Source organism: Kitasatospora cineracea (assembly GCF_003751605.1).
Classification (GTDB): Bacteria; Actinomycetota; Actinomycetes; order Streptomycetales; family Streptomycetaceae; genus Kitasatospora; species Kitasatospora cineracea.
In genome coordinates, this window is record NZ_RJVJ01000002.1 from 1,081,044 (window position 1) to 1,138,714 (window position 57,671).

The 57,671-nt window shown below is 73.2% G+C and carries 42 protein-coding genes and 2 pseudogenes (2 of these 44 cut by a window edge); 33 read left to right on the forward strand and 11 right to left on the reverse strand.

Going from position 1 to position 57,671, the window contains the following annotated elements; translation table 11 throughout:
* The 21 genes from EDD39_RS31165 to EDD39_RS31265 form a co-directional block, all read left to right on the forward strand.
* Nucleotides 1-12: the end of a class I adenylate-forming enzyme family protein gene (locus tag EDD39_RS31165; RefSeq protein ID WP_123562464.1), read on the forward strand. The gene continues 1,626 nt to the left of window position 1, outside the view; 12 of the gene's 1,638 nt are visible here — the last part of the coding sequence; the start codon falls outside the window, past its left edge; it ends in the stop codon at nt 10-12.
* Nucleotides 9-1,295, forward strand: a complete 1,287-nt coding sequence (locus EDD39_RS31170) for a beta-ketoacyl-[acyl-carrier-protein] synthase family protein (protein ID WP_123562466.1) — start codon at nt 9-11, stop codon at nt 1,293-1,295. The genes EDD39_RS31165 and EDD39_RS31170 overlap by 4 nt, the downstream gene beginning before the upstream one ends.
* Complete coding sequence (locus EDD39_RS31175) at nt 1,292-1,810, forward strand: hypothetical protein (RefSeq protein WP_123562468.1); 519 nt, start codon at nt 1,292-1,294, stop codon at nt 1,808-1,810. Before EDD39_RS31170 ends, EDD39_RS31175 begins: the two co-directional genes overlap by 4 nt.
* 40 nt (nt 1,811-1,850) lie before the next feature.
* Nucleotides 1,851-2,903: a 4-hydroxyphenylpyruvate dioxygenase gene (gene hppD, locus EDD39_RS31180; RefSeq protein WP_123562470.1), complete on the forward strand. Its 1,053-nt coding sequence runs from the start codon at nt 1,851-1,853 to the stop codon at nt 2,901-2,903.
* A 50-nt stretch (nt 2,904-2,953) separates the two neighbouring features.
* Nucleotides 2,954-3,868 carry a phytanoyl-CoA dioxygenase family protein gene (locus tag EDD39_RS31185; protein ID WP_123562472.1) on the forward strand — a complete coding sequence of 305 codons (915 nt, stop codon included), beginning with the start codon at nt 2,954-2,956 and terminating at the stop codon, nt 3,866-3,868.
* A complete protein-coding gene (locus tag EDD39_RS31190) occupies nt 3,868-4,956 on the forward strand; it encodes a prephenate dehydrogenase (RefSeq protein WP_123562474.1) in 1,089 nt (362 codons plus the stop codon). Before EDD39_RS31185 ends, EDD39_RS31190 begins: the two co-directional genes overlap by 1 nt.
* Before the next feature lie 153 nt (nt 4,957-5,109).
* Complete coding sequence (locus EDD39_RS31195; protein ID WP_123562477.1) at nt 5,110-6,939, forward strand: acyl-CoA dehydrogenase; 1,830 nt, start codon at nt 5,110-5,112, stop codon at nt 6,937-6,939.
* A gap of 55 nt (nt 6,940-6,994) precedes the next feature.
* The gene (locus EDD39_RS31200) at nt 6,995-8,215 is read left to right on the forward strand and encodes an acetyl-CoA C-acetyltransferase (RefSeq protein WP_123562479.1); all 1,221 of its coding nucleotides are present in this window, start codon (nt 6,995-6,997) and stop codon (nt 8,213-8,215) included.
* Nucleotides 8,215-8,571 (forward strand): Zn-ribbon domain-containing OB-fold protein, encoded by a 357-nt coding sequence (locus EDD39_RS31205; protein ID WP_123562481.1) that lies wholly within the window; start codon nt 8,215-8,217, stop codon nt 8,569-8,571. Before EDD39_RS31200 ends, EDD39_RS31205 begins: the two co-directional genes overlap by 1 nt.
* A gap of 60 nt (nt 8,572-8,631) precedes the next feature.
* On the forward strand, nt 8,632-10,296 hold the full coding sequence (locus EDD39_RS31210; protein WP_123563453.1) for a long-chain fatty acid--CoA ligase: 1,665 nt from the start codon (nt 8,632-8,634) through the stop codon (nt 10,294-10,296).
* A gap of 265 nt (nt 10,297-10,561) precedes the next feature.
* On the forward strand, nt 10,562-11,647 hold the full coding sequence (locus tag EDD39_RS31215) for a serine hydrolase domain-containing protein (RefSeq protein WP_244257377.1): 1,086 nt from the start codon (nt 10,562-10,564) through the stop codon (nt 11,645-11,647).
* Between the two features lie 59 nt (nt 11,648-11,706).
* Complete coding sequence (locus tag EDD39_RS31220) at nt 11,707-12,870, forward strand: serine hydrolase domain-containing protein (RefSeq protein WP_123562485.1); 1,164 nt, start codon at nt 11,707-11,709, stop codon at nt 12,868-12,870.
* A 159-nt stretch (nt 12,871-13,029) separates the two neighbouring features.
* Nucleotides 13,030-13,350, forward strand: a complete 321-nt coding sequence (locus EDD39_RS31225) for a type VII secretion target (RefSeq protein WP_162870265.1) — start codon at nt 13,030-13,032, stop codon at nt 13,348-13,350.
* 2 nt (nt 13,351-13,352) lie between these two features.
* Complete coding sequence (locus tag EDD39_RS31230) at nt 13,353-14,609, forward strand: amidase domain-containing protein (RefSeq protein WP_123562489.1); 1,257 nt, start codon at nt 13,353-13,355, stop codon at nt 14,607-14,609.
* Between the two features lie 26 nt (nt 14,610-14,635).
* Complete coding sequence (locus EDD39_RS31235; RefSeq protein WP_123562491.1) at nt 14,636-14,998, forward strand: hypothetical protein; 363 nt, start codon at nt 14,636-14,638, stop codon at nt 14,996-14,998.
* Nucleotides 14,999-15,798: 800 nt separating this feature from the next.
* Nucleotides 15,799-16,353, forward strand: coding sequence for a SigE family RNA polymerase sigma factor (locus EDD39_RS31240; RefSeq protein WP_123562493.1), 555 nt, complete (start codon nt 15,799-15,801; stop codon nt 16,351-16,353).
* Complete coding sequence (locus tag EDD39_RS31245) at nt 16,350-16,913, forward strand: PASTA domain-containing protein (RefSeq protein WP_123562495.1); 564 nt, start codon at nt 16,350-16,352, stop codon at nt 16,911-16,913. Before EDD39_RS31240 ends, EDD39_RS31245 begins: the two co-directional genes overlap by 4 nt.
* Nucleotides 16,914-16,960: 47 nt before the next feature.
* Complete coding sequence (locus tag EDD39_RS31250; protein ID WP_123562497.1) at nt 16,961-17,272, forward strand: SMI1/KNR4 family protein; 312 nt, start codon at nt 16,961-16,963, stop codon at nt 17,270-17,272.
* Between the two features lie 579 nt (nt 17,273-17,851).
* On the forward strand, nt 17,852-19,099 hold the full coding sequence (locus EDD39_RS31255; RefSeq protein ID WP_123562499.1) for a cation:proton antiporter: 1,248 nt from the start codon (nt 17,852-17,854) through the stop codon (nt 19,097-19,099).
* Nucleotides 19,086-19,559, forward strand: a complete 474-nt coding sequence (locus EDD39_RS31260; RefSeq protein ID WP_123562501.1) for a CBS domain-containing protein — start codon at nt 19,086-19,088, stop codon at nt 19,557-19,559. The genes EDD39_RS31255 and EDD39_RS31260 overlap by 14 nt, the downstream gene beginning before the upstream one ends.
* Nucleotides 19,556-20,854 carry an ArsB/NhaD family transporter gene (locus EDD39_RS31265; protein ID WP_123562503.1) on the forward strand — a complete coding sequence of 433 codons (1,299 nt, stop codon included), beginning with the start codon at nt 19,556-19,558 and terminating at the stop codon, nt 20,852-20,854. Before EDD39_RS31260 ends, EDD39_RS31265 begins: the two co-directional genes overlap by 4 nt.
* Before the next feature lie 77 nt (nt 20,855-20,931).
* Here the strand turns inward: EDD39_RS31265 and EDD39_RS31270 are convergent, their stop codons facing one another.
* Together EDD39_RS31270 and EDD39_RS31275 are read right to left on the reverse strand one after the other, a co-directional pair.
* Nucleotides 20,932-21,444 carry a MarR family winged helix-turn-helix transcriptional regulator gene (locus EDD39_RS31270; protein ID WP_123562505.1) on the reverse strand — a complete coding sequence of 171 codons (513 nt, stop codon included), beginning with the start codon at nt 21,442-21,444 and terminating at the stop codon, nt 20,932-20,934.
* Between the two features lie 498 nt (nt 21,445-21,942).
* A complete protein-coding gene (locus EDD39_RS31275) occupies nt 21,943-23,016 on the reverse strand; it encodes a PP2C family protein-serine/threonine phosphatase (RefSeq protein WP_123562507.1) in 1,074 nt (357 codons plus the stop codon).
* 302 nt (nt 23,017-23,318) lie between these two features.
* Here EDD39_RS31275 and EDD39_RS31280 point away from each other — a divergent pair, with 302 nt between their 5' ends.
* Together EDD39_RS31280 and EDD39_RS31285 are read left to right on the forward strand one after the other, a co-directional pair.
* Nucleotides 23,319-23,816: a SigE family RNA polymerase sigma factor gene (locus tag EDD39_RS31280; RefSeq protein ID WP_123562509.1), complete on the forward strand. Its 498-nt coding sequence runs from the start codon at nt 23,319-23,321 to the stop codon at nt 23,814-23,816.
* Complete coding sequence (locus tag EDD39_RS31285; RefSeq protein WP_123562511.1) at nt 23,809-24,507, forward strand: L,D-transpeptidase; 699 nt, start codon at nt 23,809-23,811, stop codon at nt 24,505-24,507. The genes EDD39_RS31280 and EDD39_RS31285 overlap by 8 nt, the downstream gene beginning before the upstream one ends.
* A 99-nt stretch (nt 24,508-24,606) precedes the next feature.
* Here the strand turns inward: EDD39_RS31285 and EDD39_RS31290 are convergent, their stop codons facing one another.
* Nucleotides 24,607-25,869, reverse strand: a complete 1,263-nt coding sequence (locus tag EDD39_RS31290) for an alpha/beta hydrolase family protein (protein ID WP_123562513.1) — start codon at nt 25,867-25,869, stop codon at nt 24,607-24,609.
* A gap of 36 nt (nt 25,870-25,905) precedes the next feature.
* Here EDD39_RS31290 and EDD39_RS31295 point away from each other — a divergent pair, with 36 nt between their 5' ends.
* On the forward strand, nt 25,906-26,472 hold the full coding sequence (locus tag EDD39_RS31295) for a helix-turn-helix domain-containing protein (protein WP_123562515.1): 567 nt from the start codon (nt 25,906-25,908) through the stop codon (nt 26,470-26,472).
* A 16-nt stretch (nt 26,473-26,488) separates the two neighbouring features.
* Here the strand turns inward: EDD39_RS31295 and EDD39_RS31300 are convergent, their stop codons facing one another.
* The 3 genes from EDD39_RS31300 to EDD39_RS31310 form a co-directional block, all read right to left on the reverse strand.
* On the reverse strand, nt 26,489-26,734 hold the full coding sequence (locus EDD39_RS31300) for a hypothetical protein (protein ID WP_123562516.1): 246 nt from the start codon (nt 26,732-26,734) through the stop codon (nt 26,489-26,491).
* 282 nt (nt 26,735-27,016) lie between these two features.
* The gene (locus EDD39_RS31305; RefSeq protein WP_123562518.1) at nt 27,017-27,985 is read right to left on the reverse strand and encodes a Gfo/Idh/MocA family oxidoreductase; all 969 of its coding nucleotides are present in this window, start codon (nt 27,983-27,985) and stop codon (nt 27,017-27,019) included.
* A gap of 1 nt (nt 27,986) precedes the next feature.
* Entirely contained in the window at nt 27,987-28,682 is a 696-nt protein-coding gene (locus EDD39_RS31310) for a class III extradiol dioxygenase subunit beta (RefSeq protein WP_244257378.1), read from the reverse strand.
* Between the two features lie 24 nt (nt 28,683-28,706).
* On the opposite strand from EDD39_RS31310, the gene EDD39_RS31315 reads away from it, so the two are divergent.
* The 3 genes and pseudogenes from EDD39_RS31315 to EDD39_RS41565 all read left to right on the forward strand — a co-directional run bounded on the left by EDD39_RS31315 (nt 28,707) and on the right by EDD39_RS41565 (nt 30,635).
* A complete protein-coding gene (locus tag EDD39_RS31315; RefSeq protein WP_123562520.1) occupies nt 28,707-28,895 on the forward strand; it encodes a hypothetical protein in 189 nt (62 codons plus the stop codon).
* Nucleotides 28,892-29,760: pseudogene (locus tag EDD39_RS31320) on the forward strand (amidohydrolase family protein). Before EDD39_RS31315 ends, EDD39_RS31320 begins: the two are co-directional and overlap by 4 nt.
* 593 nt (nt 29,761-30,353) lie before the next feature.
* A complete protein-coding gene (locus EDD39_RS41565; protein ID WP_244257438.1) occupies nt 30,354-30,635 on the forward strand; it encodes a MerR family transcriptional regulator in 282 nt (93 codons plus the stop codon).
* Nucleotides 30,636-30,941: 306 nt separating this feature from the next.
* Here the strand turns inward: EDD39_RS41565 and EDD39_RS31330 are convergent, their stop codons facing one another.
* The 3 genes from EDD39_RS31330 to EDD39_RS31340 form a co-directional block, all read right to left on the reverse strand.
* Nucleotides 30,942-31,322 carry a CBS domain-containing protein gene (locus EDD39_RS31330; protein WP_123562524.1) on the reverse strand — a complete coding sequence of 127 codons (381 nt, stop codon included), beginning with the start codon at nt 31,320-31,322 and terminating at the stop codon, nt 30,942-30,944.
* Between the two features lie 171 nt (nt 31,323-31,493).
* Nucleotides 31,494-32,996 (reverse strand): DEAD/DEAH box helicase, encoded by a 1,503-nt coding sequence (locus EDD39_RS31335; protein ID WP_123562526.1) that lies wholly within the window; start codon nt 32,994-32,996, stop codon nt 31,494-31,496.
* A gap of 357 nt (nt 32,997-33,353) precedes the next feature.
* Complete coding sequence (locus EDD39_RS31340; protein ID WP_123562528.1) at nt 33,354-33,557, reverse strand: cold-shock protein; 204 nt, start codon at nt 33,555-33,557, stop codon at nt 33,354-33,356.
* A 723-nt stretch (nt 33,558-34,280) separates the two neighbouring features.
* Here EDD39_RS31340 and EDD39_RS31345 point away from each other — a divergent pair.
* Nucleotides 34,281-34,955, forward strand: coding sequence for a hypothetical protein (locus EDD39_RS31345; RefSeq protein WP_148089564.1), 675 nt, complete (start codon nt 34,281-34,283; stop codon nt 34,953-34,955).
* An 842-nt stretch (nt 34,956-35,797) separates the two neighbouring features.
* On the opposite strand, the pseudogene EDD39_RS31350 reads toward EDD39_RS31345, so the two are convergent.
* Nucleotides 35,798-35,950, reverse strand: a pseudogene (locus EDD39_RS31350) (amidinotransferase); the annotation flags it as partial.
* 637 nt (nt 35,951-36,587) lie between these two features.
* On the opposite strand from EDD39_RS31350, the gene EDD39_RS31355 reads away from it, so the two are divergent.
* Nucleotides 36,588-39,644, forward strand: coding sequence for an AfsR/SARP family transcriptional regulator (locus tag EDD39_RS31355; RefSeq protein ID WP_244257379.1), 3,057 nt, complete (start codon nt 36,588-36,590; stop codon nt 39,642-39,644).
* A 34-nt stretch (nt 39,645-39,678) separates the two neighbouring features.
* On the opposite strand, the gene EDD39_RS39085 is transcribed toward EDD39_RS31355, so the two are convergent.
* Nucleotides 39,679-39,903: a hypothetical protein gene (locus tag EDD39_RS39085; protein ID WP_148089565.1), complete on the reverse strand. Its 225-nt coding sequence runs from the start codon at nt 39,901-39,903 to the stop codon at nt 39,679-39,681.
* Between the two features lie 322 nt (nt 39,904-40,225).
* On the opposite strand from EDD39_RS39085, the gene EDD39_RS31360 reads away from it, so the two are divergent.
* The 4 genes from EDD39_RS31360 to EDD39_RS42330 form a co-directional block, all read left to right on the forward strand.
* Nucleotides 40,226-40,417, forward strand: a complete 192-nt coding sequence (locus tag EDD39_RS31360) for an MbtH family protein (RefSeq protein WP_123562532.1) — start codon at nt 40,226-40,228, stop codon at nt 40,415-40,417.
* A gap of 150 nt (nt 40,418-40,567) precedes the next feature.
* Complete coding sequence (locus EDD39_RS31365) at nt 40,568-45,643, forward strand: non-ribosomal peptide synthetase (protein ID WP_162870266.1); 5,076 nt, start codon at nt 40,568-40,570, stop codon at nt 45,641-45,643.
* The gene (locus EDD39_RS31370) at nt 45,640-52,140 is read left to right on the forward strand and encodes a non-ribosomal peptide synthetase (protein ID WP_123562536.1); all 6,501 of its coding nucleotides are present in this window, start codon (nt 45,640-45,642) and stop codon (nt 52,138-52,140) included. The genes EDD39_RS31365 and EDD39_RS31370 overlap by 4 nt, the downstream gene beginning before the upstream one ends.
* Nucleotides 52,141-52,161: 21 nt before the next feature.
* On the forward strand, nt 52,162-57,671 hold the 5' portion of the coding sequence (locus tag EDD39_RS42330) for a non-ribosomal peptide synthetase (RefSeq protein ID WP_123562538.1). Its footprint extends 1,840 nt past the window's final position; 5,510 of the gene's 7,350 nt are visible here — the first part of the coding sequence; it begins with the start codon at nt 52,162-52,164; its stop codon lies beyond the right edge, outside the window.

The window sequence follows — 57,671 nt, forward strand, 5'->3', positions numbered from 1 at the left end:
GGTGCCGCATGAGCGAGGACCGCCGTCCCCGGGCCGTGGTCACCGGCATCGGGCTGATCAGCTCGCTCGGCCGCGGCGCCACCCGGACGTTCGAGGCCCTGTGCGCCGGCCACTCCGGCCTGCGCCGCCCGGGCGAGCAGCACCCGGTGGCCGGTTCGGTCGACGTCGCGGGCATCGCCCCCGGGCTGGAGGCGGCCGCCCTGCTGCCGCCCAGCGAGGGCCGGTTCGTGGACCGCTACGCGCTGCTGGCCCTGGCCGCCGCGGACGACGCGCTCGCCGACGCCGGCCTGGTGGTCGGCCGGGACGCGGACCCCTGGCGCACCGGCGTGGTGGTCTCCAGCGGCGGCGGCGGCCTGGAGACGTACGAGGAGCAGGCCCGCGGCCGGCACGCCCGCGGCCGCACCGCCGTCAGCCCCTACCTGCTGCCCGGCATGCTGCCCAACATGGCGGCCGCCAGGATCGCCATCAAGCACGGCATCCGCGGGCACAGCGCGGCGATCGCCACGGCCTGCGCGGCCGGGGCGCAGTCCGTCGCGGAGGCGCTGCGGCTGATCCGCGGCGGGGAGGCGGACGTGGTGGTCTGCGGCGGCTCGGACGCGCCGCTGCACCCCACGATCGCCGAGGCGTTCGGCAACGCCCGGGCGCTCGCCCACGGCTTCGCCGACCCGCGCGAGGCCAGCCGGCCCTTCGACACCCGGCGCAACGGCTTCGTCCTCGCCGAGGGCGCCGGCGTGCTGGTGGTGGAGCGGGCCGAGCACGCCGCGGCCCGCGGCGCCGCCGCCTACGCCGAGCTGCTCGGCTGGGGCGCCACCACGGACGCCTACCGGCCGACCACCCCGCGCCCGGACGGCGAGGGCGCGGTGGAGTGCATGCGCCGCGCCCTCGCCGACGCCGGGCTGTCCCCGGCCGACGTCGGCTACGTCAACGCGCACGGCACCGGTACCAAGCTCGGCGACGTCGCCGAGGCGAAGGCGATCCGGGAGGTGTTCGGCCCGCACTCGCCGGCCGTCGGCGCGACCAAGTCGATGACCGGCCACCTGCTGGGCGGCGCCGGCGCGGTGGAGGCGGCCATCACCGCCCTGGCCCTGGCCACCGAGGCGCTGCCGGCCACCCGCAACCTGGACACCGTCGACCCGGCCTGCGAGCTGGACCACATCCGCGGCAAGGCCCGGCTGACCCGGGTCAGCGCCGCCGTGTCCAACTCCTTCGCGTTCGGCGGGCACAACCTCGCCCTGGTGCTCGGCCCGGTCGAGGGCCGGGCCAAGGCCCTGGGCGAGGCGGGCCGGGACCGATGAGCGACGGCCGCGACGCCCCACCGGCCCCGCCGGCCCACCAGTTCTGGTGGCTGCACGACGCCCGCTGGTACCAGGGCGTGCTGAAGCGCTTCGGCCAGGACGCCGCCAACGAGATCAACGCCGAGGCGATCAAGTTCGTCGCCCGCCGGGCCGCCATGTGGTACCGCCGGCAGTCCGGGACGAAGTTCGACGAGATCCCGATGAAGGAGTTCGTCGAGCTCTTCGGCAACGTCCCGCCGCTGATGTGGACCGACGACATGTACGTCGCCGACCAGGTCCACCTCGGCGAGGAGGAGTGGGAGAGCGTCGTCCACTTCAACTACGCGCTGAAGATGCTCAGGGCCGCCCGGGCCCTGGACGGCTACGAGTGCCCGTGCCTGGAAATGCGCCAGGGCTGGTTCGAGGGACTGGGCGTGTCGGTGTGCGACAGCCGGGTCGAATGCCTGCGGACCGGCGGCGAGGCCTGCCGGTTCCTGGCCGTGCGGAACGGCCGGTCCGGAAAGACCGCGGAGTGACCGAGAATTCCCATCCGATTCATCCGACGTTGAGGGACGCATGGAAATCCAAGGAATAGACCACGTGGAATTCTACGTGGGCGACGCGCAGCAGTCCGCCTTCTACCTGTGCACCGCACTGGGATTCCGCCTGTGCGGGGAGACCGAGCCCACCGACCACCGCTCGCTGCTGCTCCGCCAGGGCGGCATCCAGGTGGTCCTCACCTCCGCGCTGTCCGAGCACCACCCGGCCGCCGAGTTCGTGCGGCGCCACGGCGACGGGGTCGCGGTGATCGCCCTGGAGACCGCCTCGGCCGCCGCCGCGTACGACACCGCCGTGGCGGCCGGCGCGGCCCCGCTCGCCGAGCCCGCCGTGTACGAGCACGAGGGGGCCCGGGTGGTCACCGCCGAGGTGGCGGCGTTCGGCGACGTGGTGCACCGCTTCGTCGAGAGACACTGCGGGCCCGAGGAGTTCCTGCCCGGCGTGATGAACGTGCTCGCCCCGGACCCGGAGCCCGGCGACGAACTGCTCAGCACCGTCGACCACTTCGCGGTCTGCCTGCCGGCCGGCGGGCTGCGGCCGACCGTCGAGCACTACCAGCGGGTCTTCGGCTTCCGGCAGATCTTCGAGGAGTTCATCGAGGTCGGCGACCAGGCGATGGACTCCAAGGTGGTGCAGAGCCCGTCCGGGCAGGTGACGCTGACCCTGATCGAGCCGGTCACCTCCAAGCGGCCGGGGCAGATCGACGAGTTCCTGGCCCGCCACAACGGCGCCGGCGTCCAGCACATGGCGCTGCTCACCGACGACATCGTCAGCACGGTCCGGACCCTGACCGGACGCGGCGTCACCTTCCTGCGCACCCCCGCCAGTTACTACGACCTGCTGGAGGAGCGGCTCGGCGAGCCCGAGGTGCGGATCGAGGAGCTGCGCGAGACCAACGTCCTGGTCGACCAGGACCACCACGGGCAGCTGTTCCAGATCTTCACCCGCTCCATGCACGTCCGCCGGACGTACTTCATGGAGGTCATCGACCGCCACGGCGCCCGGACCTTCGGCAGCGGCAACATCAAGGCCCTCTACGAGGCCGTCGAACGGGAGAAGGTCACCAGCTGACCCGCCCCGCCCGCCCGTTCCGACCCAGACGAACCCCTGGAGAACCCACCATGTCCGCACAGGAATTCCGGCTCACCGACGAGGAACTGGGACTGCTGCCCACCGACGAGGACGTCCGGTTCTACGCCGAGCACGGCTGGTACCTCAGCGCGAAGCTGTTCACCGACGAGGAGGTCGAGCGGCTGGAGGCGGCGAGCGAGCGGTTCTACGCCGGCCACCGCGACCGGACCCTGCCGGTGCGCCCGCCCAAGCTCGCCTACTGGGAGCCCGCCAAGGGCCAGGTGCAGCGCCACAACGACTACATCCACTACGAGGACGACACCATCGGGCGGATCCTGCGCAAGCCGCTGCTCGGCGCGGTCGCCGCCCGGCTCGCCGAGGCCGACGAGATCCGGGTGTTCCAGTCCACCCTGATCTTCAAGCCGCCCCGCCCGGAGGAGCAGAGCAACATCGTGCCGTGGCACTTCGACCGCCACTACTGGGCCACCTCCACCTCCGAGCGGATGCTCACCGCGTTCATCCCGTTCCACGACTGCGGCGAGGAGATGGGCACCATCACGATGGTGGACGGCAGCCACCGGTGGAAGGAGATCGGCGGGCGGGACACCACCTCGCTGCACTTCGCCGAGCGCAACCGCGACGAGCTCGACGCGATGCTCGAGGAGAACGCCGCGTTCAACGGCACCGAGGTGCGCAAGGTGCCGGTCGAGATCCCCAAGGGGCACGTGAGCTTCCACCACTGCCGCACCTACCACGGCAGCGGCGCCAACCGCAGCGACCGGCCGCGGCGGGCGATCTCCTTCCACCTGCAGGACGGCGGGAACCGGTTCCGCCGGTTCACCCGCTCCGACGGGAGCCTGGTGTCCTACAACCACGACGTCCTGGTGCGGCGCACCGCCGACGGCGACCCGGACTACGCCGACCCCGAGTTCCTGCCGGTCGTGTGGCGCGCAGAGGCCACCTGATGCGCAGCATCGCCGTGGTGGGCACCGGCCTGATCGGCACCTCGGTCGCCCTGGCCGCCCGCAGCCGGGGCCTGACCACCTACCTGCTCGACCGCAGCTCGCTGGCGGTCGGCGCCGCGGTGGCCCTGAACGCCGGGATCGCGGGGCCGCCGCCCGAACCGGTCGACCTGGCCGTCATCGCCGTCCCGCCGGCCCAGCTGGCGACGGTGCTGAAGGAGCAGCAGGACCGCGACCTCGCGCGCTGCTACACCGACGTGGTCAGCGTGAAGGCCCGGACCAGGCTGGCCGCGGCCCGGGCCGGGTGCGACCTGAGCCGCTTCGTCGGCGGCCACCCGATGGCCGGCAGCGAGCGGTCGGGGCCGTTCGCCGCCGCCGCGGACCTCTTCCAGGGGCGCAACTGGGTGCTGACCCCGACGGCGTCCACGGACCGGCAGGCGATCGACCTGGTGCTGCGCCTGGTCGCGCTCTGCGGCGCCACGCCCGTCCTGATGGAGGAGGAGGACCACGACCGCACCGTCGCGCTGACCTCGCACGCCCCGCACCTGGTGGCGAGCCTGCTGTCGGCCCGGCTGGAGTCGATCGGGCCGGCGACGGCCCAGCTGATCGGCCAGGGCCTGCGGGACACCACCCGGATCGCCGGCGGCAGCCCCGGGCTGTGGACCGACATCCTGGGCGCCAACGCGGTGGCGGTGGCCGAGATCCTGGACGGGTTCGCGCAGGACCTCGGCCGGGCCCTCGAAGCCCTGGAGCAGCTGGGCAGCGAGGACCCGGAGCACCGCCGCGGCGGCGAGCGGGTCCTCGGCGAGCTGCTCACCCGCGGCGTGGCGGGCCAGGACCGGATCCCGCCCCGCCGCGACGGGCGCGCCGGCACCCCGAGCAGCCGGGTCTCCGTGCCGGTGGCCAACCGGCCCGGGGACGTGGAGCGGCTGTTCGCCGACGTGTGGAGCACCGGGATGCACATCGTGGACCTGGCGGTCGACCACACGCCGGACGCCCCGGTCGGCCGGCTCGACCTGATCGTCGACCCCGAGGCGGCGGGCGACCTCGCCTCCCACCTCGCCAAGCGGGGCTGGGCGGCGCGCCGCTGACGTCCCGTCGGCTCCGGCCCGCGCCGCCGTCCACCGGGTGGAGCCCGTCCGCCGGTGGGCGGGCTCCACCCGGCCGGACGCGCGGCACCACCGTTCGCATCCGTTTCGAAATCCATGCAGCTGACGAGTGTTCACGTGTTCAAGGAGGGGCCCATGGGGCACTACAAGCCGAACCTGCGCGATCTGGAGTTCAACCTCTTCGAGGTGTTCGGCCAGGACGGACTGTTCGGGACGGGCCGGTTCGCCGAACTGGACGAACAGACCGCACGCAGCGTGCTCCACGAGATGGCCAGACTCGCCGAGGGGCCACTGGCCGAGTCCTTCGCCGACATCGACCGCAACCCGCCGGTCTTCGACCCCGCGACCAACTCGGCCCCGGTCCCGGACTCCTTCCGCAAGAGCTACCGGGCCTACCAGGACGCCGGGTTCTGGCGGCTGGGGATGGCCGAGGAGCTCGGCGGCACCGCCAGCCCGCGCCTGCTGTACTGGGCGCTGGGCGAACTGGTGCTCGGCGCCAACCCGGCGATCTGGATGTACGCGACGACCCCGGGCTTCGCCGGCGTCCTGCACAGCGAGGGCACCGGGGAGCAGCTGCGGATCGCCCGGCTGATGGTGGACCGCGAGTGGGGCTCCACCATGGTGCTGACCGAGCCGGACGCCGGCTCCGACGTGGGCGCCGGCCGCACCAGGGCGGTCGAGCAGGCGGACGGCTCCTGGCACATCGAGGGCGTCAAGCGCTTCATCACCTCGGGCGAGCACGACATGTCCGAGAACATCGTCCACCTGGTGCTGGCCCGCCCCGAGGGCGGCAAGCCGGGCACCAAGGGCCTGTCGCTGTTCATCGTGCCGAAGTTCGACTTCGACCGGGAGACCGGCGAGCTCGGCGAGCGCAACGGCGTCTACGCCACCAACGTCGAGCACAAGATGGGCCTCAAGGCGTCCAACACCTGCGAGTTGACCTTCGGCGCCAAGCACCCCGCGAAGGGCTGGCTGGTCGGCGGCAGGCACGACGGCATCCGCCAGATGTTCAAGATCATCGAACTGGCCCGGATGATCGTCGGCACCAAGGCCATCGCCACCCTGTCCACCGGCTACCTGAACGCGCTGGAGTACGCCAAGGAACGCGTCCAGGGGCCCGACCTGGCGCAGTTCACGGACAAGGCCGCCCCGCGCGTCACCATCACCCACCACCCCGACGTGCGCCGCTCGCTGCTGACCCAGAAGGCGTACGCCGAGGGCATGCGCGCCCTGGTCCTGCACACCGCCGCCGTGCAGGACGAGATCGAGGTGCTCCGGGCCCGCGGAGCGGACGCCACCGACGCGCAGCACCTGAACGACCTGCTGCTGCCGATCGTCAAGGGCTACGGCTCGGAGAAGTCCTACGAGCAGCTCGCCCAGTCCCTGCAGATCTTCGGCGGCTCCGGCTACCTGCAGGAGTACCCGATCGAGCAGTACATCCGGGACGCCAAGATCGACACCCTGTACGAGGGCACCACCGCCATCCAGGGCCAGGACTTCTTCTTCCGGAAGATCGTCAAGGACGGCGGCCGGACCCTGACCGCCGTGGTCGACCGGATCCGCGCGTTCACCGCGGACACCGCCGCCGACGACCCGCTCGGCCGGGAGCGGGCCCTGCTCACCACCGCCGTCAACGACCTCGAGGGCATCGTCGCCGCCATGGTCGCCGACCTCTCCGCCGCGGGGCAGGACCCGGCGAACATGTACAAGGTCGGCCTCAACACCACCCGCCTGCTGCTGGCCTCCGGCGACGTGCTGGTCGGCTGGCTGCTGCTGCGCCAGGCGGACGTCGCGCTGCGCGCCCTGGCCGCGGGCGCCACCGGGAAGGACGTCCCCTTCTACCGGGGCAAGGTCGCCACCGCCCGCTTCTTCGCCCGCACCGTCCTGCCGACCGTCACGCCGCAGCGCCTGATCGCCGAGGACGTCGACCTCGCCGTCATGGAACTGCCCGAAGAAGCGTTCTGACCGCCCGTCGGCCCCGTCGCACCACGCACCCACCCCAGCCGGAACGGAAACCGCCATGCCCGAAGCCGTCATCGTCAGCGCCGCCCGTTCGCCGATCGGCCGGGCCTTCAAGGGTTCACTGAAGGACGTCCGCCCGGACGACCTGGCCGCGCAGATCATCGCCACCGCCCTCGCCGGGGTCCCGCAGCTCGACCCCCGCCGGATCGACGACCTGATGCTGGGCTGCGGCCTGCCCGGCGGCGAGTCGGGCCACAACCTGGCCCGGATCGTCGCCGTCCAACTGGGCCTGGACCGCCTCCCCGGCACCACCGTCAACCGCTACTGCGCCTCCTCGCTGCAGACCACCCGGATGGCGCTGCACGCGATCAGGGCGGGCGAGGGCGACGTCTTCCTCTCGGCGGGCGTCGAGACCGTCTCGCGCTCCGTCAACGGCACCTCGGACGGCCTCCCCGGCACCCACAACCCGCTGTTCGCCGAGGCCGAGGCCCGCACGGCCACGTGTGCCGAGGTGGGCAACGACCACTGGGACGACCCGCGCGAGGACGGGCTGCTGCCGGATCCGTACATCGCCATGGGGCAGACCGCGGAGAACCTGGCCGCCCTGAAGGGCATCACCCGCGCCGAGCAGGACGAGTTCGGCGTCCGCTCGCAGAACCTCGCCGAAGCCGCGATCAAGGCCGGCTTCTGGCAGCGCGAGATCACCCCCGTCACCCTCCCCGACGGCACCACCGTCAGCACCGACGACGGCCCCCGCGCCGGCGTGACCCTCGAAGCCGTCTCCGGACTCAAGCCCGTCTTCCGCCCCGACGGCACCGTGACGGCCGGTAACTGCTGCCCGCTCAACGACGGCGCCGCCGCCCTGGTCATCATGTCCGACACCAAGGCCCGCGAACTCGGCATCACCCCGCTCGCCCGCATCGTCTCCACCGGCGTCTCCGCCCTCTCCCCCGAGATCATGGGCCACGGCCCCGTCGAAGCCTCCAAGCAGGCCCTGCGCCGGGCCGGACTGACGATCGGCGACATCGACCTGGTCGAGATCAACGAAGCCTTCGCCGCCCAGGTCATCCCCTCCTACCGGGACCTCGGCATCGACCCCGACCGGCTGAACGTCAACGGCGGCGCCATCGCCGTCGGCCACCCCTTCGGCATGACCGGCGCCCGCATCACCACCACCCTGATCAACTCCCTCCAGTGGCACGACAAGCAGTTCGGCCTGGAAACCATGTGCGTCGGCGGCGGACAGGGCATGGCCATGGTCATCGAACGGCTCAGCTGATGCCGGCCGCCGCCGCCCACCCGGTCCCGCCCCCGCCGCTGCGCTACCAGCGCTGCGGCTGGTGCGCCGCCGCGGACTTCCTCCCCCGCGCCCTCTGCCGCCTCTGCGGCTCCGACGACCTCGCCTGGGAGGAGAGCGCCGGCTCCGGCTACGTCCACCACGCGGTGGCGGCGCCCCGGGCCGACCGCCGGCCCGGGCAGCACGCCGTGGTGGTCGCCCTGGACGAGGGCTTCCACCTGCCCGGCGTCGTCGTGGGGGCGGCCGCCCGCCCCGTGCCGGTCGACGCCCGGGTCCGCATCGTCTCCGTCCCCGGCGCGGGCCGCCGCCGGCCCGTGTTCCGCCTCGTCCGCCCCTGAACACCCCGCCGAACGCCCCGCTCCGGCAGCGCCGTTGCCGTGCCCACCGAGGAGGACGTCGTGCTCAGCACGATGCAGGACATTCCGCTGACCATCACCCGCATCATGCAGCACGGCACCACCGTGCACGGCACCTCCGAGGTGGTCACCTGGACCGGTGCCGCACCCCGCCGGGCCGGCTACGCCGAAGTCGGCCGCCGGGCCGCCCAACTGGCGCACGCCCTGCGCGAGTTGGGAGTCCACGGGGACGAGCGGGTCGCCACCCTGATGTGGAACAACCAGGAACACCTGGAGTGCTACCTCGCGGTGCCCTCGATGGGCGCCGTGCTGCACACCCTCAACCTGCGCCTGCCCGCCGGCCAGTTGGCCTGGATCGCCAACCAGGCCGAGGACCGCGTCGTCGTGGTCGACGGCACCCTGGTCCCGCTGCTGGCCGCGGTGCTCCCGGAACTGAAGACCGTCGAGCACGTCGTCGTCACCGGCCCCGCCGACACCGCGCCCCTCGAACAGCCCGGCAAGCGGATCCACCGCTACGAGGAACTGCTCGCCGGCCGCCCCACCGGTTTCGACTGGCCGCAGGACCTCGACGAACGCTCCGGCGCCGCCCTCTGCTACACCTCGGGGACCACCGGCGACCCCAAGGGCGTCCTCTACAGCCACCGTTCGACCTACCTGCACAGCCTGCAGATCTGCACCGCCGAGGGCTTCGGCCTCGGCGTCACCAGCCGGGTCCTGCCCGTCGTGCCGATGTTCCACGTCAACGCCTGGGGCCTCCCGTACGCCGCGATGCTCTCCGGCGCCTCCCTGGTCATGCCCGACCGCTTCCTGCAGCCCGAACACCTCGCCCGGATGATCGCCACCGAACGCCCGACCAACGCCGCGGCCATCCCCACCATCTGGACCGGCCTGCTCCACCACCTCGACGAGCACCCGGCCGACCTCTCCTCCCTGCGCGAGGTCGTCGTCGGCGGCTCCGCCTGCCCGCTCCCGCTGATGAAGGCGTTCCAGGAGCGCTACGGCACCCGCATCCTCCAGGCCTGGGGCATGACCGAGACCTCCCCGCTCGGCAGCGTCGCCCGCGAACCGGCAGGCGTGGAGGGCGAAGCCGCCTGGGCGTACCGCGCCACCCAGGGCCGGCTGCCCGCCACCGTCCAGGTCCGGCTGGTCGGCACCGACGACACGGTCGTGCCGAACGACGGCGGGACGGTCGGCGAGATCGAGGTCCGCGGCCCCTGGATCACCGGCTCCTACTACGGCTCCGACCACCGGGCCGACCCGTCCGGCGGCGGCCGCTTCCACGACGGCTGGCTGCGCACCGGCGACATCGGCTCCGTCAGCCCCGACGGGTACCTGCGCCTGACGGACCGCGCCAAGGACGTCATCAAATCCGGCGGCGAGTGGATCTCCTCGGTGGAACTCGAGAACCACCTGCTCGGCCACCCCGCCGTCGAGGACGCCGCCGTGATCGCCGTCCCCGACCCCAAGTGGGGCGAACGCCCGCTCGCCCTCGTGGTCCTGCGCCCCGACCCCGCCACCGCCCCCGGGGAGGAGCACCGCCTCCGCGCCCTCAAGGACTTCCTGGCCCGGCACGTGGCCCGCTGGCAGGTGCCGGAGCACTGGGCCGCGGTGCCCGCGATCCCGAAGACCAGCACCGGCAAGTCCGACAAGAAGGCGCTCCGCGCGTCCCACGCCGACGCCGCCGTCCCCCTCCGCACCTTCCGCTGACGCCCGACCCGACCCCCGCCCCACCCCCACGGCCCCGGGACCACGGTCCCGGGGCCGGCCCCGTCCCGGGGCACGTTCCCGGTGCGATCTCGTGCTCCGCGCGGACGGATTGACGGACCGTCGGATGGTCCTCTTGGAAGGCGCCCGGAACAGCTCCGGCGCCCACTTCCGAGGGGACCTTCCCGTGCACGAACACGCACCGCAGCACCACCGTCCGAACCGCCTCCGCCGTCGCCGGCGCGGGGCCGCGGCGACCGTGACCGCCGTGGCCGCCGCCGTGCTGGCCGGCGTCCTGGCCCCGACCGCGGCCACCGCCGCACCCCGGCCGGACGCCGTGCAGCAGCGCCTCGACGCCCTGGTGAAGCAGGACGGAGTACCCGCCGCGCTCGCCACCGTCAAGGGCCGCGACGGCCGCAACCGCACCTACACCGCCGGAGTCGGCGACGCGGCCACCAAGGCCAGGGTCCCGGTCGACGGGCAGGTGCGGATCGGCAGCAACACCAAGACGTTCACCGCCGTCGTCGTCCTGCAACTGGTCGCCGAGGGCAAGGTCGGCCTCGACGCGAGCATCGACACCTACCTGCCCGGCCTGGTGCGCGGCGACGGCTTCGACGGCCGGAACATCACGGTCCGCCAGCTGCTCCAGCACACCAGCGGCCTGCCCGAGTACGTGGACACCGGACGCGTGCTCGCCGACCCCAAGCGGTACTTCGAACCGCGCGAACTGCTCGACGCCGCGCTCGCCCAGAAGGCCCACTTCGCGCCCGGCACCCAGTGGGAGTACAACAACACCAACTACCTGCTGGCGGGCCTGATCGTCCAGAAGGTGACCGGGCGCCCGCTCGGCGAGGAGATCACCAAGCGCGTCATCGACCGGGCCGGCCTGCGCCACACCTCCTTCCCCGCTCCCGGGGACACGGCGATCCACGAGGCCCACCCCAAGGGCTACCTGCGCGCCGAGGACGGGTCGCTGCGCGACTACACGGAACTGGACCCGTCCTGGGGCTGGGCGGCCGGCGCGATGGTCTCCACCACCACCGACCTCACCCGGTTCTACGGCGCGCTGCTCGACGGCCGCCTGCTGCCCCCCGCCCAGCTCGCCCAGATGCGCACCACCGTCCCCGCCGAAACCCTGGGCACCGGCGTCCGCTACGGCCTCGGCCTGATCAGCCGCCCGCTGACCTGCGGCGGAGTCGCCTGGGGCCACGGCGGGGCGATCCCCGGCTACGAGACCTTCGGCGGCACCACCGACGACGGCCGCTCCGCGAGCATCGCGGTGACCTTGTTCCCCGGCGACGAGAACATCGGCAAGCACGCGGACCAGGCCGTGGACGAGGCGCTCTGCCGCTGACCGTCCCCCCGGGGCGGCCGGCCCCGGCCGCCCCTCCCCTTCCCAGCCGTGGAGCCCCGATGAACGCACCCGCCCCGCACCGCACCACCCGCCGCCTGCGCCTGCTGCGGCACGCCACGGCGGCCACCGCCGCCGCCGGAATCGCCCTGACCGCCTTCACCCCCACCGCGGCCTCCGCCGCACCGCGCCCCGACGCCGTGCAGCAGCGCCTCGACGCCCTGGTGAAGCAGGACGGGGTGCCCGCCGCGCTCGCCACCGTCAAGGGCCGCGACGGCCGCAACCGCACCTACACCGCCGGAGTCGGCGACCTGGCCACCGGGGCCGGGGTCCCGGTCGACGGGCAGATCCGGGCCGGCAGCAACACCAAGGCGTTCACCGCCGTCGTCGTCCTGCAACTGGTCGCCGAGGGCAAGGTCGGCCTCGACGCGAGCATCGACACCTACCTGCCCGGCCTGCTGCGCGGCGACGGCATCGACGGCCGGAACATCACGGTCCGCCAACTGCTCCAGCACACCAGCGGTCTGCCCGACTACATGGACGTCCCCCCGCTGAACGACTTCGTCCCCATCCAGTACCGCTACTTCGAACCGCGCGAACTCCTCGACGGGGCGCTCGCCCAGAAAGCACTGTTCGCCCCCGGCACCGGCTGGATGTACAGCAACACCAACTACCTGGTGGCCGGCCTGCTGGTCCAGAAGGTCACCGGCCGCCCCTTCGGCGAAGAGGTCACCAAGCGCGTCATCGACCGGATCGGCCTGCGCCACACCTACTTCCCCGCCACCGGGGAGACCGCCCTGCGCGAACCCCACCCGCACGGCTACCTGAACACCGGCCCGGACGCACCGCTGATCGACTACACCGGGATGGACGCCTCGATGGCCTGGTCCACCGGCGCGATCGTGTCCACCAACACCGACCTCAACACCTTCTACAGCGCGCTCCTGGCGGGCCGCCTGCTGCCCGCCGCCCAGCTCGCCCAGATGCGCACCACCGTCCCCGCCGAACTCCTGGGCCCCGGCGTCCGCTACGGCCTCGGCCTGCAGAGCCGCCCCCTGACCTGCGGCGGCCTGGTCTGGGGCCACGGCGGCACCTCCCCCGGCTACCGGACCCGCGGCGGCGCCACCGAAGACGGCCGCGCCGCCACCATCACCGTCACCACCGTCCCGGACGAAACCGCCACCGAGCACCTGACCGACGCGGTCGACACCGCCCTCTGCCGCTGACCCGCCGCCCGTCACTCCCCGGCCCCGGCCGGGGCGCAGCGGCCGGCCGGGGCTGCCGCACGTCCGGTGCACTCGCCGTCGCCGTCTGCCCGTCGGAACCGAACGTGCCGCGGAATCGTCCTCGTCGTCGCCGGCCACACGGCAAGAACGGGGGGATCCGTGTTCGACCTCCACATCCGCACGGCAGGTCTGCGCACCGCCGCCGACACCTTCCAGGGAACCTCGCACCAGCTGAACGCACGTACCGGCCACTGGCTGGACGACAGCCTGACCGCCGCCTCCGCCCACTCCGGCTTCGCCTCCGGTCCCGCGCTGCGCGAGTGCGCCGACGCCTGGCAGACCCACATGAGCGCCGTCGCCCAGCAGTTGAACACCTATGCCGACCAGCTGCGGCAGTCCTCGCACTCGTACGAAACCGCCGAGCAGGAGTCGGTGCGCCGACTGAACCTCGCCGTCAGCGACCTGAACAGGGGTGCCTGAGCATGGTCGACTTCGCTGCCCTCCGGCGGGCCGACCCCGCCGCCCTGCACCGCGCCGCCGACGGCTGGGTGGAGCTGTCGAAGGATTCCTGGCAGGCCGTCAACGACCTGCACGACAACGGGATCGGCCCGCTCAAGGAGGACTGGCAGGACCGGGTCGGCCAGGCCGCCGGCAGGAAACTGGCCGAGCAGGCCGACATCCTGGAGTCCGGTGCCGACATCACGCGCGGTGTGGCGATGGTCGTCGACGGGCTGGCGTCCTCACTGGAGTACGCCCAGCGGGTACTGACCCAGGCGCTGGAACTCGCCTCGACGTACCAGCTGGAGGTGGACGGGGCCGGGACCGTCTCCACCACGGGCGAGGTCACCAGCGAGAGCCTCACCCGCATGAACGAGGTGTCGGACCTCATCAGGGAAGCCCTCCGGGAGGCCCGCCAAGCCGACGACCAGGCCTCCGCCGAGCTGCGGAAGCTGGGCGCCGCCACCTGCCAGACCGACCCCGAGAAGGCCCTCGACCAACTCCAGGGCGAGGCCTCGCAGACCGAACTCGACATGCTCGCCGGCGACATACCGGACGGCAGGGATCCGGCGCTGGTGTCCCGGTGGTGGGCCTCGCTCACCCCCGAGCAGCAGAAGCAACTGGAGCTGGCGGAGCCGGTGAAGCTCGCCAACCTCCCCGGCGTCCCGGACGCGGTCAAGGAGGACCTGCGCGGCGGCCCGGGGCGCAAGTGGGACCGGGTGCAGATGGTCGAGTGGGTCCTGGCCCACTGGAACGACGAGTCCGGCGACTTCGACGACGAGAACAACTGCACCAACTTCGCCTCGGAAGCGCTGTTCCGGGCCGGCGTCCACATGAAGGGCAACTGGACCGTCGAGGGCGACGCCTGGAACCGCGGCCGGGACCCGGGCTGGCTCGGCCTCGGCATCATCGGCCAGCAGCACAGCCACGCCTGGGGCGGCGCGCAGAACCTGCACGACTTCATGGTGGGCAACGGTGGCCGCGAGGTCCCGCCCGGCGAGGTCAAGCCGGGCGACCTGGTCTTCCTCGAGGACGACAACGACCAGAACCCCGACCTCAAGCCCGGCACCATCCACCACACCGCCGTCGTCACCGCGGTCACCCCCGACGGCGACATCCGGTACAGCCAGCACAACGACTCGCGGAAGAACGTCAGCCTGGACGGACGGTCCGGCCACGAGGCGCAGTCCGAAGGCCGGCAGAAGATCCACTACGTCCGGGTCGAACCCAACTGGTACTGAGGGCAGCGAACATGACGACGAACGGGATGCGAGCAGGCCGACGGCTCGCCGCGGCAGCAGTACTGGGAACACTCGGCTGGGTCTGCGCCAAGTACGGCCACGACGCCTACCTCGACGCCGTCCCACGGCGGCTGGGCCACTGCCTGGACGCCGCTCCGGTACCCGCCACGGCCTGGGCCGCCATGGTCGCGGGGCCGCTGCTGGAGACCGCGGCGGGAACGACCGCCGCCCTCCTGCTCCGCCCCACCGCGCGGTCGAGCACGGCCGCGCTGGTGACGGCCGCCCTGATCACCGCACTGGCCGGAATCCTCCTGCTGGTCACGGGCTGGGGACTGACCGACGCGATCGGCGGCCCCGGCACCACCCGCCACCCCTGCAGCGGCATGTAGCCCCGCCCACCGGAGCAGCGGGCGGGAAGGCCGATCGGGAACACCGCACCGATCCCGTGTCCGGCGCAGACCGCGGCGGTCTCACGCAGCCGCTCCGCGTCGCGGGCCCCGGAGCACCACGTCCCGCCCGTTCGGCGCGGGAGAGCGCGGCGGGCAGCGTGCTCCCGGTGGTCAGTTCGTCGTCGTGGACCGGGACGATGTCGCCGCGCCCTTCTCCCCGCGCCCGGTCGGCGATGCCGCCGAGGACTGCGACCGGGGTGACAGCCGAGGGCGACGGCGATCGCCGCGATCTGCGTCGGGGCGGCGGCCCCGTCGGCGGTCTCCCCGACCAGCCGGTCCGCCTGTTCCGCCGAGAGGTCGGCCCCGGCGAGGACGCCGTTCACGAGGGCGGCCCATTCGTTCGCGCCCGTCCCCGTCGCGCGGGTCGTCGGGGTGCGTCCTCATCGGGCCGGGCCCGGGGCCGGGGCGGATCCGCGACGCTCTCGCGACCCCCGGCGCGGCACACCGCCGTCCCGCCGTGCCCGACCGGGAGCGATCCGCATCCGCGACACCCGTACCGTCCCGCCCTCCGCCGGGGCGGCCGCGACCGGACGGGGCGGTCGCACGGTCCGCGGCTTCGGGCTCACCGGCCCGCCGAGGATCGCCTCACGGGCGAGGGCCCGCACCCCCGTACCCCCGACCTCCCGACCGAGGACCGCCCGAGTGTGATCCGGGTCACTTCCGCGGGGCCGGTGCAGCACTTCGTGGCGGACCGTCGTCATGAGGGCAGTGACCGGATCGAGGGGAAGCGAGGACGGCGGGTGGGGTTGCGCAGGAGCGGCCGGAGTCCCGGAGTCGGGTTCGCGGAGTTCGTCGCACAGCGGTCGGCGGCGCTGTTCCGCACCGCGTACGTGCTGACCGGCGACGTGCACGCGGCGGAGGACCTGGTGCAGGAGGCGTTGGAGCGGGCGTGCCGGCACTGGCGGCGGGTCGCGGCCGCGGACTCGCCGGAGGCGTACGTGCGGCGGGTGCTGGTGAACCTCGCCAACGACCGCTGGCGGCGGCGCTCCCGGCGCGCGGAGCGTCCGGGGCTGTCCGGTGTCGCGGAACCGGCCGACCCGCGGGACGGGTTCGGCCAGGTCGAGCTGCGCGGCGAGCTGGTCGGGGCGCTGCTGGCGCTGCCGATGGGCATGCGCAGCGTGGTGGTGCTGCACTACCTGGACGACCTGGACACCGGGCAGGTCGCCGACGCGCTGGGCATCTCGCCGAGCGCGGTGCGGTCCCAACTCGCGCGCGGCCTGGCGAAGTTGCGCGAATCGATACCGGAGGGCACGGCCGGCCGGCCGGCCTCGGCCCCACTCGGAGGTGCGCGGTGAACCGTCCCCTGCCCGGACCGGCCGAGGGCCGGTTCGACCGTGAACTGCGGGACGCGCTGGCCGCGTTCGCCGACCACCCGGCGGCACCGGTCGTCGACGCCGCCGCGATCGAGCGCGCCGCCGCCCGCCACCGCCGGACCGGGCGGGGCCTCCTCGCCCTCGCGGCGGCCGCCGCGCTGCTCGCCGCGGGCGGGGCGTTCGCCCTGCGCCCGGCCTCGTCGGACGGTCCGGCGACATCGCCGGTGCGGCCGTCGGCCGTCGGCTGCACGGTGCCCGGCCCCCCGGCCGGCGGGCTGTCCGGGGCGGCATCGGCCACCCGGGCCCCGGAGACCCCCCAGAACGCGACCGTGACGCTGCCGGAACTGGCCGGCCTGCCGCTGGAGCGGGCCGCCGCCGCCCTGCACGCGCTCGGCCTGCGCTGCACGGTCGTCCTGCACACCGACCGGACGACCCCGGCCGGACAGGTGATGAGCAGCGACCCGCGGAGCGGCCGCGAGCCGGTCGCACCGGACTCGCTGGTGACCCTGTACGTCTCCAAGGGCCGCCCCGGCGGCTCCTGACACCGCCACCCGAACCGGCCGGCCTCCACCCACGAGGGAGTTGCACCGTGGAGAACCCCGAACAGACCGACCCCGCGGCGGTGCACCGGACCGTGGCCGCCGCCTGGCAGTGCATCGAACGCGAACTCGCCGTCCGCTTCCCGCGGTTCGAGGCACGGCTGGGCGGCCCCGCCGCACCCGGGGAGGTCGCCGCCTGTGAGCGGGCCCTCGGCTTCCCGCTGCCGGCCGACTTCGCGGCGTCCTGCCTGGTGCACCGCAGCGTGGCCTTCGGCGGCTGGATCGAGGGCATGGAGAGCCACGACGACCTCGCCGAACTCCCCGCCAACCGCGACACCCAGGTCGAACTCGACGACTACTGAACCAGCGACCGCCCCGACACCCGGATCCGGCAGGACCGCGGCGGCCGCCCCGGCTGGGTCCCGCTGCTCGGCGACAGCGGCTCCGCGGGCAACGCCCTGGACCTGGACCCCGCCCCCGCCGGCCGCTACGGCAAGATCGTCAACCTCGACCACGGCGTCCCCAACGGCGAACCCGCGCCCGGCTGGCCGGCCTTCCTCCAGGGCTTCGCCGCCAACCTGGCGAACGACCGCTACGAGAGCGACCGCGACGGAGACCTCCGCCTGCGCCGCTGACCCTCCCGGGCGGCACCCGGAGCAGCCCGATCACGGTGCGCTTGCGGCGGGCGGTGGCGCCGCCGGCCTCGGCCGACGGCGGCCGGGTCCCGGTGAGGTGGCCGCCGTCGGCCCACCGCGGGGGTTCGGCCGGTGGCGGGGTGGTTGAGAGCCCTTCGCGGGTGGCCGCCGGGCCCGCCCGGCCGCAAAGGGTCTGTCAAGGAGCCGTAAGAGTCGTATAAAGTCACTCGCGGTGTGCCGGGAAGCCTGGTCGGCGAGCAAGGGGAGAGCCCTCTTGCTCCTTCGCCGATCCGGGGGTCACCTTTCGTGGTGCTCGTCGTCGTGTTCGGGGCCGCGTTGCTCGTCGCGGTCCTGCTGTCGGGCCTGGCCGCCCGCACCGTGCTCTCCACCTCCCTGCTGTTCCTCGCCGCCGGGGCACTGGCCGGCGACGGCCTCCTCGGCCTGATCCACGTCACCCCGAACAGCCCGGTCGTCGCCGCGACCGCGGACCTCGCGCTGTTCACGGTGCTGTTCACCGACGGCATGCACGTCGCCTTCCCCGCCCTGCGCGCCGCCTGGCGCAACCCCGCCCGGGCGCTGGGCCTGGGGATGCCGCTGGCGTTCGGCGGGACGGCGCTGGTGGCGCACCTGCTGGCCGGGCTGGACTGGACGACCTCGCTGCTGGTCGGCGCGGTCCTCGCCCCGACCGACCCGGTCTTCGCCTCCGCGATCGTCGGGCGCAAGGAAGTCCCGGCGCGGCTGCGGCAGTTGCTGAACGTCGAGTCCGGGCTGAACGACGGCCTGGCACTGCCGGTGGTGCTGGTGCTGATCGCCGCGGCCGGCCCCGCCTCGCCCCACTTCGAGGCGTCGCTGCCCACCATCGGCCTGGAACTCGTCGGCGGCCTCGCGCTCGGCGTCGTGCTGCCGCTGGCGGTCAACGCCCTGGTGCGCGTCCCCGGGCTGGGCGCGGAGGCGAAACTCCAGCCGCTGCTGCCGCTGGCCACCGGGGTCATCCTGTACGCGACGTGCCACCTCACCCACGCCAACCCGTACCTCGCCGCGTTCTCCGCCGGCGCGGTCCTCGCCTCCGTCTCCCCCGAGTCCAAGGCGGCGTTCGAGCCGCTCGGCGAAGCCCTCGCCGAGCTGGCGAAGTTCGCCGCACTGCTGGTCTTCGGCGCGCTCCTCACCCCCGCCCTGTTCGGCGGCCTGTCCTGGGGCGGGTACGCGGCGGTGGTGCTGGCGATCGCGCTGATCCGCCCCGCCTCGCTGCTGCTCTCCCTGATCCGCTCCCGGATCGACCGGCGCGAGCAGCTGGTGGCGGCCTGGTTCGGACCCAAGGACTTCGCCTCCGTCGTCTACGGGCTGCTCGTCCTGCAGGCCGGCATCCCGCAGGGCGAGCAGGCGTACACCCTGATCGCGGTGTGCATCGCCGCCTCGATCCTCGTGCACTCCAGCACCGACGTCCCCATCGCCCGCCTCTTCCACGTCGACGAACCCGAGTCCGGAGCCGTCCTGCTCCCGGCCCGGCCCCGTACCCCCGCTCCCGCCCCGGAGGCACCCGATGCGCGCACGTGACCTCGCCGAACCCTTCCCCACCGTCGGCCTCGACGACCAGGCCCTGGACGCGGCCCGGCTGCTGGCCGAGCACCGCCTGCCGGGCGTGCTGGTCGTCGACGGCCCCGGCGTGCCCCGCGCCGTCCTGCCCGCCTCCCAGCTCGTACGCCTGCTGGTGCCGGAGTACCTGGTCGAGGACCCGGCGCTCGCCGCCGTGGTCGACGAGGCGCACGCCGACCGGCTCTGCGAGGAGCTGACCGGGGTGCGGGTGGGCGAGTGCCTGCCCAAGGACGCGCCCCGGCCGCCGGTCGCCGACGCCGAGGACACCGCGGTGGAGGTCGCCGCCCTGATGGCCCGCACCCGCAGTCCGCTGGTCGCCGTCGTGGAGCGGCCCCCCGACGGCCGAGCAGCCGCCGGGGGGCGGCTGCTCGGCGTGGTCACCGCCTCGAACCTGCTGCACCGACTCCTGGGGGCCTCGTGAACGACTGGCACGCCTGGGCGGCCCTGGCGGTCTTCGCCGCCGCCTACGTCCTGATCATCACCGAATGGGTCCACCGCGTCGCCGCCGCCCTCGGCGGCGCCGCCGCGATGCTCGCCCTCCGCGCCACCGACGACGAAGCCGCCTTCTTCTCCACCGACTCCGGCATCGACTGGAACGTCATCTTCCTGCTGATGGGCATGATGATGATCGTCGGCGTCCTCAAACGCACCGGCCTGTTCGAGTACCTGGCCGTCTGGTCCGTCAAACGCGCCCGCGCCAAGCCCTTCCGCGTCATGGCCATGCTCGTCGTCATCACCGCCGCCGCCTCCGCGCTGCTCGACAACGTCACCACCGTGCTGCTCGTCGCCCCCGTCACCCTGCTGGTGTGCAAGCGCCTCGGGCTGAAGGCCGCCCCGTTCCTGATCGCCGAGGTCTTCGCCTCCAACATCGGCGGCACCGCCACCCTGGTCGGCGACCCGCCCAACATCATCATCGCCAGCCGCGGCGGCCTGACCTTCAACGACTTCCTCGTCCACCTCGCCCCGCTCGCGATCGTCCTGACCGCCGTCCTGCTGGCGATGTGCCGCTTCCTCTTCCGCGAGCACTTCACGTACGACGAGGAGCGCGCCGCCGAGGTGATGGCCCTGAACGAGCGCGAGGCGATCCACGACCGCCGCCTGCTCGCCCAGGGCCTCGCCGTCCTCGCCCTCGTCATCGCCGGGTTCGTGCTGCACCCCGTCGTCCACTACGCCCCGTCCGTGGTCGCCCTGCTCGGCGCCGGAATCCTGGTCGCCGTCTCCAAGGCCGAGGTCAAGGACGTCCTCGCCGAGGTCGAGTGGCCCACCCTCGCCTTCTTCGCCGGCCTGTTCGTCATGGTCGGCGCCCTCATCGAGACCGGCGTCATCGAAACCGTCTCCAAGGCCCTGGCCGACGCCACCGGCGGCAGCCCGCTCGGCGCCGTCATGCTCCTGCTCGTCGCCTCCGCGGTCCTGTCCGGCGTCGTCGACAACATCCCCTACGTCGCCACCATGGCCCCCATCACCGCCGACCTCGCCCACACCGTCGGCCAGCCCTACGGCCACGTCCTGTGGTGGGCCCTGGCCCTGGGCGCCGACCTCGGCGGCAACGCCACCGCCATCGGCGCCTCCGCCAACGTCGTCGTCCTCGGCATCGCCGAACGCAACCGACAACCCATCAGCTTCTGGACCTTCACCCGCTACGGCATCCCCGTCACCGCCGCCACCGTCGCCGTCTCCGCCCTCTACCTGTGGCTGCGCCACTTCGCCCTCGCCTGAGCACCCCCGCCTGAGCACCCCCGCCTGAGCGCCCCCGCCTGAACGCCCTCGGCCCGCCGACGCCGGAGGACCGCCGCCTACCAGCCGAGGGGTTCGGGCTGCTTGTGGGGTGCGGCGGGTTCGGCTCCGGCGTCGGCGAAGGCCCGCAGGGCCTGGACGAGGCCGGTGCGCTGGCGGGCGGGCATGGCCTGGACGATGCGGCGGATCTCCTCGCGGCGGCGCTCGGTGGCCCCGACGACGGTGCGGGCGCCCTGCTCGGTGAGGGCGGCGCGCACCTCGCGCCGGTCCTCGGGGCGGGTGTCGCGCACGACCATGCCGGCGGCGGTGAGCCGCTCCAGCATGCGCATCGCGGTGGACGGGTTGACGGCGAGGTGCTCGGCCAGGCGCGAGAGGCTCATCGCACCTCTGGAGTGCAGCAGGACGAGCATCCGGAACTGGGGGAGCGTCAGCGACTCGGCGACCTCGCCGAGCGAGCGCGCCGAGATGGCGACCAGGACCCGGGAGGCGGTCAGGACCGCGGTGACCAGGTCCTCCTCGAGTCCCCCCTGGTTCGGGGAGCCGGGTCGTGATGGCGAGTGATCGTCCGTCATGGGTCCTTTCTACATCCCGGGTCCGGGCGCGCGGAGCGCGGAGTGCGCCCTCGGCGCCGTCCCCCGATCCGGCTTTCCGGGTGCCGGGTCTGGCGCACCCGGCATTTTCTTTGCATAATGCAAAGGTCTTCTTGGCGCCGGCCGTCCACTCGCACGGGTGCTCCACCGGTCGCGGCCTCGGGGACTGGGCTTCCCCCTGGAGCGACATCCCCGCCGCTCACCGCCAGTGGGTCCGCTCACGCGGCGGGCGTGCCCGCGGGGAGGTCGTAGCCCCCGCCGGGCCCGCCCGCCGTAGACGTCCCGGGCCCCTTCGAACCCACCGCCGCCGCCAGGCCCCCGGGACGGCACCCGGCTGCGCACCGCCCCCCTCACCGGGCCGCCGGCGTCGGCGTCGCGGTGCCGGTCGCCACCGCCGTCATCTCGCCTCCCGGAACGGCGAACCGCGCCCGGTCCTCCGCGCCGGGCGCCACAACCCCGCCGGCGCGGCCGACCCGCCCCTCAAGCCCGCTCGTCCGAGCGGCGGCGCAGCAGCATCATCGCGGCGTCGTCCTTGAGCGGTCCGGCCGCGTAGGCGGCGACGTCGCGGCGCAGCGCCTCCAGCGCGCCGTCCGGGTCGTCGACGGACAGCAGTCCGGAGCGCTCCAGCAGGGGGTAGAACTCGCCGGTGCGGTCGCGGGTCTCGGTGACGCCGTCGGTGTAGAGCAGCAGTTGGTCGCCCGTGCCGAGGCGCAGGCCGTGCGCCTCGGGCCCGGCGGGGCCGAGGGCGGCGAGGCCGAGCGGCGGGGCGCACCGGGCGGGTTCGGCCCACTGGGCCGCGCCGTCGGCGCGCACGACCAGCGGTGGCGGGTGGCCGTAGTTGAGGAGGGTGACGGCGCCGTCGGCGGTGATCTCGGCGAGGACCGCGCTGACGAACTCCTCGCCCTCCAGGCGCCGGTCGAGGGCGCGCTCCATCCGCGCGCCGACCGCCGCCAGGGTCGGCTCCTCGGGCGCGGCCTCGCGGAAAGCGCCCAGCGCGACGGCGGCGGTCTCCACCGCGTCCAGGCCCTTGCCCTGCACATCGCCCACCACGACCCGGGTGGTGCCCACCGCGGTCGGCACCACTTCGTAGAGGTCGCCGCCGATGCGGGCCTCGGCGGCGGCGCTGGTGTAGGAGACCGCCAGGGCCCACGGCCCGGCCGCCAGGGTGGGCACCGGGCGCAGCAGGACCCGCTGGGCGGCCTCGGCGACCGAGCGGACGTCGGCGAGTTCGCGTTCGGCCCGTCGGCGCAGTGCGGCGGCGAGGGCGGCGGCGGCGGTGACCCCGGCGACCGAGGCGAGGGCGACGGTGGCCCGCCTGCTGCCGAACATGCCGTCGTAGCAGGCGGCGGCCGTGCACAGGACGAAGGCCAGCGCGCCGACCAGCAGGGCGCGGCGGACGGTGCCGCTGACGCAGGCGAAGGCCGGGCCGATGGAGAACAGGGCGAGGTAGCCGACCTCGGGGCCCGCCGAGAGCTCGACGGCGGCGACGGCGGCCATGGCGGCGAACGGCAGCACGGGCAGCAGCAGGTCCACTCCGGTTCCGCGGGGCTGCATGGTCCCCCTTTCCGGCGGCGGGGTTCACCGCCACCGCTACTTTTGCACTGTGCAAAGTGACTGCACAAGGCCCGTCGCCGGTTCCCGGGCGCCCGCGCGGAGAGGTCCCGCCCGGCGGTGGAGGGGGTGTGGAGACCGTGCCCACCCGGGTCAGAACACCCCGACCGCCCACCGGCCCGGCACCGGGACGGGCCGGTGGCGGCGCGAACCCGTCGGGCATTCGATGCAACCCGCCGTTCGCGACGCCGGTATTACGGTCGGACGCGCGTGCGTCCGATGCGGACGACGGGAACGGCAGCGGGATGACCGATGAGGAGTTCGACGCGTTCTACGTGTCTTCGTTCTCCCTCCTGGTGAGGCAGATCTACGCCATGACAGGGGACTACAACGAGGCGCAGGACGCGGTGCAAGAAGCATTCCTGCGCGCCTGGGGGCGGCGCGGGCAACTGAGCGGCTCGGGCTCGCCCCACGCCTGGATCCGCACGGTGGCCTGGCGGCTGGCCGTCAGCCGCTGGCGGCGGGCGCGCCGGGGCCTGGACCTGGTGTTCCGCAACCACCTCCACGAGGACGCGCCCGGCCCCGGGCCCGAGCACACCGCGCTGGTCGCGGGGCTGCGCAAGCTCCCGGCGGCGCAGCGGCAGGCCATCGTCCTCTTCCACCTGTGCGATCTGACCGTGGCCGAGGTCGCCCGGGAGACCGGGGTCGCCGAGGGCACGGTCAAGGCCCGGCTCTCCCGCGGCCGTGCCGCACTGGCCGAACACCTTTCCGACCGGGACGAGAGGGAACTCATCCGTGCCTGACCACGCCGGCCCCGACACCGACGGCCTCTCCGTCGCCCTGCGGCAGCTGATCGCCGACGCTCCGTCCGCGCTTCCCCTGCCACCCGCCGAGGTTCACCGCGCCGGCGTCCGGCGCCTCCGTCGGCGCCGCATCGCGCTGGGGTCCGCGACCGTGCTCGCGGCCGCCGTCGTGATCGCCGGCGGCCTCCGGTCCGGCACCGCACCGCAGCCGTCGGCCCCGCCCGCCGCCCCGCCGTCGCCGATGGCCGGCCGGACAGCGGCCGCGGCGCCCGTCGCCGTCATCGACACCGACAGCCACCGGATGACGGTCACGGGGAACGACGGCCGCACGACGGTGCTCGACGTCACGGCGGGTCGGCCGGGCAACGAGACGCCCGGAGGACGGATGACGGTCCAGGACAAGCTCCCGAAGGTCGGGCTGTCCGACGACGGCGCCTCCGGCGGGCAGGGGGGCGCGACCGCGGACTGGTGCGTGCGGCTCGGCCGGCCCGGCAGCGCGACCCCCGCCTACGTCTGCTCGATGCCCTGGCTGCCCGCTTCCGGCATCGGCCAGGCGAACACCACCCGCGGGGCCGTGGGCCTGCTGCCGGACGACGCACGGTGGTTCTACGACCACGTCGAACCCGGCGACACCGTCGAAGTGGTCGGCTCCTCCGCCGGCGGCCCGTCCGGCGCACCGCCCTCCCCGTAGCGGGAACGGCGGCTTCCGGCCGCCGTTCCCGGACCGGTTCCGGCGGCGGCCCGGACGGCGCGGGCGGGTCGTCGAGCGGACTCTGTCACGGCTGATCCGCTACCGCGGCCCCAGCCAGGTGGCGATCTCGTCGACCACGGCGGGGGCGACGTGTCCGGGCACCGCGTACTCGGCCGGGGACGGGCGGCCGGTGCCCGGCAGGAAGAGGTGGTTGGCGTCCGGGTGGACGCGGATCGTCACGTCGCCGCGGTGCGCGAGGCCGCGCCGCCAGCGCGCCAGGTCGTCGGCGACGGTGACCTGGTAGTCCCGGCCGCCCTGGAGCAGGAGCAGCGGACGGTCCAGGGCGGCGGCGGTCGCGACCGGGTCGTAGGAGCGCAGGTCGAGCCAGTACGGGGCGGAGAACCCCAGCGGCAGGAGGCGTGCCGGGGTGTCGGGGGCGAGGTCGGGGTCGTCGACCAGGTCGGCCTTGCGGGCGAGGTCGGCCACCGCCCGGTCGGCGTCGGGGCCGGGGGCCAGGGCGGCGAGGTGGCGGGCGACCCGGACGGCGGCGCGGTGCATGGGCTCGGCGTCCGCGGCGAGCAGGACCAGTCCGGCGACCGACGGGTCGGCGGCGGCGATCCGGGGCGCCGCCTTGCCGCCCGCGCTGTGGCCGACCAGGTGGACGCGGTCGGGGTCGATGCCGGGGAGGTGCCGCAGGAGTTCGACGGCGGCGAGGGCGGACGGCAGGTACTCGTCGGCCATGGTGGAGCCGGCCGGGACGCGGCCGGGGTGGGCGAAGGCCGGCTTGTCGAAACGCAGGACGGCTGTGCGGCGGGAGGCGAGTCCCCAGGCGAGGTCCTTGAGCGGCTTGTTGGGGCCGCTGGTGCCGTCCCGGTCGAACGGTCCGCCGCCGGCGAGGAGCACCGCGGCGGGCCACGGGCCGGGTCCGGCGGGGAGGGTGAGCGTGCCGGGCACGGCGAGCGGCCCGGTGCCGAGCAGGACCTCGCGTTCGGTGAACCGGTCCTCGTGCGCGTAGGGCGGCGCCTGCCAGTCGGCGCCGTCGTGCGGGTCCAGGCGCAGCCCGTGCAGCAGGCCGTCGGCGCCGACCGAGGTGACCACGGTGAAGCCCCCGTCCGCGCAGGTGACCGGGATCCGCACCCGGACCGGGTCGGCGCCGCCGGGCTCCGGCCGGGGCTCGGCGAGGGCCCGGACGCCGCCGCGGCCGCCGGTCTCGACGGCCCAGGCCAGGCGCAGCGCCTCGGCGGGGACGGCGGCGCGCAGCGGCGGTGCGAAGAGGCCGGCGATGTCGTCGAAGCGTCCGGCCTCCAGCAGTGCGGCGAGGGTGCGTGCCGCGTCCAGTACCCCGCCCTCATCCATTCTCATGATTGAGAAAGGTATCAGGTGTGAGAAAGTTCGGGCATGGACCCCCTGAAGCTGCTCGCCCACCCCGTCCGGCTGCGGATCGTGCACGCGCTCGGCGGCGGACGGCAGTTGACCACCGCCCAGCTGTGCGCGCGCCTCCCGGACGCCTCCAAGGCCACCGTCTACCGGCACGTCGAGACGCTGGTGGGCGGCGGCGTCCTGGAGGTCGCGGAGGAGCACCGGGTGCGCGGGGCCGTCGAGCGGCACTACCGGCTGCGCCGGGACCGGGCCGCGATCGACGCCGAAACGATCCGCACGCTCACCCCGGACGACCACCGGCAGGCGTTCGCCACCGCGACGACCGCCCTGCTCGCCGAGTTCGACGCCTACCTCGACCGCGAGGGGTCGGACCCGGTGGCCGACCAGGTGGGCTACCGGCAGCACACCCTGTGGCTCAGCCCCGCCGAAATGACGGAGCTGATCGGCGAGTTGCGCGCGGCCATCGCCCCGCGCCTGGCCAACCCCCCGGCCCCCGGCCGGGCGCAGTACCTGCTCAGCCCCGTGCACTTCCCGGTCGAAGCGGCCCGGCCGGACACCGGGCACGACAGCCGCCCGTCCGGGTGACGGGCACCGGTCGGCCCTATCCGGATTCCGCCCCCGGATCCGGGTCCGAGGCCGGGGCCGGGGCCGGGGCCGGGTCCCGCGCCGGTCCGGACGCGCCGCGCTGCGGTCCGGCGGCGAGGGCGCGGTCGATCTCCCTGATGGCCCTGGCCTCTTCGGTCAGGCGGGCCTTGGCGGCTGCGACCTCCGCGAGCAGGCGGGCGGCGACCCGGTCGGCGTCCGCGCACCCGTCCGGCTCCCCGGCGCCCGCAGGGGTGCGTTCCACGCCACCACTCCTCGGCAGTTTCGGCTCTTCTCCGGGCGACCCGCCCGTCCTCGGGGAGCGCGGCGCGGGGTTCTCGGCTTCCCCGGTGGTCGAGCACGGCCCTGGGGAGGCGCTCCCGACCACCCGCGGCCCATTTTATTGCACAGTGCAAAGAATGGACAAGCACGCGCCGCCCGACGGGACGAATCCGCCGCACCGGAGCCGGGGGCACCCGGAGGCCCCCGATTCTTGCACAGTGCAAAGACAGGATCCGGCCGAGGTCCGTGCGGCCCGGCCCGACGGTCAGGCGCCGGCGTCGAGCTGTGCCTCCAGGGCGGCCAGGGTGCGGTAGCAGGACATCACCTGGGCGATGGAGGAGTCCGGCTCGCGGCCCTCGCGGATGGCGGCGACGAACTCGCGGTCCTGGAGTTCGATGCCGTCCGTCGAGACGTCGACGCCGCTGACGTCGATCGGTTCGTCCTTGCCGGTGAACAGGTCGTCGTAGCGGGCGAGGTAGGTGCCGGTGTCGCCGATGTAGCGGAAGAACGTACCGAGCGGCCCGTCGTTGTTGAACGAGAGCGACAGGGTGCAGATCGCCCCGTTCTCGGCGCGGAGCTGGATCGACATGTCCATCGCGATGCCGAGGTCGGGGTGGACCGGTCCCTGGATCGCGTTGGCCCGGACGATCGGCGAGCCGGTCTGGTACGCGAACAGGTCGACGGTGTGCGCGGCGTGGTGCCACAGCAGGTGGTCGGTCCAGGAGCGCTGCTGCCCGAGGGCGTTGAGGTTGGTGCGGCGGAAGAAGTAGGTCTGCACGTCCATCTGCTGGATGCGGAACTCGCCGGCCCGGATCCGCCGGCGCACCCACTGGTGGCTGGGGTTGAAGCGCCGGGTGTGCCCGGCCATCGCGACGAGTCCGGTGCTCCGCTGCGCGGCCAGGCACTCCTCGGCGTCGGCCAGCGAGGCGGCCAGCGGGATCTCCACCTGGACGTGCTTGCCCGCCTCCAGGCAGGCCAGGGTCTGGGCGGCGTGCATCGGGGTGGGCGTGGCGAGGACGACGGCGTCGACGTCGTCCATCGCCAGGGCCTCGTCCAGGGTGGCGACGCCCCGGCCGATGCCGTGCTCGGCGGCGAACGCCCGGGCGCGGTCGAGGGTGCTGCTCACGGCGGCGGTCACCTCGACGCCCTTGATCCGCCTGAGCGCGGCCGCGTGCTTGGCTCCGAAGGCGCCGCCGCCGGCGAGGGCGATCCGGACGGTCCGGTCGTCAGTCATGTCACTCCTTCCCGGCGGGCGTCCCGGCCCGCGGGTGGTTCTCGATGATCAGGTGTCCGACGGCCGTGTTGGAGGCCGGGACGTGGTAGAAGCGGTGCTTGACCTCGATCTCGCCGCCTGCGTCGAGGTCGCTCATCGCGCCGCGGGCGATCAGCCACATGACCAGTTCGATGCCCTCCGAGCCCGCCTCCTCGACGTACTCCAGGTGCGGCACCCGCGCCAGGCCGGCCGGGTCCCGGACCAGCCGGTCCAGGAAGGCGTTGTCCCACTCGCGGTTGATCAGGCCGGCCCGGGGGCCCTGGAGTTGGTGGCTCATGCCGCCGGTCCCCCACACCTGGACCTTCAGCGGCCGGTCGTAGGACTCGACGGCCCGGCGCAGTGCCCGGCCGAGCCGGAAGCACCTCTCGCCCGAGGGCACGGGGTACTGAACGACGTTGACGTGGAACGGGATCACCTTGCACGGCCACCGCTCGACGTCGCCGAACAGCAGGGACAGCGGGACGGTCAGGCCGTGGTCGACGCTCATCTCGTGGGCGAGGGTGAGGTCGAAGTCGTCGCGGATGAGCGAGTGCGCGATGTGCGCGGCGAGCTCGGGGTGGCCCTCGATGCCCGGGACGGGCCGCGGCCCGTAGCCCTGGCCCTGCTCGGCCCCTTCCTCAACCAGCACCTCTCCGGCGGCCCGGGCGGCATCGCGCACGTCCTGGAGCACCTCGGCCCGCCCATGGAGGAGTGGTGGGCGGACCTCGGCGCACCGCGCCTCACCCCCGAACTGACGCACGCCGTCCGCGAAGGCGTCAGGGAGGAGCTGGCCGGCACCCCGGAGGCCGGCCTGGTCGCGGAACGCGACGCCCTCCTCTCCCTCCTCCTCGACGCCAAGAACCGGACCGACCACCTGTGGGCACCCCCGTGAACCCCACCGATGCGGTCGCCGTCGACTTCCACGTCCACGTGGAGCAGGACGCCCACGGGCACCTCGCGCTCGACGCGGAGCTGATGGACGCCTCGGCCGCCTACTTCAAGTCCGGCCAGGACCGCACCCCGACCGTCGAACACCTGGCCGCCCACTACCGCGAGCACCGCGTGGCCGCCGTGATCTTCACGGTCGACGCCACCACCGGCCTGGGCCGCCCCGCCCTGTCCAGCGAGGAGATCGCCGAGGCGGCCGCCGCCCACCCCGACGTCCTCGTCCCGTTCGGCTCCGTCGACCCGCACCGGCCCGACGCCGTCGCCCGGGCCCGCTCGCTCGCTCGCTCGTCCGCGACCACGGCGTCCGCGGCTTCAAGTTCCACCCCGGCCTCCAGGCCTTCGCACCGAACGCCCCCGAGCACTACCCGCTCTACGAGGCGATCCAGGAACTGGGCGTCCCCGCCCTCTTCCACACCGGCCAGACCGGCATCGGCGCGGGCCTGCCCGGTGGGCGCGGCATCAAGCTGCGCCGGTCCGACCCGATGCTGCTGGACGGCGTCGCCGCCGACTTCCCCGGCCTGACGATCGTCCTGGCGCACCCGTCGGTGCCCTGGCAGGACGAGACGATCTCCATCGCCACGCACAAGGCCAACGTGTACATCGACCTGTCCGGATGGTCACCGAAGTACTTCCCGCCGCAACTGGTGGAGGCCGCCGGGTCCTTCCTCCGGCACAAGGTGCTGTTCGGCTCGGACTACCCCGTCGTCACACCCGACCGCTGGCTGGCCGACTTCGACACCCTCGGCCTCAAGCCGGAGGTCCGCCCGCTGATCCTCAAGGAGAACGCCGCCCGCGTCCTGAACCTCTGACGACGCGCCCTCCGCCGCCCTCGGCGGACGTGGTTCCCAGGAGGTCCGCCACCAGGGTGCGGGATCGTCGAAGAAGTTCGCAGGCCGGTCCGGTCGCGGGGTACTGAAGTCAGGGTTGTTGCAGGAAGGCGACGGGACCGACCGCCGGACCGGATGGCGGGCCTCTCCGGTCACCACGGCAGTACCGGGTAGTACCTGTGCCAAACCGGCAGTACGCAGTACCAGTAGTTCGCAGGATGTCATTTGACCGAGAGGAAGAACGGAGGGCGCAAACGCCATCAGGATCGCCCGGCCCGTGAGATGAAGCAGTTCTCGTCCGGGCGGACACCGCAGACCCCTCGAAGCACGAAGGACGGTGGTTTCCGGTCACGCATACGCGATCCCCGCAGGTCCCCTCCCCCGGGGCGGTGCGGAACAAGGAACCCGGCCAGAGCCGGTAGATGGTGTTGTTTCCCCTTCGGGGCCCCGGAGCCGCCACGGCGCCGGGGCCCCTCCACGCGTTCCTGAAACCCACTCGAAGAGGTGCAGTGACCACGACCACCAACCGACCCATCACCGCAAGCAGTTTCGACGACGACCACCCCGCCTGCACCATGGGCCGCGCCGCCGAGATGACCGCCACCACCGCCGGCTTCCTGCGCGCCCTCGGCGAACACCGCCTCATCACCCCGCTGCGCTCCGAAGGCGGCCACCGCCGCTACTCCCGCTACCAGCTGCGCATCGCCATGCGCGCCCGCGACCTCGTCGACCAGGGCACCCCCATCGAAGCGGCCTGCCGCATCATCATCCTCGAGGACCAACTCGAAGAAGCCCTGCGCATCAACGAGCAACTGCGCCGCAGCCAGAGCGGACCGGACTCGGCGGCCGACACCTGACCCCCACCGTGGACGACCTCGGCCGGGACACCGCCACGTCCCGATCACTGTCACGGCAGCCGCCCCACGGCCGGGGAGAACCGGGGCTGTCGTTCCGGGCGGGCCGTCGCAACCCTGCCGAACCGCACCGGCACGGCCCGAGTCCTGCGTGTGGACTCGTGACCCACACCGCCGCTCCCGGACGACCCCGGCCCGTGCAGCGCCGCACGGTCCCGGCACACCCGTCCCTTTGGCAGCCGCCGCCGCCTCGGGCCCGGCCCGACGGTAGGCGGTCCGGCGTCGACCGGCGGGTGCCTTCGGCCGGTCCTAGAAGTCGAGGAGGCCGACGGCGTGGCCGTCGTGGTCCACCACCGGCCACGTGTCCAGACCTCGGGCGCGCATGGCGGCGAGGGCGTCCGAGGCCGGCATGTCGGCGGTGGCGAACGGGGCGCGGTCGAGGGCGATGTCGCGGACCGGGGTGCGCTCGGTGTACCAGGACCGGGCCTGGAACGGCGCGAGGTGGAGCCGGGTCAGCAGCCCGGCGCAGCGGCCGTCGTCGGCGCGGACCAGGACGTGGTCCGCACCGGAGCTGTGCAGGATGTCCATCGCGGTGTCGGCGGTGACGTCGTCGCCGATCTGCAGTTCCGGGTGTTTCATGAGGTCGCCGACCGTGGTGATGGTCGCGGGCCGTTCGAGGCTGATGGTCATGGGCGTTGTCCTTCGGGTCGTCGCCGCCGACGAGGGCGGTGGTCCGGGTGCTGGCGGGGGCGGGCTGACGGTGGTTCGCAGCGTGCGGTGGGGCCGTGACGGGCGGGGCCGGACGTGCGGCCCCAGGGCGTGCGAGCGGGCACCGTGTCACGGTCCGGCCCGTACGGCGCGCTAACCGGCGAGGGCGGTGGGCTCGGGCATCCCGGTGCGGGAGCCGGCGACAGCACGTGCGGCGCGAGAAGCCCGGCGGCGCCGGTTACGGCTCGTGGAGGTGCTGCGGCGCGGGCGTTCGACGACCGGATCGGCGATCACGGTGGGGATGCCGGTGGGCACGCGGGCGCCGGTGATCCGGGCCAGTTCCTCGTCTCCGGCGCTGACGCGGGTGGTGACGGGGGTGATGGCGGCGGTGGTCATCATGCGGGCCGTCTCGCGGCGCTGGTCGGGCAGGACCAGGGTGACGACGGTGCCGGACTCGCCGGCCCGGGCGGTGCGTCCGCCGCGGTGCAGGTAGTCCTTGTGGTCGGCGGGCGGGTCCAGGTTGACGACCAGGTCGAGGCCGTCGACGTGGATGCCGCGGGCGGCGACGTTGGTGGCGATCAGGGCGGTGACCTGGCCGTTGCGGAACTGCTCCAGGGTGCGGGTGCGCTGCGGCTGGGACTTGCCGCCGTGCAGGGCCGCGGCCTTGACCCCGTTGGCGAGCAGGTCCCGCACCAGGCGGTCGGCGCCGTACTTGGTGTCGGTGAACATGATGACCCCGCCGTCGCGGGAGGCGATGTGCGCGATCGTGGCGGCCTTGTCGGAGCTGTGCACGTGCAGCACGTGGTGTTCCATCGTGCTGACCGCGCCCGCGGACGGGTCCACCGAGTGCGTGACCGGGTCCTTCAGGAAGCGGCGGACCAGGCGGTCGACGTTGCGGTCCAGGGTGGCGGAGAACAGCATCGTCTGGCAGCCTTCGGCGACCTGGTCGAGGAGGGCGATCACCTGCGGCAGGAAACCCACGTCGGCCATCTGGTCGGCCTCGTCCAGGACCGTGGTGCCGACTCCGTCCAACCGGCAGTCACCGCGCTGGACCAGGTCCGCGAGCCGTCCGGGGGTGGCGACCACGACCTCGGCGCCGCGGCTCAGCGCCTGGGCCTGGCGTCCGATGGACACCCCGCCGACCACCGTGGCCAGGCGCAGGCGCACCGCGTGGGCGTACGGGGTGAGGGCCTCGGTCACCTGCTGCGCGAGTTCGCGGGTGGGGACCAGGACCAGCGCCAGCGGTCGACCCGGTTCGGCCTTCCGGCCGGCGGTGCGGGCCAGCAGGGCGAGGCCGAACGCGAGGGTCTTGCCGGAGCCGGTGCGGCCGCGACCGAGCACGTCGCGGCCGGCCAGCGAGTTCGGCAGCGTCGCGGCCTGGATCGGGAACGGCGAGGTGACGCCCTGGCGGGTCAGCGTCGCCAGCAGCGCCCCCGGCATGTCCAGCTCGTCGAAGGACTCGACGGCCGGCAGCGCCGGGGTCGTGCTCGTCGGCAGCGCGAACTCGCCCTGCACGGAAGGCTTCTGACGGCTGCGGCGGTCGGCGGCGCTCCGGCCGCCGACGGGCCGGCCACCGTGGAAGGAGCCACCGGAGCGGGAGCCTGCGGCGGAACGGGAGCGGGAACCCTGCTGCGGGAAGCGACTGGAACTGTTCATGCGGGAGACCTTCCTCGGGACGGCACGTCACGAGGAGGGCTCCGCGGCGCTGGGCGGAGGCCGCAAGGAAACGGGCCGGAAGTATGACGGGCGGGGCGTGGACGGTGGAACCGTGCGGCACGTCACCTGCGGTCGGCGCTCACCGGGAAGAGGTGGGAGCGAAGAACCTCGAACCGTGGAATGACACGGCAGGGCGGCGATCCGTACGCGGCGCCGGGCGCCTCGCGTGGGGATGACCGCCGATGGCGGGGCCGGGACTGGCCGGGACGTGCGTCGTGGCGCAATGCCGAGGGGCCCGCACCGAGCGTGTACGCGGTGCGGGCCCCTCGCTGCCGGGCGGGCGCCGTGGCAGGAAAACTACAGCGGACGGATGTTCTCGGCCTGCGGGCCCTTCTGGCCCTGCGCGACGTCGAACTCGACCTTCTGGCCCTCGAGCAGCTCACGGAAGCCGCCGGCGTTGATGTTCGAGTAGTGGGCGAACACGTCCGGGCCGCCACCCTCCTGCTCGATGAAGCCGAAGCCCTTTTCCGCGTTGAACCACTTCACAGTGCCATTAGCCATAAATAAATCTCCTTCAAGGGGCTGTCCGAAGTCCGCACGGTACCGACTCCGAGATGCCGCGATGATGACCCACCCGGAACGAAACCGGAAAAAAATACGCCCGCGACACCTCAGCAGACGTAAAGAAATCTCATGGGAACCACTACTGCAACTACATGCGACTCTAGCAGGCCGATGCGTTCCGTGGTGGATATTTCACCGCGGGCTCCCTGGGAAACCGGCTTCCGACCTGCCGCCCCGGAGCCGTCGACGCGGTCAACACACCGCGCCACCAGGCACATCGATGACAAGAACGCACGCCGCACCCACCCCGGAATCTCCCCGGCAGTTGCGACGCGGACGGAACGGGAGCGGCTGCGCACGGACTGCCTCGCGGCAGCCCCGGCCGTCGGCCGCCGCGCCGTCCGCGCCCGGCGGCAGCCCCGGCCGTCGGCCGCCGCGCCGTCCGCGTCCGGCGGCGGCGCAGGCGGCGCAGGCGGCGGACGACCCCACTCGAATTCCGGCATGCAGGATTTCCAGGCCGGCGCTGCCCGGATTCGCTCCGCAACGACCGCCGCGCCCGGGAACCGGCACGAATCTCGGCGGTTCGGGAGCGGACCGAACCCGCTTTGGTGAAGGAGCAGTTCAAGGAGGAGGTCGAGCAGCGCACCGGCGAGGTCGCGGCCGTGCTCGACGGGTCGGAGGGGGTGCTGCGCGACCGGGCGGGCGGTGCACCCCTGCGTGGTGAGCACGGTGGTCGAACGCGCGGACTTCGCCGAACCCGCCCTGGACGAGCCGAGGTTGGATCCGCAGCACTGCCTGCGCAACCTGCGGGTGGTGGCCTCCCGGCACCCGTACGACCTGGGACCCGTGCCGCCGGTCGTCGACTTCGACCCGGCCCGGTTCAAGATCGCGGCTGACAGCGCCGTCGTCGGCCCGCTCGACAGCCGCCCCGGCCTGCTGCGGATGGACCCGTTCGCGGGGGACGGGTTCGTTGCGAGCAGGGCGCTCAGCAGGGCGAAGCGGAACCAGCCGTCGAGTTGGGGCACGGGCTCGGCGTCGAACCAGCAGTCAGCGGCTTGCGGATCCGATGGGGCCTCCAGGAGGATCGCGGTGGGGCGCGGATCGCCGGAGGGCAGCGGGGCAAGGGCCGCGCAGGCCCGGATCGCCGGGTCCGGGTCGGTGAGCGGGTCACTTCCCGCTCAGCCGGACCGACTCGGGCGGCCTCTTCGTATCCGCCGCGTCCGCGCTCGGCGCCGTGATCATCTTTCGCGAGGCGACGGAGCGCAACACCGGGTTTCCGCCGTGGACCTCGTCTGCCGCGCCCCGGCCGGCGCGGTGCCCTCGGAGGAGCGATCGACGAGCACCGCTGTTCCGCTCTATCCGGCGGTCTCCACCAGCACGATCTGGACGAGATAGGGGAGGACCGCGACCGCCTGGGGGTCGTGGTCGAGCAGCACCGCGACCGGTGCCCGGCCGTGGGCCCGCAGTGCCTCGACCGGGCGCGCCCAGCGGGGCGGGTCGAGGGGAGCGCGCGGTGCGGCCGGTCGCCGCTCCTGCTCGACGCCGATCGCCGGGGCGGTGGAGGGTACCGAACCGGACATCGCCGCGACCCGTGACTTCTGTGCCAGCAGCGCCTCGCAGTGCTGCGCCAACCCGGTCTCCACAGCGGAGATCCAGGTGAGCCCGGCAGCCGCACCCACCGGGGGACGGAACGGGGGCCGGGGAAGCGGCGGCGCGCCGAAGGCGTCCTCGCGCGGTATCCGGCGCAGCGAGCCGGTGGCCAGGTCCAGCCCCCAGACCGGGGGCTGCTCCTCGGACGAGCATGCGGGCCGGTGGGCCGCCAGCGCGCCGTAGGCGGCGAGAGCCGTGAGGGCGGCGGCGGTGCGATCCTCGCCGGGGTCCTGCCCGCTGCCCGCGGCGGCTGCGCCGAGCACCGCGCCCAACAGGCCGGTGTGGTCCCGGGCCACCCCGTCCGCCCGGGCAAGGAACTGCCCGGCGTCCACCGCCTCCCCGCCGATGCGCTGCAGGAAGGCTGCCCGCGCCTCCGCCTGGGTGGTCCCCCGCCGGCTGCCGCCGTACGGGTCCGCGGCGGAGGCGTCCGATCGCAGCTCCATGGCCCTCCCTCCTCCGGGCTCCCGCTGTCGGTGAGCCTCTCGGTCCATGGAATACGGACTGGATATCCGCCGGATCATCCCGCGATATAAGCCGCTCCCCGGGAGCTGTCCCGGATGACGAGGGTGCAGCACTTCGCGCCGCCACCGTCCTTCAGCGGAGAAGGCTTCCGGGTCGTACATGATCTCGTCGCCGTCGAGCACGGTCAGGACCGTGTCGAGGTGGTAGAACCGCGGGTCCACGAGTTCCGGACTGATCACCGGGCGCCCGAAGAACTCCTGCGCCTCCGCGTAGGCGGAGCGGCACATCAGGTACCGGCGGGGGCGGGCGGTGCGGACCCGCGGGAAATCATTCATGGCAGGGTTCCTTCGACGGGATGCGGCAGACGGCACGGTGCGCGGACGGCATGGTGCGGAGGCGTCACCCGGTCCTGACGCACGGGCCCCGGACAGGTGAGGTGAGGTGGCGTCCTCGGCATCGGCAGCCGGGCCGCTCACGGAGGTCGCCGATCGAGGGTCGACCGGCTCGGGGCCGGCCGCAGGGGGACGCCGAGAATGTGTGTCGGCGCGGAATCACACGCATTTGCCGGGGCGTCGGCGAAACCGCCCGGGCCGGGAAGCGGGATCCGAGTACTCGGAATCCTCGGGCGCATCAGCGGCCCGATCATGGCACATCCGGGTGCCTGCGGGTGGGCCCGGTATCCGCCTTTCTTCCTGGTTGTGATGTTCCCGTGGAGGTTGCCGGTGCACTACATTGTCAGGGTTGGGGGGGTGTCCAACGGACTGCGCTACAGCTCAAGTGGCTTGCCATGCAATCGATTCGGGCCGCAGAGGACCCTCTTCTGACGGCCCCTTCGATCAGCTGCGATCCGCGTCCCGACGCCACCGTTCCCGCAGGCGTCCAGGTCACGTGGTCCAAGTCGGTGGGGAAGGGAACATGGTGGAGGACATCAGATTCTCCGTGCTCGGGCCCGTGCGCATGCATCGGGGCGAGACCGTTCTCCCGTCCCGGTCGCCACAGCTGCAGGCTCTTCTGGTGGCCCTGCTGCTCCGTCCCGGACGATCGGCCTCGGCGCATGAATTGATCACGGCGATCTGGGGCGAATCCTCCCCGGATTCCGCTCTGTCGAGCCTGCGCACGTACGCGTGGCGCCTGCGCCAGGCCCTGGAGGTCGACCGTACCGACCCCAAGTTACTCATTTCCCTGCACGACGGATACCAGTTGATGGTTGCTCCGGACTCGGTGGACGCGAACTGCGCGGACAAGCTGGCCGCCGACGCCGCACGTGCCCGTTCACAGGGCCGGGACGACGACTGCAGCCGACTGCTGGACGAGGCCCTGGGACTGTGGCAGGGCGAACCCTTGTCGGGTGTTCCGGGACCCTACGCGGACCAGCAGCGTTCACGGCTCAACGAACTCCGGCGGGGTCTGCTGGAAGAGCGTTTCGGCCACAATCTCCGATTGGGGCGGAACTCGGCCGTCATACCCGAGCTCACCGCGTTCATAGCCGAAAACCCGCTGCAGGAAAGGCCCTACGGGTTCCTGATGCGGGCGCTGTACGCCTCCGGCCGCCAGGCCGACGCGCTGGCGGTGTTCGCCCGGGCCCGGCACGTCCTGGCCGAGGAACTGGGCGTCGATCCCGGGCCGGAATTGACCGCACTCCATGCCCGCGTCCTGGCCGGCGACCCACTGCTCAGCGCTGCCGCGCACAGGCAGGGGCAGCAGCAGGCCCAGCAGGAGCCGGAGCCGGTCCCCGCACCGCGGGCGGCCCGGCCGGACGAGGTGTCCGCACCGGTCGGAACGGACGCGGAGGATGCGCCCGGGAGCGGCGGCAGCCCCCACCTGGTCTCCCGACCCGCCCAACTTCCGGCGGACACGGCTGATTTCACCGGGCGCACAGCCGAGGTGACCGACCTGTGCCGGGTACTCACCAGCACCACCAGGACGTCGCTGCCCGTGGTGTCCGTCGCGGGCATGGGCGGCATCGGGAAGACCACGCTGGCGCTGCGGGTCGCCCATCTGGCCAAGCCCCGGTTCACCGATGGACAGCTGTACGCCGACCTGGGCGGCAACGGGCTGGAGCCCGCCGAGCCGGGGACGGTCCTGGGCAGCCTGCTGACGACGCTGGGGGTTCCGGGGCACGCCCTCCCCAACGCGACCGAGGACCGCGCGCGCCTCTTCCGCTCCGTGCTCGACGGGCGGCGCATCCTGCTCCTGCTCGACAACGCCCGGGATCCGGCACAGGTCAGACCGCTGTTACCGGGCTCGGCCGACTGTGCGGTGATCGTCACCAGCCGAGCCCGACTCACCGGGCTGCCCACCTCCGCCCAGGCCGATCTGAACGTCTTCACGACCGACGAGGCCACCGGCCTGCTGCGCTCGATCGTCGGCGAGGAGCGCATCACCGACGAGCATGCCGCCACCGAACTGGTGACGGCCTGCGGGCATCTTCCGCTGGCCGTCCGGATCGTGGCCGCGCGACTGGCCGCCCGCCCGCAGTGGCAGGTCGAGACGATGACCCGCCGGCTTGCCGACCAACGCCGTCGCATCGGTGAACTGCGGGCCGGGGACCTGGCGGTGGCCGCGGCCTTCGAACTCGGCTACCGCCAACTGACGGCCGATCAGGCCAGGGCGTTCCGGCTGCTCGCGCCCGCGACCCGGACCGGTATCGGACTGGCTGCCGCCGCCGCGGCCCTCGATCTCGCCGAGGAGGATGCCGAGGACCTGCTGGAAGCACTGGTGGACGCCGCCATGCTGGAGGCGCCCCTGCCCGGCCGGTACCGGTTCCACGATCTGGTCCGCGCCTTCGCGCTGCAGCTCCCGGCTCCCCCGCCCTCCGAGGACGACGACGAGCGCGGTGCGGCGCTGAGCCGGATGCTCGACCACCTGCTCGCCGGAGGATCCACCGCCTTCCGGCACATGGTTCCGGGCGACCCGGTCGGCGTCTTCCTGGTCCGCAGCCCCGCCGCGGGTCCGCAGCTCGACTCGCTGGCGGAGGCACGGGCCTGGGTGGCCACCGAGTTCGACTGCATCACCAATGCGGTGACCCTGGCCGCCCAGAGCCCGTCCGGGCCCGAAGGCCGGCTGCTGCGCACGGCGACCGACCTGCTGGTCGCCCTGAGTCCGTACGGCAAGGGCATTCCCTACGGCCAACTGGCCGAGGCCGCCCGGACGGTGGCGGAGACGGCGGCCCTGCGGGGCGACGACCGCGCGGAAGGCCGGGCCCGCTTCGTCTGCGGCAACGCCGCTCTGCAGAACATTCAGCTGGCGGAGGCCGACCTGCACATCCGGCTGGCGACCGAGGCCTGCCTACGCGCGGACGACCGGGTCATCCTCCAGCAGACCCTCAACGACCAGGGTCTGATCGCCCAGTTCCAGCAGAACTACGCCGACGCTGTCCGCTTCTACGACCGGGGGACGCTGCTCGCCCGGGAGTTGGGACACCACTCCGGCGAACTGGCGACCATCCTCAACGCCGCGCAGGCCCGCCTTCGCAGCGGAAGGGCCGAGGAGGCACTGCAGGCCTGCGACGAAGCCCTGGTCGCCCTGCGCGCGGTGGCGGACCGGAACGGAATCGCCTACGCCCACTACGTCCGCGGTCTGGCCCTGCACGAGTTGGAGCGCTACGACGGCGCCGCCGCGAGTTACCTGAGCTGTCTGGCGCTCTGCGAGGCCGAGGGCATCCGGGGCCGGGAAGCGCAGGCGCGGCTCCGCCTCGCGGACACCTTGCGGGTGACGGGCGAGTCCGTCGAGGCGCTGTCCCAGGCCCAGCAGGCGCTGGCCCTCTGCGAGGAGCTGGGCGCGGAACGCGACCGCGGGCACGCGCTGGTCGTGCTCAGCCATGTCCTCGCCGACCTGGGCGAGCTCCGGTCCGCACTGGCCCGGGCCGTGCAGGCACACGCCGTGTTCACCGGGCTGGGGCTCCCGGACGCCGTTCGGGCGGGAGCCCTCGTCGCCGACCTCGAACTGGCTCAGGGGCCGGCGAACGACTGAATCACCGGGTACCGCCGCGGTACCCGTGCCGGCCTCAGCCCGTGCTGTTCCACTCGCCGGCCGGCGCCGGGGTCGGACTGGAGACCGGCGCCGGGGTCGGGATCGACCCGTCGGCCTGCACGGTCACCGACCGGCCCGACATCGGGGCGCCGGGGTGAACCGGGGCCGCCGAGACCGCGAGGGCCAGGGCGGACGCGCATCCGGCCGCGGCCACGGCCGCACCGACACGCAGCGCCAGTGACTGTATCGATCGCTTCATCGGAGTGTCCGTTCACTCGGGGGGCTGGGTTCGAGCAACAGTCTTCTCGCGCTCGATCTCACGCTGATACACGCCCGATCGCCGACCCCTCTCCCGCTCCGATCGGCCCGCCCGGGGCTCCGCGATCCGGCGTATATCGGCGCTGTGGAACATCGTCGTCATGACGGACCGGGCCGGCGGCCGCAGGGCCCCGGCCGGGATGCGGCGATCGGGCAGGGGTGTACGGCACCTCGACCGACATCAGCGGCCCCACCCGAGCACCTGCCGCCTCCCGGGCCGTCTTCACCGCACCCGCCTGCTCCTGGGAGAGGAACGAAACGCCATGACCGACGTGACCGAGGACCTGCAGACCTACCTGGTGGTCGTCAACCACGAGGAGCAGTACTCCGTGTGGCGCTCCGACCGTGAGCTGCCCAACGGCTGGAACGCCGTCGGATCGCCGGCCGGCCGGGCCGAGTGCCTCGCCCGCATCGAGGAGCTGTGGACGGACATGCGTCCGCTCAGCGTCCGCTGACCCGATCACCGCTCAGCACGATCCGCGCACAGCACCCGGGCCGGGCCGCTCAGATCGGCGGCCCCGGCCCGGGTGATCGGAGAAAGCCCTCGGCCCTGTCGACGTTCGGAAGGTGACATGCCTGCATCAAGCTTGGAGTCGGACAGCTCCATGGACGAATTCCCCCGCACTGCCCGCACTCCGTACGCGTTCGACCTCCTGGCCCTCGCGCAGGGAACCACCGTCCCCCGTACGCCGACCACCCTCGTGGCCATGTTCGAGGACCAGGCCGCCCGCACCCCGCACGCCCCGGCCGCGGTCTGCGGAACGACCACCAGCTCGTACGCGGAGCTCAACGCCCGGGCGAACCGGCTCGCCCGGCTGCTGGCCGCCCGCGGCATCGGCCCCGAGGACCGGGTCGCGGTGCTGCTGCCCCGCAACCACGACCTGCTCACCGCACTGCTGGCCGTCCTCAAGTGCGGTGCGGCCTACGTCCCGCTCGACCCCGGACACATGGGCCGGCGGATCGGCCTGATCCTCGACGACACCCGGCCGGCCTGCCTGATCACCGACACCAGGACGTCCCCGCACCTCACCCGGGACCTGCCGGTCCTCCAGCTGGACACCCCCGAGCACCGCGCGGCATGCGCCGACCGGTCGCCCGACGACCTCACCGACACCGACCGGGTCGCGCCACTGTCCCCGCAGCATCCGGCCTACCTCGTCTACACCTCCGGCTCGACCGGAACGCCCAAGGGCGTGGTCGTCGAGCACCACGCCGCGGCCGCCTACCTCCAGTGGACCGTCCACCTCAACCAGGACCTCTCCGGGAGTGTGCCGTTCCACGGCTCGGTCTCCTTCGACGGCACCGCGACCGCCCTCTTCGGGCCCCTGGTCTCCGGCGGGCTGATCATCCTCGCCGACCTGGACGACGACCCGCAGACCCGTGCCAACCTGCTGGACCACCCGGCGTCCTTCCTCAAGGGCACACCCAGCCTCCTCCCCCGACTGATGGACCTCGGAAGCGAGTTCGCACCGAGCGGGGTGCTCATGCTCGGTGGCGAGCAGCTGACCGGCCAGGCCCTGGCCGGCTGGCGGTCCCGGTACCCCGGCACAGCCGTGGTCAACAGCTACGGCCCCAGCGAGGTGGTGGTCGCCTGCACGCAGTACCGGGTGGAGCCCGGCAGCCCGCTGCCGGCCGGCCCGCTCCCGATCGGGCGCCCGGCCTGGAACACCAGCATCCACCTGCTGGACGGCGACCTGCGACCCGTCGAGCCGGGCGCGGTGGGCGAACTCCACGTCGGCGGGCCCGGCCTGGCCCGCGGGTACTGGAACCGCCCCGGCCCCACGGCCGCCGCCTTCCTCCCGGACCCGGACGGAGCCCCCGGGGCACGGATGTACCGCACCGGTGACCTCGCCCGCTGGAACGCCGACGGCCAGCTGGAGTTCCTGGCCCGCGCGGACGGGCAGCTCAACCTGCGCGGGTACCGCATCGAACCGGGCGAGGTGGAGGCGGCCCTGCGCCGTGAGCCGGCGGTCGCCCAGGCCGTCGTGACGGTCCGCGAGGACCGCGAGGGCGACCGGCGTCTCGTCGGCTACGTGGTCGCGGAGCACGACGCGCACCTCGACACGGCGGCACTGTGCGAACTCGTCGGCACCCTGCTCCCCCCCTACATGGTCCCCAGCACCGTCGTCGTGCTCGACCGACTGCCCCTGAACAGCAGCGGCAAGATCGACCGCGGCGCGCTGCCGGCCCCCGAATACCGGACCACCGGCAGCGGGGGTGACGTCCGCACCCCGGTCCAGGAAGTCCTGTGCCATCTCTACGCCGATGTGCTCGGCGTCACCGAGGTCGGCCTCGACGACGACTTCTTCCACCTCGGCGGCCACTCCCTGCTCGCGTTCGGACTCATCGGCCTGGTGCGCTCCACCCTCCACGCGGAACTCGACCTGCGGACGCTCACCGACGCCCCCACGGTGCGCGTGCTGGCGCCGCGGCTACTGCGGGGCACCCGGCCCCGGCCGACGCTCGCCGCCGCGCCGCGCCCTGCCGTGCTCCCCCTGTCCCCCGCCCAGCAACGGCTCTGGTTCCTCGACCAGTTGGAGGGACCCAGCGCGGTGTACAACCTGCCGTTCCAGCTGTCCCTGCCGGGTCCCGCGGACCCCGCCGTGCTGCGGCGGGCGCTCCAGGACGTGACCTGCCGGCACGAGAGCCTGCGCACGGTGTTCCCGCCCGGACCCGACGGAGGCCGGCCCCGCCAGTGCGTGCTGCCCGGGTCCACCGTCCCCGCGCTCTCGGTGGTGACGGACGGCGGCCTGGCCGCCGCGCTGGACGAGGCATCGGCCCACGTGTTCGACCTGGCCGCCGAGCCGCCGCTGCACACCTGGATGTTCCCGTCCGACGAACCGGACACCACGACCGTCCTGCTGCTCGCGCACCACATCGCGGTCGACGGCTGGTCGAAGGCACCCCTGGCACGTGACCTCATGACCGCCTACCGGGCCCGCAGCCAGGGACTCGTCCCGCAGTTCGACGTCCTTCCGGTGCAGTACGCGGACTACACCCTGTGGCAGCGGGAGCTCCTGGGCGACCCCTCGGACCCGGCCGGCCTGCGCTCCGAGCAGGCCGACTACTGGCGCGCCGCCCTGGACGGGATACCCGGCGCCATCGACCTGCCCACCGACCACGCCCGGCCACCGGTGCCGGGCCACTCCGGCGGCCGCGCCACCCTGACGATCGACCCGCACCTGCACGCCCGGACGGCGGAGTTCGCCCGCACCCACCGGGCCACGACGTTCATGGTGCTGCACGCGCTCGTCGCCGCACTGCTGACCAGGCTCGGGGCCGGCACCGACATCCCCATCGGCACACCTGTCGCCGGCCGCACCGAGGAGGGCCTCGCCGACCTGGTCGGCTGCTTCGTCAACACCCTCGTGCTCCGCACCGACACCCAGGGCGACCCGAGTTTCACCGAGCTCCTGCACCGGGTGCGGGAGACCGACCTGGCCGCCTACTCGCACCAGGACCTCCCGTTCGAAGAGGTCGTCGAGGCCGTCAATCCGGACCGCTCACCGGCGCACCACCCGCTGTTCCAGATCATGCTGGCCTTCAACAACACCGACACCGCGGCCACCCCGGACCGGGACCGCGACACGGTGCCGTTGGACCTCCGCGGCGCGATGTTCGATCTCACCTTCTCCCTGAGTGAGCACTTCTCGGCGACCGGCGCACCGGAAGGCCTGTCCGGCGTCCTGCAGTACTCCACCGACCTCTTCGACCGGGACACGGCCGAGCTCATCGGCGCCCGACTGCCACGACTGCTGGGCTCGGCGCTGGACAGCCCCGACTCGCCGGTCAGCGACCTCGACATCTTCGTCCCCGGCGAGCTCGCGGTGCTGCACGACCTCCCCGGGAAGGCCGACTTCGACGGCGCCGGCGACGGGCCGCGGTCGGTGCTGGAGGGGTTCGCGGCGCAGGTCGCACGCGATCCGGACGCGGAGGCCGTGGTCTGCGGAGAGCAGCGGCTCAGCTACCGGGAACTGGCCGACCGGTCCGACGCACTGGCCGAGGCACTGCTCACTGCCGGGGTCGGCCCCGAGTCCCGGGTCGGCGTCTGCCTGGAGCGCAGCCAGTGGCTGCCCGTCGCACTGCTGGGCATCTGGAAGGCCGGTGGCGCGTACGTCCCGCTCGACCCCGAGTACCCGCACGCCCGTCTCACCCACATGGCCCGGGACGCGGCCCTCAGCTGCATCGTCACCCAGCACGAGCTGGCCGACCTGGCCGCCTCACTGCACACCGCACCGGTCCTGGTCGAAGACCTCCCCCGCACGGCGTCCCGCAGGACCGACCCGCACCTGCCGGCCGGGAACGCGCTCGCCTACGTGATCTACACCTCCGGCTCGACCGGCCGGCCCAAGGGCGTCGGCATCGACCACGGCAGCCTGATCCGGTTCTTCGCGGGCATGGAGCAGTCCTGCCCGTTGGGCCGGAACGACACCATCGCCGCGCTCACCAGCATCTGCTTCGACATCTCGACCGTCGAACTGCTGCTGCCGCTCGTCCTCGGCAGCCGCATCGTCGTGATGACGAAAGAACAATCCCTGGACGCCCGTGAGCTTGCCGACCGCGTGCGGGAGCACGGTGTCACCGTCCTGCAGGCCACGCCCACGTCCTGGCGCATGCTGATCGAGGCGGGCGGCGACTGGGGGAAGCTGACCCACGCGATGTCCGGCGGTGAGCCCCTCACCACCGAGCTGGCCGCGGGGCTCCTCGAACGCGGTCTGCGGGTCTGGAACCTGTACGGACCCACCGAGGCCACCGTCTGGTCCTCGCTCGCGGAGATCACGGCAGCGGCTGATGCCGCGACGGTGGGCCGCACGATCGGCGGGGCGCGCCACTACGTCCTCGACCCGCACGGCCGACCGGTACCGGTCGGTGTGACGGGCGAGCTCCACATCGGCGGCGGCATCGTCGCCCGCGGCTACCTGGGCCGCCCGGCCCAGAGCGCGGACCGCTTCGTCCCCGACCCGCTGGGGCCCCCGGGATCCCGGATGTACCGCACCGGTGACCGGGTCCGCTGGCTCGCCGACGGCAATCTGCAGTGCCTCGGCCGCCTCGACAGCCAGGTCAAGATCCGGGGCTTCAGGATCGAACCGGGTGAGATCGAATCGGTGCTCGGCAGCTGTCCCGGCGTCGACTTCGCCGCGGTGGTGGCGCGGCCGGACCCGGCCGGCGGGCAGCGCCTGATCGGATACGTCCTGCCCCGATCGCCCGGCTCGGTGACCCCGGCGGAGCTGCGCGCCTGGTGCGGGCGCCAACTGCCGGCCCACATGGTGCCCGCGCGCCTGTTGCTGATCGACTCCGTCCCGCGGACACCCGGCGGAAAGCTGGACCGCCAGGGGTTCCCCGACCCGGACAGCGCTCCCGAGGGCCCGGATGCCGGGCACGAACCTCCGACGAACGAGGTCGAACGGACCCTCGCCGACATCTGGGCCCGCCTGCTCGGGCTGCGGAACCCCGGCATCCGGGACGACTTCTTCGAGAGCGGCGGGCACTCGCTCCTCGCCACCCGGCTGATCTCCCGGATCCGGGTGGAGTTCCAGGTCGACTTCCCGCTGCGGGAGTTCTTCCGGGCTCCCACGATCGCCGGTCTGGCCACAGCGGTCGAGGACCTCATCACCGCTCAGATGTCCGACCTGACCGAGGAAGAACTCCGAGACATGCTCGCCGAAATGGATGCGTCGTGAACGAGAACGAGAACACGCCCGCCACGGCGGACGCCCTGCGCCGGGAACTCATCGCCAAGCGGCTGGCCGGCCGGAAGACCGCGGCCGCCGGTGGTGCGGTCGGTGGTCGGATGGAGCGGGTGGAGCGGGGCGGGGCACTGCCGGCCTCCTTCGCCCAGGAGCGGCTGTGGCTGCTGGACCGCCTCTCGGCGAGTGGCGACGAGTACCTCCTCAAGTACGTGTGGCGGGTGCGGGGTCGGCTGGACCGGTCGGCCTGGCAGCAGGCCCTGGACGACGTCGTCGCCCGGCACGAGGTACTGCGCACCGCCCTGATCGAGGTCGACGGACGCCCCGTCCAACGCATCGCCGACCACGCCACCGTCCCCACCCAGTGGCACGACCTCACCACCACCCCCGCCACCGCCGAGCAGCGCCTCGACCACGCCCGCGACCTGGCCACCGCCTTCTCCACCCGGCCCTTCGACCTCGCCACCGCCCCCCTCCTGCGCTGCGCCGCCTGGACCCTGGACACCGACGACCACCTCGTCACCGTCACCTTCCACCACGTCGCCTCCGACGGCTGGTCCGCCAAGATCTTCACCGACGAACTCACCACCTGCTACGAAGCACGCACCACCCACACCACCCCCACCCTGCCGGCCCTGCCCGTCCAGTACGCCGACTTCGCCTCCTGGCAACGCAACCACCTCACCGGCCAGGTCCTCGACGACCAACTCGCCCACTGGCGCACCGCCCTGGCCGACCTCACCACCCTCGACCTCCCCACCGACCACCCCCGGCCCACCACCCGCACCGGCCGCGGCGCCACCATCACCCACACCCTCCCCACCACCCTCATCACCCAACTCGAAACCCTCGCCCGCACCCACCGGGCCACCACCTTCATGGTCCTGCTCGCCGCCTTCCACACCGTCCTCGCCCGCTGGTCCGGACAGACCGACATCGCCATCGGCACCCCCATCGCCGGCCGCAACCGCGCCGAAACCGAAGGCCTCATCGGCTTCTTCGTCAACACCCTCGTCACCCGCACCGACCTCACCGACAACCCCACCTTCGCAACCCACCTCACCCGCGTCCGCGACAACGTCCTCAACGCCTTCGACCACCAAGACCTCCCCTTCGAACGCCTCGTCGAAGACCTCAAACCCCCACGCGACCCCAGCCGCAACCCCCTCTTCCAGGCCTGGTTCGTCACCCAGAACTTCGAGCAGGCCGAGGCGCACCACGGCTCCATCCAGCTGTCGCCGATGAGCCTGGACAGCGGCGATCCCTCCTCGCCCTTCGACATCTCGCTGATCACGCGACCCGTCGAAGGCGGGATGAGGTTCCACTTCACCTACGCCAGGGACCTGTTCGACGCCGACTCCGTCGAGCGGCTGGCGAGCCACCTGCGCCGACTTCTCGAAACAGTGGCGCTCACCCCTGACGTCCCGGTCGGAAGCGTGGACCTGCTGACGGACGAGGAGCGGCGGGCTCTCACCGTCCTCAGCGCGCCGGTCGAGGCGGCCGGTGAGCCGCCGTCGGTCTTGGAGGCGTTCGCGGCCCAGGTGGCACGCGATCCGGACGCGGTGGCCGTGGTCTGCGGAGAACAGCACCTCACCTACCGGGAACTGGCCGACCGCTCCGACGCACTCGCCGACGCACTGCACGCCACCGGAGTCGGCCCCGAGTCCCGGGTCGGCGTCTGCCTGGAACGCAGCCCATGGCTGCCCGTCGCACTCCTCGGCATCTGGAAAGCCGGCGGCGCCTACGTCCCACTCGACCCCGCCTACCCCCACGCCCGCCTCACCCACATGGCCCAGGACGCAGACCTGACCTGCATCGTCACCCAGCACCACCTCGCCGACCTGGCCACCTCACTGCACACCACACCCGTCCTGGTCGAAGACCTCCCCGCCACCGGCACCCGCACCCCCCACCCACCGGCCGGGAACACGCTCGCCTACCTCATCTACACCTCCGGCTCCACCGGCCGACCCAAGGGCGTCGCCGTCGACCACCCCGCCCTGACCCGCCACACCCACACCATCCGCGAGCACTACCGACTCACCCCCCACGACCGCGTCCTGCAGTTCGCCTCCTACTCCTTCGACCCCTTCCTGGAGCAGCTGCTCCCGGCACTGCTCAGCGGCGCCCGGGTGGTCATCCGGCCGAACGATCCGTGGCTGCCGACCCACCTCCCGTCCGTGATCGAGCAGTTCGGCGTCACCGTGGCCAACTTCCCGCCGGCGTACTGGGCGGAGATGGTGTCGGGCCTGTCGGCGGCCCAGGTGCCCGCGATGGCCACCCTGCGGCTGTTGGTCCTCGGCGGCGAGGTCCTGCCCCCCGCCGCGCTCGCCGTCTGGCAGCAGCACCTCCCCGGCGTCACCGTCGTCAACGCCTACGGACCCACCGAGACCACCGTGACCGCGACCGCCCACACGGTCCGGGGGGACACTCCGGGCAAGGTGCCGATCGGTACCGCTCTGGGCGGTCGGCGGACCTACGTCCTCGACCCCCACGGCAACCCCACCCCCCTCGGCATCCCCGGCGAACTGTGCATCGGCGGCCCCGAACTCGCCCGCGGCTACCACCACCAACCCGCCCTCACCGCCGACCGCTTCACCCCCGACCCCCACGGACCCGCCGGCAGCCGCATCTACCACACCGGCGACCGCGTCCGCCGACTCCCCGACGGCACCCTCCACTACCTCGGCCGCCTCGACAACCAGATCAAACTCCGCGGCCACCGCATCGAACTCGACGAAATCCAAACCACCCTCACCAACCACCCCCACATCACCACAGCCATCACCACCATCCGCGAAGACCGACCCGGACACCCCCACCTCACCGCCCACTACACCACCACCGACACCACCCCCCTCACCACCACCACCCTCCGCACCTGGTGCACCACCACCCTCCCCGACCACATGATCCCCACCCACTTCATCCACCTCACCACCCTCCCCACCACCCCCACCGGAAAAATCGACCACAAAGCCCTCCCCGCACCCACCACCGATCGCACCACCACCGACACCGACTACACCGCCCCGCGCAACCCCACCGAACAGACCATCGCCGACATCTGGGCTGAAGTCCTCGGCACCACCGTCGTCGGCATCGACGACAACTTCTTCGAGCTCGGCGGCCACTCCCTCCTCGCCACCATGGCCGTCTCGCGCATCGCCGAACAGCTCAACCGCTCGGTCGAACTGCGCACCATCTTCGAGAAGCCCTGCATCCGCGAATTCGCCGAGCAGGTCGCGGCCGCCGGTGGTGCGGTCGGTGGTCGGATGGAGCGGGTGGAGCGGGGCGGGGCACTTCCGGCCTCCTTCGCCCAGGAGCGGCTGTGGCTGCTGGACCGCCTCTCCACGACCCGGGACGAGTACACCCTCAGCCACGTGTGGCGGGTGCGGGGTCGGTTGGACCGGTCGGCCTGGCAGCAGGCCCTGGACGACGTCGTCGCCCGGCACGAGGTACTGCGCACCGCCCTGATCGAGGTCGACGGACGCCCCGTCCAACGCATCGCCGACCACGCCACCGTCCCCACCCAGTGGCACGACCTCACCACCACCCCCGCCACCGCCGAGCAGCGCCTCGACCACGCCCGCGACCTGGCCACCGCCTTCTCCACCCGGCCCTTCGACCTCGCCACCGCCCCGCTCCTGCGCTGCGCCGCCTGGACCCTGGACACCGACGACCACCTCGTCACCGTCACCTTCCACCACGTCGCCTCCGACGGCTGGTCCGCCAAGATCTTCACCGACGAACTCACCGCCCACTACGAAGCACGCACCACCCACACCACCCCCACCCTCCCGACGCTCCCCGTCCAGTACGCCGACTTCGCCTCCTGGCAACGCAACCACCTCACCGGCCAGGTCCTCGACGACCAACTCGCCCACTGGCGCACCGCCCTGGCCGACCTCACCACCCTCGACCTCCCCACCGACCACCCCCGGCCCACCACCCGCACCGGCCGCGGCGCCACCATCACCCACACCCTCCCCACCACCCTCATCACCCAACTCGAAACCCTCGCCCGCACCCACCGGGCCACCACCTTCATGGTCCTGCTCGCCGCCTTCCACACCGTCCTCGCCCGCTGGTCCGGACAGACCGACATCGCCATCGGCACCCCCATCGCCGGCCGCAACCGCGCCGAAACCGAAGGCCTCATCGGCTTCTTCGTCAACACCCTCGTCACCCGCACCGACCTCACCGACAACCCCACCTTCACCACCCACCTCACCCGCGTCCGCGACAACGTCCTCAACGCCTTCGACCACCAAGACCTCCCCTTCGAACGCCTCGTCGAAGACCTCAAACCCCCACGCGACCCCAGCCGCAACCCCCTCTTCCAGGTGCTGTTCGACGTCAACGACCGGCCCGCCACCCGGGTCACCGCTGCCGGGGCCGAGTTCACGCCCGTCGATCTCCCGCGGAACACGGCGAAGTTCGATCTCTCGCTCTCCTTCGGCACGGGCCGGGAGGGTCGCTTCTCCCTCCATGTCGAGTACGCCACCGACCTCTTCGACCGGGCGACCGTCCTCCGCCTGGCCTCCCATGTCGAAAGCGTCCTGACCGAGATCGCCCACTCGCCCCGCACCAGGGTCGGCGACCTGCGGATGCTTTCCGAGGAGGAGCGGAAGAGCGTCGAGGCCCTCAGCGCGCCGGTCGAGGTGGCCGGTGAGCCGCCGTCGGTCCTGGAGGCGTTCGCGGCCCAGGTGGCACGCGACCCGGACGCGGTGGCCGTGGTCTGCGGAGAACAACACCTCACCTACCGCGAACTGGCCGACCGCTCCGACGCACTCGCCGACACCCTGCACGCCACCGGAGTCCGACCCGAATCCCGGGTCGGCGTCTGCCTGGAACGCAGCCCATGGCTGCCCGTCGCACTCCTCGGCATCTGGAAAGCCGGCGGCGCCTACGTCCCGCTCGACCCCGCCTACCCCCACGCCCGCCTCACCCACATGGCCCAGGACGCGGCCCTCACCTGCATCGTCACCCAGCACGAGCTGGCCGACCTGGCCACCTCACTGCACCGCACACCCGTCCTGGTCGAAGACCTCCCCGCCACCGGCACCCACACCCCGCACCCGCCGGCCGGGAACACGCTCGCCTACATCATCTACACCTCCGGCTCCACCGGCCGACCCAAGGGCGTCGCCGTCGACCACCCCGCCCTCGCCCGCCACACCCACACCATCCGCGAGCACTACCGACTCACCCCCCACGACCGCGTCCTGCAGTTCGCCTCCTACTCCTTCGACGCCGCACTCGAACAGACCCTCCCCGGCCTCACCGCCGGAGCCCGGGTGGTGATCCGCCCCGACCAGATGTGGACCATCGAGGAACTCCGCGAGCAGATCCACACCCATGGCATCACCGTCATGGAGCTGGTCCCCACCTACTGGGCCGAGTTCGCCGCCGGCCTCACCCCCGCCTCCCGCAACCCCCTCGCGACACTGCGCCTGGTGATCACCGGCGGCGAGGTCCTACCGCCCGCTCCCACCGACGCCTGGTTCACCCACCTCCCGCACATCCCCGTCGTCAACACCTACGGCCCCACCGAAACCGCCATCGCCGCCACCGCCCACACCGTCCGGCGGCGCACCGCCGACCGCATCCCCATCGGCATCGCTCTGGGCAGCCGGCGGACCTACGTCCTCGACCCCCACGGCAACCCCACCCCCCTCGGCATCCCCGGCGAACTGTGCATCGGCGGCCCCGAACTCGCCCGCGGCTACCACCACCAACCCGCCCTCACCGCAGACCGCTTCACCCCCGACCCCCACGGACCCGCCGGCAGCCGCATCTACCACACCGGCGACCGCGTCCGCCGACTCCCCGACGGCACCCTCCACTACCTCGGCCGCCTCGACAACCAGATCAAACTCCGCGGCCACCGCATCGAACTCGACGAAATCCAAACCACCCTCACCAACCACCCCCACATCACCACAGCCATCACCACCATCCGCGAAGACCGACCCGGACACCCCCACCTCACCGCCCACTACACCACCACCGACACCACCCCCCTCACCACCACCACCCTCCGCACCTGGTGCACCACCACCCTCCCCGACCACATGATCCCCACCCACTTCATCCACCTCACCACCCTCCCCACCACCCCCACCGGCAAAATCGACCACAAAGCCCTCCCCGCACCCACCACCGACGAGGGCGCCAAGAGCACCTCCTTCGTCGAACCCGGCACGCCCACCGAAGACGTGATCGCCAGTATCTGGTCCGTCGCCCTGGGCATCGACCGGGTGGGCGTCGAGGACAACTTCTTCGAACTCGGCGGCCACTCGCTGCGGGCCACCGTCGTCGCCTCCCGGATGCGCCAGGCGTTCGACTGCCCCGTCCAGGTCCGGCACGTCTTCGAGAACCCGACCGTCGCCGCGTTGGCGGTCACCGTGGAACAGCTCCTGATCGACGAGATCGCCGCCATGAGCGGGGACGAGATCGACCTGTCCCTCCACCTCCACCTCCAGTGACCAGCCGAACGAGGATCTGACATGTCAATCACCACGGAAACCGCCGAGCCCCCTCTCCGCCAGGCCCTCACGCCCGCCGCGCGAGCCCTGCTGAACCAGCGCCTGCGCGGTGTGCGGGCCGCCGCCGGCCAGGTCGCTCCGGAGATCCCGCGCCTCGCCCCGGGCGCCACCGCGGTGCCGCTGTCCAGCGCGCAGCAGCGCCTCAACTTCCTGGACCAGTTGCAGCCCGGCAGCACCGAGTACCTGATGCCCGCCGTCTGGCGACTGTCCGGGGAGCTCGACCGCTCCGCACTGGAGCTCGCCCTCGGCGACCTGGTCCAGCGGCACCCGCAGCTGCGGACCCGCTTCCCGAGCCGCGGCGGCGTGGCCTTCCAGGAGGAGCTGCCGGTCGGCGGGTTCGCGCTGGAGTGGGTGGACCTGTCCGGTGTCGCGCCGGCGGCACGGGAGCGGGCCGCGACCGCGGCCACCGAAGCCGCCGCGAACCGACCCTTCGACCTGGCGGCAGAGGCCCCGTTCCGGGCGACACTGGTGCGGATCGGGGCGGTGGACCACATCCTGGTCCTGGCGATGCACCACATCGTCTCCGACGCCTGGTCCCTGGGCATCGTCTGCCGCGACCTGGAGGCCCTGTACGGCGCCCGCACCGAGGGCCGGCCCGCCGCGCTGCCGGAGCTGCCGATCACCTACCGCGACTACGCGGCGTGGGAGTCCGCCGCGGGCGGCAGGGCTCGGGCGGAGAGCCACCTGGACTACTGGCGGACCCGGCTGGCCGGCCTCGCTCCGCTGGAGCTGCCCACCGACCGGCCGCGCCCGGTCGAACGCTCCCACGAGGGGGCGGTCTTCAAGCTGACCCTCCCCTCCCGGCTGCGGCGATCGCTGCGGCAGCTCAACGAGCGCAGCAACTCGACGATGTTCATGACGCTGCTGGCCGCCTACCAGATCGCCCTCGGCTTCCACACCGGGCAGGAGGACATCGCCGTGGGCACGATCGTGGCCAACCGCGACCGTCCGCAGACCGAGTCGCTGGTCGGGTTCTTCGTCAACACCCTGGTCGTGCGGGGGGACCTGTCCGGGAACCCGACGCTCGCCGACCACCTGGGCCGGGTACGGGACGCGGCCCTGGGCGCGATGGACCACCAGGACGTCCCCTTCGAACGCCTGGTCGAGGTGCTCGGCCCGGACCGCGACCTCAGCCGCAACCCGCTGTTCCAGGTGCTCTTCGCCTACGAGTACGCCGACGGGGGTTGCTTCACGCTGGGCGGCGCACGCGGCGAGAGCGTGTCCGTCGGCGCGGACGTCGCGAAGTTCGACCTGTCACTGCACGCCACCGAGCAGCCGGACGGGCTGACGCTCTCGTTCGTCTACCGGCGCGACCTCTTCGACCCCGGGACGGTCGCGACCCTGGCCGACCACGTGCACCGGGTACTCGACGCGATCGTCACCCGCCCGGCGACGGCGATCGCCGACCTGGAGCTGCTGGCCGAGGAGGAGCGCGCCTCGCTGCTGGCCCAGGCGGGCAACCCCGACCCCGTGACGGCCCCGACGGTGCCGCTGCTGCTGGACGCCTTTCACCACCAGGTCCGCCACCGCCCCGACCAGGTCGCGGTGGTGTGCGCGGACAGGCACCTCACGTACGCGCAACTCGACGACCGAGCCGAGCGGTTGGCGCGAGTGCTGCGCCGCCGCGGGGTGCGCCCCGAGTCCCGGGTCGGCGTCTGCACGGGCCGCAACGAATGGCTCGCGGTCGCGGTGCTGGGGATCTGGAAGGCCGGCGGGGCCTACCTGCCCATGGACGGCTCCCACCCGGGCGAGCGCCTCGGGTTCATGGTCGACGACGCCGGCGCCACCCTGCTGCTCACCGACAGCGCCACCCGCGACAAGGTCGCGGGCCTGGGCGCCGAGGTGCTGGTGCTGGACGCGCCCGGCGCGCTCGACGGCTCCGCCTCCCCCGACCGGGACACCGCCCCGGGCACCGCGCTCCGGCCCGGCAACGCCGCGTACATCATCTACACCTCCGGCTCCACCGGCCGCCCGAAGGGCGTCGTGGTCACCCACCACAACGCCGCCCGCCTGTTCGCGTCCTGCGAGGAATCGTTCGACTTCGGCCCGGATGACGTCTGGTCGCTGCTGCACTCCTTCGCCTTCGACTTCTCGGTCTGGGAGCTGTGGGGGGCGCTGGCCAAGGGCGGGCGCGTGGTGATCGCCTCCAAGGACGTGGTCCGGGATCCGGAGGCCGTCTTCGACCTGCTGGCCACCGAGCGCGTCACCGTCCTGAGCCAGACCCCCGCCGCCTTCCAGGGCCTACGGGCGCAGGCCGCGCAGGCCGGGCGCTCGTTCGCGGAACTCGCCCTGCGGACCGTCGTCTTCGGCGGCGACGCGCTGAGCGCGCGGGACTTCGGCGACTGGTTCGCCGATCCCTCGCCGCACCGGCCACAGCTGGTGAACATGTACGGGATCACCGAGACCACCGTGCACGTCACCCATCGGGTCCTGACCCGCGAGGACGCCGAGGGCGACACCCTGTCGCCGATCGGGGTGCCGCTGGCGGACCTGCGCGGACACGTGCTCGACCAGCACCAGCGGCTGGTACCGATCGGTGTCCCGGGCGAGCTGTACGTCGCCGGGGCGGGTCTGGCCCGGGGCTACCTCGGACGCCCGTCGCTGACCGCCGAGCGTTTCGTGCCCGACCCCTACGGACCGGCCGGCGGCCGGCTGTACCGGACCGGCGACCGGGTCCGGCGGCTGCCCGACGGGCAGTTGGAGTTCCTGGGCCGGGTGGACGCGCAGGTCAAGATCCGCGGCTTCCGCATCGAACCGGGCGAGATCGAGGCCGCGCTGCGCGGCTTCCCCGGAGTGGTCGACGCCGCCCTCGTGGTCCGCGAGGAGCCGGGCGGCGTGCGACGGCTGGTCGGGCACATCGCCACCGGCGCCGCCACCCAGGTCGACAGCTGCCCGGTCGGCGCCACCCCGGTCGACACCCGCGAGCTGCGCGCCCACCTCGGCCGCAGCCTGCCCGACTACATGGTCCCGGCCCTGATCACCGAGCACCGGACGCTGCCGCTGACCGTGAACGGCAAGGTCGACCGCAAGGCCCTGGCCCTGCTCCAGGCACGCGAGGCCGACCTCAGCGCGCAGTACACCGCGCCGCGCACACCCACCGAGGAGGTGCTGACCGGAATCTGGGGCAAGGTCCTCGGGCTCGACCGGGTCGGCGTGGACGACAACTTCTTCCGGCTGGGCGGCGACTCCATCCTGGCCCTGCGGGTGATCGGGCTGGCCCGCGAGGCCGGGCTGGCACTGAGCATCCCGGACATCTTCCGGGCCCAGGTCCTGGCGGACCTGGCGGACGTGGCGGACCACTCGACGGCGTCCGTCGGGACGGCACCGGTGGCGGCCCTGTCCATGATCGACAGCGCCGAGGCGGCCTCCCTGCCCCCGGACGTCGAGGACGCCTATCCGCTGACGATGCTCCAGGCGGGCATGCTGCACGAGTTGATGAGCGATCCGGAGCGCGGCGCCTACCACAACGTGACCAGCTTCAAGCTGCGCGACAGCGCCGGCTTCGACCTCGCCGCGTTCCAGGAGGCCGTGGACGTCCTGGTCGAGCGCCACGACATCCTGCGCACCTCCTTCGACCTGCTGCGCGACACCGAGCCGCTGCAACTGGTGCACCGGCGGGCCGCCCTGCCGGTGGGCTTCGCCGACCTGCGCGGCCTGTCCGCGGCCGAGCAGCGCGAGGCCGCCGCCGCCCACGTGCGCGAACAGGCCGCGCTGCCCTTCGACCTGTCCGCCGCCCCGCTGGTACGGCTGTTCGTGCACCGGCTCGACGAGGAGCAGTTCCGGCTGACCATCACCGACTGCCACGTGGTGCTCGACGGCTGGAGCCTGACCTCGTTCATCGCGGACCTGATGGAGCTGCACCACCGCCGGGCGGCCGGCCCGGAGCCCACCGCCGCGGCCGGACCCGCGGTGCGTTTCGCGGACTACGTGGCGCTGGAGCGCGAGGCGCTGGCCTCCACCGCGTCCCGCGAGTTCTGGCACGAGGCGCTGGCCGGCCTGGAACCGGTCCACTTCGCCCCGGCCCCCGGGCCGGCCCCGGTCGGCGACCAGCCGCCGCACGAGGCCGAGCGCTCCTACCGGGAACTGGCCGGGCCCCTGGCCGAGGTCGCCGCCCTGGCCGGGGTCCCGGTGCGGACGGTCTTCCTCGCGGCCTTCTACCGGCTGATGGACCTCTTCGCCGGCGACGACCCCCACAGCATCGGCATGGTCACCAACGGCCGCCCCGAGCACGCCGACGCGGACCTGATGCGCGGCCTGTTCCTCAACACGGTGCCGATCGGGTTCCGCTCCACCGCCCGCAGCTGGGTCGAGTACCTGCGCGAGACCTTCGCCGCCGAGCGCGCCCTGATGCCCCACCGGAGGTTCCCGCTCGCCGAGATGCAGCGCTCCCTGGGCGGAGTGGCGGTCGAGGCCGTCTTCAACTTCGTCAACTTCCACCGGCTCGAGAAGGACGTGTGGGAGGACACGCTGGAGGTCGCCCGCACCAACTTCCCGCTCAGCCTGAACGCCAACCCGGGCGGCATGACCCTGGACGCCGACCCCCGCTACCTGGACGCCACCGCCTGCGAACAGCTCGCGGACACCTACCGGAGCCTGCTGCGGGCGATGGCCGCCGAGCCCCACGGCCCGGTCACCCGGCCCGCCCTCACCGGCGCCGCACGCGACCTGGTGCTGCACCGCTGGAACGCCGCCGCCGCGCAGGACCGGCACCAGGAGGACGACGACCGGCGGCTGTTCCACGAACTGGTCCAGCAGCACGCTGAGCAGCGCCCGCAGGCCCCCGCCCTGGTCCACGGCCGGGACGTCACCGGCTACGGCGAGCTCGACCGCGCCGGCGACCGGATCGCCCGGCGGCTGCGCGCGCTGGGAGTCGACACCGAGACCGTGGTCGGCATCTGCCTGGAACGGGGCCCGGACCTCGCGCGGGCGATCCTGGGTGTGCTCAAGTCCGGTGCCGCCTACCTGTGCCTGGACCCCGAGTACCCCGGGGAGCGGCTCGCCTTCATGGTCGGGGACTCGGCCATGACGGTGCTGCTGACCCAGCCCGAGCTGGCCCACGCCGCCCCTCCGGTCCGGCACACGCTCATGATCGGCGCACTCACCGCGGACCCGGACCCGGAGTCCGGGCACCTCCCGGCCGGCTGCCCCGAGTCCGGGGTGGGGCCGGACAGCACCGCCTACGTGATCTACACCTCCGGCTCCACCGGCACGCCCAAGGGGGTGGCGGTCACCCATCGCGGGATGCTGAACCTGGTCCGGGCGCAGCAGGACGTCCTGTCCCCGTCCCCGGACGACCGCGTGTTGCAGTTCGCGTCCAGCAGCTTCGACGCCTCGGTGTTCGAGATGACCTGGGCGCTGGCCAACGGCGCGCAACTGTGCACCGCCGCACGCCAGGACCTGGCGCCCGGCGCCGACCTCACCCGCACCCTGCGCACCCGGCGGATCACCGCGGCGGTACTGCCCCCGACCGC

Coding starts and splice junctions, on each gene's coding strand:
- EDD39_RS31170 (WP_123562466.1), top strand. CDS start 9: ATGAGCGAGGACCGCCGTCCCCGGGCCGTGGTCACCGGCATCGGGCTG.
- EDD39_RS31175 (WP_123562468.1), top strand. CDS start 1,292: ATGAGCGACGGCCGCGACGCCCCACCGGCCCCGCCGGCCCACCAGTTC.
- hppD (WP_123562470.1), top strand. CDS start 1,851: ATGGAAATCCAAGGAATAGACCACGTGGAATTCTACGTGGGCGACGCG.
- EDD39_RS31185 (WP_123562472.1), top strand. CDS start 2,954: ATGTCCGCACAGGAATTCCGGCTCACCGACGAGGAACTGGGACTGCTG.
- EDD39_RS31190 (WP_123562474.1), top strand. CDS start 3,868: ATGCGCAGCATCGCCGTGGTGGGCACCGGCCTGATCGGCACCTCGGTC.
- EDD39_RS31195 (WP_123562477.1), top strand. CDS start 5,110: ATGGGGCACTACAAGCCGAACCTGCGCGATCTGGAGTTCAACCTCTTC.
- EDD39_RS31200 (WP_123562479.1), top strand. CDS start 6,995: ATGCCCGAAGCCGTCATCGTCAGCGCCGCCCGTTCGCCGATCGGCCGG.
- EDD39_RS31205 (WP_123562481.1), top strand. CDS start 8,215: ATGCCGGCCGCCGCCGCCCACCCGGTCCCGCCCCCGCCGCTGCGCTAC.
- EDD39_RS31220 (WP_123562485.1), top strand. CDS start 11,707: ATGAACGCACCCGCCCCGCACCGCACCACCCGCCGCCTGCGCCTGCTG.
- EDD39_RS31230 (WP_123562489.1), top strand. CDS start 13,353: ATGGTCGACTTCGCTGCCCTCCGGCGGGCCGACCCCGCCGCCCTGCAC.
- EDD39_RS31235 (WP_123562491.1), top strand. CDS start 14,636: ATGCGAGCAGGCCGACGGCTCGCCGCGGCAGCAGTACTGGGAACACTC.
- EDD39_RS31260 (WP_123562501.1), top strand. CDS start 19,086: ATGCGCGCACGTGACCTCGCCGAACCCTTCCCCACCGTCGGCCTCGAC.
- EDD39_RS31270 (WP_123562505.1), bottom strand. CDS start 21,444: ATGACGGACGATCACTCGCCATCACGACCCGGCTCCCCGAACCAGGGG.
- EDD39_RS31275 (WP_123562507.1), bottom strand. CDS start 23,016: ATGCAGCCCCGCGGAACCGGAGTGGACCTGCTGCTGCCCGTGCTGCCG.
- EDD39_RS31280 (WP_123562509.1), top strand. CDS start 23,319: ATGACCGATGAGGAGTTCGACGCGTTCTACGTGTCTTCGTTCTCCCTC.
- EDD39_RS31290 (WP_123562513.1), bottom strand. CDS start 25,869: ATGAGAATGGATGAGGGCGGGGTACTGGACGCGGCACGCACCCTCGCC.
- EDD39_RS31295 (WP_123562515.1), top strand. CDS start 25,906: ATGGACCCCCTGAAGCTGCTCGCCCACCCCGTCCGGCTGCGGATCGTG.
- EDD39_RS31305 (WP_123562518.1), bottom strand. CDS start 27,985: ATGACTGACGACCGGACCGTCCGGATCGCCCTCGCCGGCGGCGGCGCC.
- EDD39_RS31315 (WP_123562520.1), top strand. CDS start 28,707: ATGGAGGAGTGGTGGGCGGACCTCGGCGCACCGCGCCTCACCCCCGAA.
- EDD39_RS41565 (WP_244257438.1), top strand. CDS start 30,354: ATGGGCCGCGCCGCCGAGATGACCGCCACCACCGCCGGCTTCCTGCGC.
- EDD39_RS31330 (WP_123562524.1), bottom strand. CDS start 31,322: ATGACCATCAGCCTCGAACGGCCCGCGACCATCACCACGGTCGGCGAC.
- EDD39_RS31335 (WP_123562526.1), bottom strand. CDS start 32,996: ATGAACAGTTCCAGTCGCTTCCCGCAGCAGGGTTCCCGCTCCCGTTCC.
- EDD39_RS31340 (WP_123562528.1), bottom strand. CDS start 33,557: ATGGCTAATGGCACTGTGAAGTGGTTCAACGCGGAAAAGGGCTTCGGC.
- EDD39_RS31355 (WP_244257379.1), top strand. CDS start 36,588: ATGGTGGAGGACATCAGATTCTCCGTGCTCGGGCCCGTGCGCATGCAT.
- EDD39_RS39085 (WP_148089565.1), bottom strand. CDS start 39,903: ATGAAGCGATCGATACAGTCACTGGCGCTGCGTGTCGGTGCGGCCGTG.
- EDD39_RS31360 (WP_123562532.1), top strand. CDS start 40,226: ATGACCGACGTGACCGAGGACCTGCAGACCTACCTGGTGGTCGTCAAC.
- EDD39_RS31365 (WP_162870266.1), top strand. CDS start 40,568: ATGGACGAATTCCCCCGCACTGCCCGCACTCCGTACGCGTTCGACCTC.